Source organism: Agrobacterium sp. Azo12 (assembly GCF_029193765.2).
Taxonomy (GTDB): Bacteria; Pseudomonadota; Alphaproteobacteria; order Rhizobiales; family Rhizobiaceae; genus Agrobacterium.
This window is the reverse complement of sequence record NZ_JARFYO020000001.1, coordinates 1,938,547-1,996,217: the sequence shown is the minus strand read 5'-3', so window position 1 is coordinate 1,996,217 and position 57,671 is coordinate 1,938,547. Positions and strand designations below refer to the sequence as shown.

The window sequence follows — 57,671 nt, the reverse complement described above, 5'->3', positions numbered from 1 at the left end:
TGCCTCATCCCCGGCCATGGCCGTATCCACCCCGCCGGGCAGCAGCGCGTTCGCCCTGATGCCGTTCACCGCGTAGTCGGCTGTAATGCCCTTTACCAGTCCCATCAACCCGGCCTTGGCGGCGGCATAGACCGCCATGCCCGGTAGGCCAACGCTGCTTCCAACAAAGCTTGAGGTAAAGATGAGCGACCCGCCGCCCCGCGCCAGCATGGCCGGGATCTGCGCGCGGCTGGCGAGGAAAGCCGAGGTCAGTGTCGTGGTGATCGTGTCCTGCCATTCCGCGACATCAACCTCGGCCAGCGGTTTCAGAGGCCCAATGGTGGCGGCATTGTTAAAGGCGATATCGACGCCGCCGAAAGACGTGATGGCCTGCGCGACCAGCCTTTCTTGGGTTTGCTGTTGGCCAACATCCCCCGCCACAATGACCACCTGACCGCCATTGGCACGGATTTCATCCGCCACCGCCTCCAGCGCCGGTGCGTGCCTGGCATTCAGCACAACGGTGGCGCCTTGCGCGCTGAACAGCATGGCAGCGGCGCGGCCAATGCCTGACGATGCGCCGGTGATGATGGCGACCTTGTTTTCTAACATGCCCATGAGAGACCTCCTTGATTGGGAGGTTTGCTTATAGGAGCGGCCAAGTGGCCTCAGCCACCCGATCCTTGCGCGCGGTCAGAGTTTGGGTGTCACACGGTGTTCTTCAGCGCCTGCGTCACTTGCGCCATCAGTTCTGCGGTGGGCAAGGCGCTATCAAGGCGCAGAACCGGGGCGGATTGTTCTGCCAGCCAGTCCTCATGTTGAGCGATGTTGCGACCGGAAAAGGCCGGGTCATCGTAACGGGACGCCCAATCGCGAAATGCCATGTGTTGAACATGCATGTCGCCGTCCGGCAGAATACGTGCGCCATAACGGGCGGCCTCGCGTGCATCCAGCCTTTGCAGCCGGATGGCAGTTGGCGTATGCAGGAAAAGGATGAGATCGACATCGCCAAGCATGGCATTGCCCCAGCCCATGCAGGACCCGGTCAGCACCCAGCCATTGCTTTGACGCTGCTGCGCCTGAATGAGCTTTACCCGGTCTTGAGGTGGGCGTTTGGTGGTGAATGGCGGATCGGTTGGCATCCAGTAGAAATCATCGACATCAAATTGCGGCACGCCGTAATGCGCTGACAAAGCGGACCCCAATGTCGAAACGCCCGAGCAGGATGCGCCGGTCAGATGAATACGCGGGCGGGTATCGTGCGGGTTCATGGGCATCTCCTTCATCATTCGACAGCGGGATTTTTCAGGACGGTGCTGCATGTAGCGTATTGGGGCCGCGGGCTCAAGAAACCGGGCACAGGACACGCCACGCGGGGGTGACATGCACACCAAACAAAAGTCACCCTGCGTCTCCAAGGAGATGCAGGGTGAAAGTTGTGCTATGAACGACTGTAATGTACTGCCAGGAAAAAATGGGCGGCGAAGCGAATGCGCCGCATGTTCAGATGCGCGGTTACACAGACATTTAAACACCGGCCTCTTCATGGCGTTTGTCGCGCTTGGCCTGACTGTCGCGGACAAATTGCGATACACGCCCCAGCTCCATGCGGTTGACCAGATCTTCCGCCCGTTCATTGGGAATAGCGCGCATACCCTTGTCAGCGCGGCGCGAGGTTGGTCTGTTGATGGGGCTTGCGGCGGCGCGGCGCATTTCCAGTGCCTTTTCGGCGTTACGCTTCAACTCACCACGTCCTTCAAAACGCTGACGACGGGCATGTTCCTGATTGGTGCGCTGCACGGCATTGGCAAGAATAGACAGCCGCTCACGAATGCCGGTATCTGTTTTGGCCGCCTTGCCATCATCGCGCACCGACTTGCCACGCATTTCGCGGCGTGTGCGGTTGGCAATGTCGCGGGCACGATCACGGCGTTCCCGCAGGTTCTTGCGCAGCTGCTGCAGCTCGCTATCAGAAAGTTCGTTAATGGAGGGATGGCGGGAGGCCTCGACAAGCTCTACTTCAGCATTATCAAGCACGCGCAGAGTGGTTCGTCTTGAGTTTGGCATGGGGATCTCCTTTCATTCTATCCAAAAACCCAATGCGCTGTTGCCTTGTTCGTTCCTCAGACTGCGGTCACGTCGACCTGACATTTCTGTGAGGTCGGTGGGTGACGTCAACCGGGTAACGACCGCCGCATGCCGTAGACATGGGCGGTCGACCCATTCGGATTTCAGGCGGCCTTGGCGACGGAGACCTTCCGGCCAGATATGGCCAGCAGCGTGGCGCCCAACGTGCCTGATACCAGCGAGCCCAAGAGAATGCCGATTTTCACATGGTCCTGCAAAGCCGGATCATCAAAGGCCAGGAGGCCGATGAACAGTGACATGGTGAAGCCGATACCGCACAGGAAGGCCGTGCCAGTCATTTGCCCCCAGCTCGCATGCGCCGGAAGTTGTGCCCAACGCAGTTTGACCAGAAGTGCGACAACACCGAGAACACCAACCAGTTTGCCGAGAACAAGCCCCACAGCCACGCCCATGGTGACAGGTTCACTGAACACGCCGAGGCTGAGACCAGACAGCGACACACCGGCATTGGCAAAACCGAAGACCGGCACCACGAAAAATGCCACCGGCTTATGCAGCCCATGCTCAAGGCGATGGAGTGGTGATTCCTCCGGTGTTGCCTCTGGTGTACCGGGGGTCAGTTTCAGCGGAATGGTAAGCGCCAGCATGACACCGGCCAACGTCGCGTGAATGCCCGATATAAACATCAGCAACCACAGGACTGCACCCAAAGCCAGATAGGGCCAGAGTTGCCTGACCTTCATTCTGTTGAACAGGAAGAGATTGCCAAGGACAAGAAATGCACCGGCAAGGGCCAGCAGGTTGAGATTTTCAGTGTAAAACAGCGCAATGATGATGACTGCACCGAGGTCATCAATGATGGCCAAGGCTGCAAGAAATATCTTCAACGAAGCGGGCACGCGCGAACCCAACAGCGAGATAACGCCCAGGGCAAAGGCGATGTCGGTTGCGGCCGGAATGGCCCAACCCTGCAATGCAGCCGGATTGTCCTTATTGAACAGCACGTAAAACAATGCCGGAAATGCCATGCCGCCAGCGGCAGCAGCACCCGGCAGGACACGCCGGTGCCAGCTGTTTAGCTGGCCATCCATCATCTCACGTTTGATCTCCAGACCCACCATGAGGAAAAACACCGCCATCAGGGCATCGTTGATCCAGTGCTGGACACTGAGTGGCCCAAGATAGACATGCAGCAGACTGAAATAAGCCTCTGCCAGCGGCGAGTTGGCAATGATGATGGCCAATAAGGCGACCGCCATCAGCACGAGACCGCTGGAGGACCCGCTGTCGAGGAATTTACGAAGGGTAGAGTTGATGCGACCTTGCTTTAATGTCGAAGACACAGGTTCACGCTCCCTTGGTTGGAAGTTGATCTTAGTCTCCGTCGATTTCGGGGAATCCCGCAGCGCACGCAGCACGCACTGTTGGAAAATGTATAGCCAAGCACCTATCCGGTTTCCAGAAAAACCGGAGCAGCCGTGATCACGATCAAATAACAGTCTCGTGATCGACTGACTGTGCCTGGCGGCAAAGAAAAAGGCGCGCCGCATTCGGCGCGCCTGATCACTCACATGCGTTGGCGCGGATGCTTGTCACCCGCGTCGCAACGCTATTTGCTTTCGTTTTCCGTGCGGCCGGAGAACCAGTTCGCCAGAAGCGCGCCAGATATATTGTGCCAGACGCTGAAGATGGCGCTTGGAACGGCAGCAAGCGGCGAGAAATAGGCGGTTGCGAGAGCCGCGCCCAGTCCGGAATTTTGCATTCCAACCTCGATGGCAATGGCCTTGCGCTTTGCCAATGAGAGACCCGTTGCCTTAGCTGCGAAGAAGCCCAGCAAATAACCCAAGCCGTTATGGAGAATGACGACTACGAAGATCAGCAGACCGGACTGGACGATGGAAGCCTTGGATGCGCCGACCACGGCCGAGACAATGAGCACGATACCAATAACACTGACCAATGGCAGTGCCGGAACCGCCGCCTTCACCACGCCAGGCAGGATTTTTTGCAGGATTGCACCCAGAGCAAGCGGCACCATGACCACCTTGATGATGCTCATGAACATGGCCCAACCATCCACCGGCAGATACTGGCTGGCAAATAGCCAGACCAGGAACGGCGTGACGATGGGCGCGGCAAGCGTGGTGACGGAGGTGCAGGCAACCGACAGCGCCACATCGCCCTTGGACAGATAGGTCATGACGTTGGATGAAGTACCGCCCGGGCAGCAGCCAACCAGAATGACACCCGCGGCAACCTCAGGCGGCATTGGGATGATCATCGTCAACAGCACGGCAAGCAGCGGCATGATCAAAAACTGGCCGAGTACGCCGATTGTCACGTCGAATGGACGTTTGACTACTTCGCGGAAATCATCAATCGACAGTGTCAAACCCATGCCGAACATGATGATGGACAAAAGGGTGACAATCCATGGTCCAATCTGCTTGAAGGTGTCTGGAAAGAAAAATCCAAGAACCGCAAATAAAACCACCCATGCCGCGAATGTTTTTCCGACAAATGTCGATACCAACGCTAAAGTTTTCACGTTTCTACTCCCGTCATACAATTACCCGTCGTGTAGTCGTGAACCTTCTCCTGTCAAGGTCATATAACCCCGTACATGATCGCTTGCTCACATGATGGCGGCATTTTCCAGTAAGAATATAATCCAGTCAAAATGCTGCCCATCGTCACGACTGCCATTCAATGCTATGGGGCATTTCAAATCAGACTGGAGGCCACCCGATGAGCAAAAACTGGAACAAGAGCGTGACTTTGGCACTGGAAGAACCAGGCAAATTCACCACCATCAGCAACCTTCAGGAAGCATCCTGGGCGCTGATTGAAGACTGGCCGCTGGAGGAAGGCGAAGCGCTGGACAAGGCGCTGCTGGTTATTGAAGCAGCGCTGAAAGGCAAAAAGACGGTTGAAGAAGCAAGGCTTGCCTTTATTGCTGCGGCCATTGAAGCAGAGATTGAAATCAAGGAATAGGCTCCAGTTTTTGGTCGCCAAATCTGGCCAATGGCCCTGCCCCTACTTGCTGCGCAAACATTCAAGGTGATGCATGACTTTCGATCCCAAACTGAAACCGCTGTCGCTTGACGATGCCGACATGGAGGCATTGTTTGGCGATGCCCGGCTGGCCAAGCAGCTACGCTTCATTCTTGAAGTTGAAAAGCTGAAAACCGTGCTGCGCAGAACGCCGCTGCTGGATATTTCCCGGCGCGAAAACGACGCCGAGCATACCTGGCAGCTGGCGATGATGGCGGTCATTCTTGCCGAATATGCCGATGAGACAATCGACCTGACGCGCGTGTTGAAAATGATCCTGATCCACGACGTTGTCGAGATCGATGCCGGTGACACGTTCATTTATGACTCTGTGGCGATGCAGGATCAGGAAGAGCGCGAAAAGCTGGCGGCCGACCGGCTGTTTGGCCTGCTGCCGGACGACCAGTGCACCGAGTTTCGCGCCTATTGGGACGAGTTTGAAGCCCGCACAACGGCAGACGCCCGTTTTGCCCGCGCCATAGACCGGTTGCAGCCGCTGCTGCACAATTTCTTCACCAGCGGTGGCACATGGCATTCGCCCGGCGTACACCGGGATCTGGTGCTGGAGCGCAAGACGCCAATTGGCAAAGCCTCGAGCCGCCTTTGGGATGCGGCGCAGACGCTGATCCATGAGGGTGTCAAACGCGAGTTTCTGCCGGAAACGCTGGCGGACAACCCGCTTTTTCCGGCCGCAGAATAATACGGCGCTGACAGCCAAGAACAAGAAAAGCAGCCGAAGTGGCTGCTTTTTTTTGGCCTTACGCTGCGATCAACTGGGCCAGATGGCTGGGAAAATCGCCTTGCGCACTGCTGGCATTGATGGTGTCGAAATAGTCGTGCCAGCCTGAGGCGGCGATGCCCGAGATCAATGCCTCGATGGCCTGCGCATCAGGCGCGCGCCACAGCGCAAGGAACGTGTGCTGCGTGCCATGCAGCGTGGTGGCATCTGTCTGGCCAAGCGTGATGGCCTCAACGCCCAATTCCGACAGTGCCTGCAGACCGGCACCCACAGCTTCAAAGAACTGCAAGCGGGCTGCCTGATCCAGCGCCAGCCATTGCGGTTTTGGCGAATAAAGTTCGGCGAGATAGTGGGTCATGACCGATATCCTTTGTGTGTGGTCTTGATGTCGTGCCTTGCTGGTGATGGACCGCAGGGCACGTTTGCAGATCTTGATGGTAGCGGGTGACGGTCCCTCTGCCTGCCAGCGGGCGCAGAGTGCCTGCACCCATTCCGGCCGGTCTTTGCTGGCATCGTTCAGCCAGTTGCCGACGGAATCCTGCACGTATGGAGCGGGATCAGCGCGCAAGGGTTCGAGGATTGGCATTGCCAATTCCGGTGAGGCCCGCAGCGCGGCAATATGCGCGCACCAGACACCACGCGGCCGGGTCAATTCGCTGGCAAAACGCCGCAAACGATCCGACGGCTCGGCCGTCCAACCGGTCAGCAGCGTGATGGCGTTTTCGAGATCGGCCACGACATGCGGGCGAAGCGCCATCCATGCCCATTCACGGACACCGAAATGGGGGTCGTCTGCCAGGGGGCGGATCATGTCCAGCCGCTGTGGCAAGCCGTGGCCTTCAACCGCCCCGACCATAAAACAGGCCCAGCCACGCAGCGTATCGGATGGGTGATGGGAAAGCTCGTCGGCCTTTTGAGAGCCGTAACGAGCAAGGATCAGGCGCGCCGCGAGCGGCATACGTTTTGAAATGCCGTCTTTGGCGGCGTGTCGCATCTGGTCAAGCGCGCCCTGCCCCATGTCAGGCAAAGCAGCTTCAAGGAGTGCTGCAAAATCAACCGCCAGACATTCAGTCAGTGTTGTTGCTTCCGCCATGCCGGAATTCAGCGCAGCAAGCCGCGACGGGCCGATATCGGCGACCCGCTTTGCCGTTTTACCTGACGTCATGGCGTTATACCGGTTTCCTTGACGCCACTATCACCAGCCGGATTGTCCAGCGTGCGCCAGACCCGTTGCAGCAGACCGCCCAGCAGCGCCCGCTCCTGCGCGTCCAGCGCGGCGAACAGTGAGGCAATCCAGCGGCTGTGCTCATCAAACAGCTGATCGGCCAGTGTCTGGCCTTTGACGCTGAGCCGCACCGAGACCTTGCGGCGGTCCTTGGCATCGTGGTAGCGGGCGAGATATCCATCACGCTCCAGCCCGTCCAAGAGGCCGGTAATGGTGGCGCGGGTGACGCCAGCGCGCTCCGCCAGTTCATGTGGCGCCAACCCTTCTGGCAAATCCCGCAGCAGGAACAGCAAGACGAACTTGCCTTCCGACAGGTTGTGCTCGGCAAGACGAACTGCGCAGGAGCGGTCTATGGCCGAAGCCAGCGACAGCACCTCAAAACACAGTCGCATATTGCCAAGGCCTGGTTGGCCACGGCGTTCTGCCTCTTCCAGCAGACTTACGTGTTTTTGTTCAAGCATATCCATATGGCGGCATATAGTATGGCACCTAATCATGAGTCAACACTGGAAAAATATGTTGTTTGTCGAAGGGGTAAGTGTTGATTGCTGGAGGTGCTTATTCTGCCAACTGGGCGGCTGAGATCATCCAGTTTTTCACCGCATCCAGCGCGTCCGATTTGCGGTGTCTTGGCCAGACGAGATAGAAATCCGATGGGCCTTGCAGCACCCACTGGCCAATCTGCACCAGACGTTTTTCCACGAGATCGGTTGTGATGAAATTGCGCGTGGCAAGCACGATGCCCTGCCCGGCCACCGCCGCGTCAATGGCATGCGATGTCTGGTTGAAGCTGATGCGGCGGAAAGCCTGCATGTCATGCGGGGCGGCAGCGGCACCAAAATGCTGTTCGATAAATTCCGGCCAGAAATTATGGGCGTCCTGCAACAGCGCAAAAGCGGAGAGTTCAGCGATGGTGGCGGGTGCGCCGCGCTCCCGCAGGACCAGAGGGCTGCAGGCCGCAATGATTTCCTGGCGGAAGAGCAGTTGAGACGCCAGCCCCGGCCCGAAGGGCGGCACGCCGTGGCGGACGGCCAGATCAACTCCATCAATCTGGAAATTCGATATACGGTCCGTCGCGACGATGTGGATATCCAGTTCCGGATGGCGGGCTGTCAGTTCCGGCAGGCGCGGGATAAGCCATTTGGAAGCGAAGGTCGGCGTCGTGCTGATGGCCAGCCGCACCGGTTGCGGGCGCAGGTCCGCCGTTGCGCGGGTGATGATTTCAAAGGCCCGCCTGATATCGGCAATGTAGGCGCGCCCTTCCCCCGTCAGCGCTAGCGTGCGCGGCAGGCGCTCGAACAATTGTAGACCAAGCTCGGCCTCCAACCCGCGCACCTGCTGGGCAACCGCGCCCTGCGTCACGCCCAGTTCTTCCGCAGCCAGCCGGAAGTTCAAATGGCGTGCGGCGGCCTCAAAGGCTTTGAGGCCATTCAATGAAGGAAGTTTTCCGGATGGATTGTTCATACGATAGATTTTCTACAGTCAAAATTCAAAAGAACTGATTGGCTAGCCCAAGCTTTACAATGATAAAACTCATTTCAGCTGATATCAATGAACACGCATGTTCTGGAAGGAAAACGACCATGGCAGTAGAAAAAACAGCAATTATCACCGCTGGCGGCAGTGGCATGGGAGCAGAAGCGGCAAGACGGCTTGCTGCCGATGGCTACAAGGTTGCCATTCTTTCCTCCTCCGGCAAGGGCGAGGCACTGGCCGCTGAACTGGGCGGCATTGGCGTGACCGGTTCCAACCAGTCCAATGACGACCTGAAACGACTGGTTGATGCGACCATGGAAAAATGGGGCCGTATCGATGCGCTGGTCAACAGTGCCGGCCATGGCCCGCGTGCGGCAATCACCGAAATTACCGATGAACAATGGCACACCGGACTTGATGTGTACCTGATGAATGTGATCCGCCCGGTGCGGCTGGTCACCCCGATCATGCAGGCACAGAAGTCTGGCGCAATCGTCAATATTTCGACCGCATGGGCATTTGAACCGGCGGCGATGTTCCCGACTTCTGCGGTGTTCCGTGCCGGTCTTGCCTCCTACACCAAGATCTACGCAGACACTTACGCGGGTGACAACATCCGCATCAACAACGTGCTGCCGGGCTGGATCGACAGCCTGCCTGCCACAGAACAGCGCCGCGATGCGGTGCCTATGAAACGTTACGGCACAAGTGCGGAAATTGCCGCGACGATCTCCTTCCTCGTTTCCGAAGGCGCCGGTTACATTACCGGCCAGAACCTGAAGGTGGATGGCGGTTTGACGCGTTCGGTCTGACGAAATGATGAGGCGGTTGCATGCTCAACCGCCTATTTCGCCTTTCTGGTTCCTGCTTGAGTTGTGCTGACGGCGTGCCGCCAACAGAATTTATAGAAAAACCAAGCAACGCGGACTATAAAGTGGCCGGCGCCAAAGCAGACAGCGGCACAACGCAAATGCTGTAAGATAAACCGCCCACAAGCCTGAGTTAAGCTTCACAACCCAAAGAGTGAAAATTACAATTAAAACGCATGATTCGAGTATGTCCTGCGCGTTACGATTGTCGTTTATTTCGCAAAATAACTCCTAGGGACATTTCATGAGCCGCACCGCGCCTGCCGCCGCCCGCCGTACACGCCGCCACTTCTCAGCACAGCACAGATTTTTACTGACTTTGGCCGCCACCACGGCTCTGTCTCTTGGCGCGACCATGGCACCTGCGTGGGCTGAGCCCATAACACCGATCCCGGACGGTTATGACAAACTTGAGGGGCTTGGCGGTGGCCGAGGAGAAGCTTTAGCTGTCAGTGGCGATGGAAAGACTGTTGTTGGTCGCTCATATCTTGAAGCGTTTTACTGGACCGCGACGGATGGAACACAGCCTGTTGGCCTACTGCCAAGTACCAGCAACTCTACGGCCAGAGCAGTCAATGCGGATGGCTCGGTAATTGTCGGAGATTCTGGCAACATTGCCTTTCGCTGGACGGCAGATGGCGGCATTCAAACCTTGAGCGGCGTTAACGCACTAACGTCTTTTGCTTTCGGTGTCAGCGCCGATGGCTCGGCTGTTGTCGGCTACCAAGTCGTTGGCGGTTACGCCGGTGCATTTCTCTGGACCACCGACCATGGCGGGACGGTAACGGAGCTTGGCACGCTTAAAGCTGATAACTCGGGCAACTCTGCAGCCGTCGGCATCAGCAGCAACGGTCTTTTCGTCGTTGGCGACGCTGAAAACGATGATGATAATTTGAACCATGCCTTCCGATGGACGACGGAGGGTGGCATGCAGGATCTGGGCGTTCTTCAAACCGGTTATTCATCTGCCGCCAAGGCGGTCAATACAGACGGCTCCGTCGTCGTTGGTTTGGCAAATACCAGTGATGGTTACCGTGCTTTTCGCTGGACACAAGGCGGCACAATGGAGAGCCTCGACACGCTTGCGGGCGGAAGTTTCTCGAAAGCCAATGCGCTTAGCAAGGATGGCTCCATCATTGTCGGGGAATCCGCCACTGATGATCAGAACAGAGGTTTTGTCTGGACCGAACAAACCCAGATGATTACCGTTGAAGAGTGGTTGCGCAATAGCGGTGTCAGCGTATCCCACGACTTCACGCAGAATGCGACAGGCATCAGCGCCGATGGCACAGTGATTGTCGGCACGACAGAATATTCGTCGGCTTATATTGCCCGTTCCGGATCCGGCATCATCGATGTCGAGCAGTTTGCACGCAGCCTTTCTGGTTCCCCTTCTGCCCGCACCAGCCTTGACCAGGCGAGCACCGCGCTGAACGGCCTGCATGGTGACCCAATGCGCAACCGTCTGGACGCTGGCAGGCAGTATCTGCAGATCAGCACCGATGGCGGTTATGACAAGAGTGACGTATCCAATGGCGGCCTTGTGATTACCGACCTGACCTATGCCTATGGTTTTGAAGGTGGCATTACCGCGCGCATTGCGGCCGGTGGCCTTTACACCGACCAGAACCTTGAGGCCGGTGGCGACTTCAACCAGAAGGGTCTGTTCATTTCTCCTGAGGTGACATTGCCGGTTACTGGCGCGATTTATGCCACCGTCAGCGGTTACTACGGTTCTTCCAGCCTGCATATCGATCGCGGTTATCTCAATGGCGGCGCGCTGGATTATTCGCAAGGCAAGACCGATGTCGATAGCTGGGCGGCCCGTGTGCGGTTTGACTGGCTGGACGCTTTCAAGCTGCAAGACACCAGCATGACGCCCTATACCAGCCTGACCTATGCCCACAGCCGCATGGATGCCTACACCGAAACAGGTGGTGGCTTCCCTGCCCGTTTCGACGAAAGCACAGACCATGCGACTGTATGGCGTTTGGGTGTTGACGGTGTAACACCGTTGAATGACCAGTTCCGCGTGCTGACACGTGGTGAAGTGGCCTACCGTTTTGAAGACAAGACGGCAGGCACCACAGGCGAAATCATCGGCCTGTCCGGCTTCAGCTTTGATGGGCAGGATACTGACCGGGTGTGGCTACGCGGCGGTGTGGGTGCGGAATTTGACGTGGCAGGCGGCACAGCCACCTTCATGTTGAATGCATCAACACAGGGCAACGACCCAAGCCTTTGGGTGAAAACTGCCTGGAAAGTATCGTTCTGAGCCAAGGCCAGAACGACGGCGTGAACCAGACGATGAGGCTCGCAGCAATGCGGGCCTTTTATCATTCTGGCATGGGATTTTGCCAAAGGCATGTGCGAGCTGTGGTGCGTAAACCCTTGCAATGTTTCCGAATTTGTAAGGAGCAGCCTTCATATTGCCCGAGAGCAGCTTGGGGGCGGAATGTTTAAAGTCGGGAATGTGAGGGTTGGTTATCTCATGACGGCAGCATGGGCTGTCCTGAGTTCGCTTTTGGCTCACCTAATCGCCAGCGAAAACTGGGGTCCAGATAATTTTACTGCGAAGGTCTGGATATGGTTGGGGCTAATGTCCGGTCCTTTGATGCCGTTTCTCTGGGTAAGTACCGACCTGAAAACCCCTGCCGGTCGGCAGTTTGTAATGTGGATTGTCGGTTTGGGTGGGCTTGGAGCCATTGTCGCCCTGCGCTACGAATTTATCTATACGGCCATTGGCCTTTTCGGCTGGATGATGATGGCATTCATGTGCGCGCTGCAGTGGCCGAAAGGCGATGACTACATAGTCCAGTTGGAATTGGAGAAGCTCGTTAAAGCACTGGAAAATACAGAGCACCTCGAGAAAATCGTCATCGAGTACGAAAAATATCTGCATTTGCTCAGTGCTCAGGCAGCTGTCGGTTTCCCAAGTGTCATGCGTTTACGCGCGCATTTTCTGGAGGCATTGCCAGAGGTTATCCCCTCTCTCAAGGACGATGGTGGTCTCAACAGCCCACACCAGACGACGAGAGAGATGGCCCGTATGCGCCAATTCATGCTGGAAAAGCTGACGTACCAACTGGCCTATCTCTGCGCCATCTCGTTTTTTGACCGGGTATGTGGTCCTGACTTTCGCGGCAAGAAACAATATCAGGCGCTCGTCAAAATGTTGCTGCAGATCAAAAGCACCGAACAAGAGGTCAAAGGTGTCATCAAACGGCGTGGCCAGAAACTGACCGTGATGACGATTGATGATCTCAGGGAAGTGGAGCATGTGCTGGGACAAGTGCGCAACGACGACGCCAAGGAACATGGAAGACAGGTTCTTGATAGTGACCTGACCATTACATGGGCCGCACGCACAATACTCGTTCACAGACAATTCCTGCCGGAAAAACTCGACAGTGACACGCAGACCAAGATGTTCGAGATGATGCGGACCGGTATACGCGAGGTAGGTCAAACCTTCTTGCGCATGAGTTCGGAATATGCGGTGCGGCGATGAGAGACTTTGGGGGCGGAATGTTTAATGTCGGGAATGTAAACGTTAGTTATCTGATCATGGCAGCATGGGCTGTCCTGAGTTTGCAATTAGCTTACTTGATCGCTGGCGAAATCTGGGGACCAGAGAGCTATTCAGCGCTTCCGCTGGTGTGGCCGTTGTTGAATTCCGGCCCAATCCTGCCGATTTTGTGGGCCAGGAAAAACAAGACCTCTCCAGTCCACCGCAGGTTTGTACTATGGACTGTGGCTGCGGGAGGGCTTGGAGCCATTGTCGCCTTACGCTACGAATTCACATACACGTCGCTTGGCCTGTTTTGCTGGATGATGCTGGCATTGACGAACGCACTGCTGCTGCGGGATTCTTACCACAAATACCTTCCCGAACTTCCAAAGCTTAGTGCCTCGGATCAGGTCAAGCTTGCCGCGTTGGATCAGGTCGAGCCTGGCGCGTCGGATCAGATCGAGCCTGGCGAGACGATTTTCATCGCACACGAGACGTATTTGCATTTGCTGAATGCGCAGGCGGCAGTCGGTTTTCCAAGTGTCACGCGTTTACGCGCGCATTTTCTGGAGGCATTGCCTGAGGTTATCCCCTCCCTCAAAGACGATGGTGGTCTCGACAGCCAACACCAGACGACGAGAGAAATGGCGCGTATGCGACAGTTCATTCTGGAGAAGCTGACATGCCAACTGGCCTATCTCTGCGCTGTCTCATTTTTTGACCAGGCATGTGGTCCTGACTTTCGTTATACAAAACAATATCAGGCACTCGTCGACATGTTGCTGCAGGTCAAAAGCACCGAACAAAAGGTCAAGGGTTTCATCAAACGGCATGGCCAGAAACTGACCGTGATGACGATCGATGATCTCAGGCAAGTAGAGAATGTGCTGGGACAAGTGCGCAACTACGAAGCCAAGAAACATGGAAGACAGGTTCTTGATAGCGACGTGACCATTACATGGGCTGCACTCACAATACTCATTCACAAAAAATTCCTGCCGGAAAAATCCGACAGTGAAACACAAGTCAAATTTCTTGAGATGATGCACACCGGCGTGCGCGACGTGGCGCAAACTTTCGACCGCATGAGTTCGGAATATGCCACGCGGCGATGAGACACTTTGGCGCTTTTATGAATGAGCGTATGTTAGCGCGCCGACAGGCGATGCTTACAGGTGCGGTTTGAAGGTGGTGGGCAATGGACTATTTGTGGCTGCGGGTTCTGCATATCATTGCCGTCATTCTGTGGACGGGCGGCATGCTGGTTGTTGCGGTAACGCTGCGTTCCGCCGGCACTGACAGTGCGCAACGCAATCCGGCGTTTTTCGCCGCCATTCACCGTTGGGACCGGCGTGTGACCACACCGGCCATGTTTGCCGTTTGGGCACTGGGGCTGACACTGGCATTCATGGGTGGCTGGTATTCCAGCGGCTGGTTCATTACCAAATTTATCCTGGTGTTTGTCCTGTCAGGAATACACGGCACGCTGTCCGGCAATTTGCGTCGTCTTGTGGCCGACCCTGGGCGCACCCTGCCCGGCACTTTGCGACATGCGGCACCGGCCATAATCGTGCTTGAGGCCGTGATCGTGCTGCTGGTTGGCCTTAAGCCGTTTTAGGCAATCTGCCCCGGCAAAGGAGTTGTTTATTCGGGATATGTCCAGAGTTCATCATCGGCCTTGATGGCGACCACGGTTGCTTTTGCTCTGGCGAGACTATCTGGCTGTTCTGTCAGCGCCATATGATCGGTTTCGATCTGCAGCAGGAAGGCTACGACCTCCTGGTCTGGCGCGCCACGTCTAATCATTCCCGCAGCAGCAATCAGATAGCTGTCATATTCATCTGCAAACGGTTTTGCATCCTCGTCATCCCAGTGTTTTCCCTCGACCAGCAGGCCGATCGGATCCCAATGGGTCCAGCCGATGTCCCTTAGACGGGACAGTTTGATGCGGGGCTGGATCGAAAGTGGAGGCATTGCATTATCCTAATTGCAGCTGGACTTGTTATCCCGGCCAGAACATGCAAACAACCGGGCATGAGCGTTGGCGGTGTTGAAACCGCAGAGGTTGATCAATTCAAGCAACCATGCAACCCTATATAGCTGCACAGAAAACAGGAATCTGGAATGTCGCGCGAAGGCTGGGTTGATACCGACGATACGGAAGATACGGATGACGACTGGGATCAGGAGTTTGCCGACGAGCTGCTTGGGTCATTGGTTGTTATTGGCATTACCTACCGGGAACCGGACGGCAAAGTGACCAGAGAACAGCAAATTCACGGCTACATTAGAACCGTTGATCGCCACATGGGCATAACACTCAAGCCCGAAAGTGATGACGAAGAAGATGAATTCAACCTGCCGCCGTTGCTTGAAGTTTTTGAAAGAGCAGAACCGGGCATCTATACCGACGATGCCGGAAACAGGGTCAGCGACCCGGACTTTGTCGCCTATTTCAGCGTGACCTCACCCACCAGCTAATACCCAACCAACGCGATGTGTTACGCAAACCAGTGGTCATCCGCAAAAGGTTCGGCCACGATCTGGTGCCTGTCTTCAAACACCACATAACCCGGGCGGCGGGCCTTGAGGACCTCGATTGCGTGGCCGTGTTCATCCAGCAAGGCTTTCAGTTCAAATGCCTTTTTCACATGCAGCTGCGCGCTCGGCTTGAACCAGCTGAGGCCTGGTGTGTCCATGCGGCGGTAATGCCCTTTGGAGGTGGTGCGGCTGAACTTTTTGGGTGCCGCGAGATTTCCGCCAAACCACACGAGAAGTTCGGTGACGTGGTTATATGTGGTTTCATCCAGATTGGTGTTTCTGGACAATTCATAGGCGGCAACAAAAAAGCCTTCACGGCTTCTCGCTCCCGGCATTGATGTCTGGCGCACAAATCTCAAATACACGTAAACAACCTTTTTCGACAAAATTAAATCGCCCTTAAGTTGCATACATTAGCTTTTTATCGGGACCTGTAAAGGGGGAGATCACGCGGAATTTTCCTGCTCGGAAACGCGGTGTCGCAGGCATCAAGACTAACGAATATAGGGGAAACCAGCCTAACTGAATGAAACAGCCGGCGGTAAACGGGCATGAATTTGCGTTGCAATCCATCGCCCGTCATTGCCAATGGCAGACCTTAAGTCCTGTGCGTCGCAGGTCTTGTGCCTTTAGACTTCGGCGCAGCAGGTACGTTGCAGCCTTTAGCTTTCATGCTGGATTCAAGCGCATTAACCTTGCCCTTGGCGACAGCAACCTTGCCTTCCTTATCTCCACCGGCCACGCTGGACATTGGAACGCCAATAAGGAACACGCCAAACGCATCACCCGTGGCCGCGTCATTTTGCTGTTTTGATACAGTTGCCAGAACTTCAAGTTCTTGCAGGTATTCGCGCGAAAGTCCCTGACAATCCAGATTGCCATAAGCCGCCATTGGAATGTCCACCGGCACAATGGCATCAGGTCTTTTAGCGCAGGAAGAAACGGCCAGCCCGCAAGCCAGCACCATCACAAACTTTTTCATTTAGCCCCCAACTCTCTCAAAACGTGCTGCGTCTGATCATGTCTGCGCAACCCGCCATTTCTCTTTGTTCGCACACTGCCGTAGCCATAAGACCACTCAGCATTTTGCGCGACATGCTTGCCCTATTGCATGTCGTCACATGGCATAACGACCGATCTACACTACAGGATCGCGCGATAGTCAATCTGCATTGCAACCTGAAATATGGCTGACCACGTTGTTATTTCGGCTAACACGGTGCTGCCACACCATTCTGCATTTCCCTGACAAGGTCTGCATTGAAGCGGCCGGCACACAAGAGCTGTTTTTCCGCACATCATATGCGCATCACCAGACAACAGCCCATTGTTTTCAAGGCCTTGCACTTTTTTAGGCAAGGCATTACCACAACCTTGAATTGGGGGGCTGGCGGCATGGAAGAACTGGCATATCAAATAATGACGCTGGGAGAGACCGGCACCTATATGCTGGTCTGGGCAATATTCGCTGCCTCGGCTGGGCTTGCGGTCGCGGCGACCAAACTCGAATGGAAGCTGCACAGAGCCCCCTATTTTCTGTCGCTTGGTTTTACGTTTGTTTTGATGGCCGGCAGCGTTTCGATCCTGACTGATTTGCCGACTGCGATACGGGACGGCTATTCCGGGCAAATTGTTGGCAGCTATCTCGTGTGTACCGCGCTGGCTGGCGGGTTGCTTGGCATATTTTCAGCGGCACGCGCGAATGACGCCTATGACACGAGGGGTCTGTGGTTTCTTTCTATTATTCCTATTGCGAACCTCTTTCTTCTCTTCGCCAAATCCATGACCCCGAAAAAGACTGGCTCAGGCGGGTTTATTGCGAATGCAGCCATCGTTTTCATCGGGCTTATGTTATTTTCCACCGGCAGAACCATGGAAAAGCACTTCTCGGAGGTTGCTAGCCAGACCGCCGAGACTGCCACGACAGCCAATAATACTGGAATGACAGTCAAAAAGACTGCCCAGAAGCAACCCGCAGTCCAAAACATTGACACTACAAGCGAAACAATCAGCGACGCCGCCAAGGACGCAGCGAGCGACACGGTTGATAAGCCTGTCAACAACACTGTTAGCAACAGTGGCAGCAACGGGCAGGCAGGCAGATTCGACTTCGAACCGATGCTGAAACAGATTGTGCTGCAAACCCCAGTGCCACAGCAACTCAGTGATCTCATGACGTTAATACGCATGGAGGCCGAGGCCGATCGGCTGATTTCTGTTTATGAGATATCGAGCACCGACTTCACGCTGAGTGAAAGCGTCACGGATTTTCAGATGTTCAACACCTGTAGTCCGACAAGCCCAACATTGCTTTTTGAACTGGGCCTGACGAGGACGAACGTGTTTGTAGACACCGAGGGCAAGGCCCTGGGAGAGGTATCTGCCAATCCCGCATTGTGCGAGGAATGGAGCACATCCTTCGACAAGAGAATGGAGGAAAAAGCTGCGGACGAAACACGGCAACTGTCCGGGAACCAGCAAACGACGGGCGATGGCGTAACCTTAACCCACGCCACTTACCGCGATAAGACATATATCAAACATTTCACCGTGCCCGCCAATCTGTCTGAGAAAACGAGACGGGACATGGAGAAAAACTGGTGCCAGACACCTTACGTCAAGGCCATGCTGTCGATCGGCTTGACGTTGCGGCTGGTTTCAACGTTAGAAGACAGCAAGCCCGCTGGCGACGTGGTTATCAACAAGGCGATATGCGATCAAGTTTAGCGTATCAAACTGATGTTTTGCTGTATGCAACCCTGACATCACGAGGCACGCTTGGTTCGATTTATCAAGATAATGTTTCTACTGCTCTGTCTCGCGGTGTTTGCGGTCATTGCACTATTTGGCCCTAAATTTTGGCGTCTGAACGACCATATCACGCTGTGTTTCGACGACTATGATCCACGCTACACAGCGACCCTGTCGAACGCGAAAAGGTTTGCAAGGCGCTGGATGAAGATATCTAAGACCTGCACCTTTGAGGCGGTGTTCAGGCCAGCGTCGGCCGGTGCCAGCGTGGCTACGTTTGGAGGTGACCACCAACAATGCCATTTGCGCGGCAAAAAACCTTTAAGTGTAGCGACCAACACCATGCCCGCATGAAGTTTAGACGCTAACCCTATTCTTTAGTATGTGCCAATTTGGCACATATTATTCGTGCAATTTGGCCGATAAACCGCTATGAGTCTGGTTAATACTGGCGGGAGGAGGATTTCGCCAGATATTGACATTGGGGCGAGGAGAGATATTGACGGCACAGCATCACAATGCTGCCGGATATATCAGAAAAGATAAGCAAATGCGGTTACAGGTCTACATTATTGCAACCCTGTCCTGCCTCCTGTTCTGGGGCGGTGTTTATCACGTATCACGTGACGTCTACCGCGCAGCACATACGGCTGGCGTTATCCCCAACCTGCACATCAAGTACAAGATCGGGCAGATTGGCAATTACGTCTGACAGCAAGGCTTGCGGCTGTCCCCATCAGGCCCGTTTTCAGCGGGTCACGATTTCATTTGGCACGTTTGCGTTTTTGCCTGACTGGAGCCCTGCTCCGGTTTTGAACTGTCTATTTTCAACGATGTCAGCGTGACAACCATTGCGCTTGTAAGCATGGGCCAACAAAAGAGGTTGGTCCATGGCTTCAGTCGTTTCTATTTGCAATCTTGCCCTTTCCAATGTGGGCAAAGACAACATCAATGACTTAACGGAAAAGAGCGCGGAAGCCCGCGCCTGCAACCAGTTTTATACGCAGACACGCGATATGCTGTTGCAATCCTACCCCTGGAAGGCGGCACGAAAAACGCTTTCTTTGGGCGAGATAAGCAATGACAAGCCGGGCGTGTGGCAATACGCCTATATGCGGCCTTCCGACTGCCTGCAGGTGCGCTGGATAAGGCCGGTTTACGCGGCAGATGACGGTGCGCCGGATATGGCCTTTGCCGGTGCGCACCGTGAGCGCGAAGCGCAGTATCCTTACGAGATTGAGGGTGACACGCTGTATTGCAATTTGTCGCCCTGCCTTTTGCGCTACACCTCCCGGCTGACGGACCCGACACGGTTTTCGCCGCTGTTCATCGAGGCGCTTTCCTGGCACCTGGCGGTGCGACTGGCGATGCCATTGACGCGCGACCCCAAGATCCGCGCTGATGCGCTGACCATTGCCAGAACCATGCAGGCGGCGGCCGAACAGGCTGATGTCAACCAGGTGCGCCAGACATCCGACACGTCTACCGATTTCCTGACGGTACGCAGCCATGGCTGATTTACGCGCCTATCAACCCTCGTTCACCGGCGGTGAGCTTTCCCCTGCCCTTGGCGCCCGCAACGATCTGGCCAAATATACCAGCGGCCTTCGCACGGCACTGAATGTATTTGTGCACCCGCATGGCGGCGTATCCAACCGGGCCGGATTTGAGTTCGTGCACGAAATACGCGACAGCGCAAAATCGGCGCGGCTGATCAAATTCCAGTTCAATACCGAACAGACCTATGTCCTGGAATTTGGCCACACCTACATCCGGATTTTCCGCGACGGTGGCCTCATTCTCTCCGGTGCGATCCCTTATGAAGTGGCGACGACCTACACATCGGCTGAGGTGAAGGATCTGGTATTCGTTCAGGAAGCCGATGTTCTCTACCTGTGCCATGTCGACCACCCGGTGCGGAAACTGGGCCGCCTTGCGGACGATAACTGGACCCTGACACCGGTTGAGTTCAAGCCGCTGATCAATGCGCCAGCAGGTGCAATTACCGTGACGGCACCGGGCAATACGGCAGGCAAGACCGGCTATGTGGCGACCACCTATCGTTACGTAGTGTCCGCCGTGGCAGACAGCGGTGAGGAAAGCCTGCCTTCCGCCTCCGGTTCTGTTGTCAACGACCTGTCACTGCAAGGTGGCATAAACCGCGTGGCCTGGACCGCTGGACCCAAAGCAGTGCGTTACATCGTGTACCGCAATGACAATGGTGTGTATGGCTATATTGGTGGCACGACCGGTGTTTCCTTTGATGATGAAAACATCACGCCCGACCTTTCCGACACGCCCCAGTCCGGTCGAAACCCGTTTAACGAGGCTGGCAGCTATCCACGTTGTGTGACCTTTATCGAACAGCGGCTGGCCTTTGCCTCCACCAAAAATGATCCGCAGGCGGTGTGGCTCAGCCAATCGGCCAATTATGAGAATTTCGGCGTGTCGTCTCCGGCCAAGGCCAGCGATGCAGTGACCTTCCGTATTCGTGCACGGCAGGTCAACGAAATACGCTCGATGATTTCAGTGCGCGGTCTGCTGCTTTTGACCTCCGGTTCCGAATGGATCGTGACGGGCGGTTCTGCAGCCGATGCGATTTCGCCCTCCGCCCTGAAGCTCGATAACCAGGGGTACCGTGGTGCGGCCCGTGTGCAGCCAATCGTCGTGGGCAACACAGTGTTGTTTGCGCAGCGGCTGGGTAGCGTCATCAGAGATTTTTCCTACGACTATACGCAGGACAGCTATGTGGGCAAGGATTTGACCATTCTGGCCCGCCACCTGTTCAAGGACCGGGAAATTGCCGCATGGGATTATGCCCAGGCACCGGATTCCATTGTGTGGGTGGTGCTGGATGACGGTGCGCTGGTTTCCCTGACCTATATGAAGGAACAGGACGTTTGGGCCTGGACACGGCATGAAAGCGGCGCTCACGGCGACGCCCATTTTGAAGATGTGACTGTGATTGAGGAAAACGGCGAAGACGTTCCCTATTTCATTGTACGCCGGACCATCAATGGCCAGACAAAACGTTACATAGAACGACTGCATTCCCGCTCATTCAGCGGTGTGGAAGATGCGTTTTTCGTCGATTGCGGCCTGACCTACAGCGGCGCGCCAACGCAGACGATAAGCGGACTTTCCCATCTGGAAGGACAGCAGGTGGTGGCGCTTGCCGACGGCAATGTGGTGCGCAATCTGACCGTGACAGGTGGAACGGTGAGATTGCAGAACGCCGCCGCCAAGGTGCATATTGGCCTGCCGATGACGGCAGCGATTGAAACGCTGGATCTGGACCTTGGCCAGGTACAGGGCCTTGGCACCGTGCAGGGCCGCGCCAAGACGGTGAGTGAAGTGACAATGCGTGTGGAAAATACACGCGGCATTTTCACCGGGCCGGAAGATGGTGACCGCAACAGCGACAAGCTGGTGGAATACAAACAACGCCGTGACGAGGCCTGGAACGAGGCCATTCAGCTTTATACCGGCGATGTGCGCATTACCCCCTATTGGGACTGGAATAACAGCGGCAGCCTGTGGGTGAAGCAGTTTGACCCGTTGCCCATGACCATTCTTGCCTTGATGCCGGACGTGACCCTTGGCCGCTAATGTCGAGATAGTCCAGGCTGCACCCTGCCATGTCGCCAGCATTGCCGCACGTATGCGACAGGCAGACCGTGATGAGGTTTTTGCCGCATCCGGCCACACACCGCTTGCCGCCCTTTCCTTTTCCTACCGCAAATCCTCCTGCTGCTGGACAGCACTGTTTGACGGCAAACCGGAGGTGATGGGCGGCGTGGGCGACATCAATATTCTGGCCGGCGTCGGCGCACCCTGGCTGCTGGGCACCGACGCGGTGGAGCAAAACTTCCGCGCCTTTCTGCGCATTTCCAGCGGTTGGCCAAACCAACTGTTGCAGCGTTATTCCGTGCTGAGAAACTTTGTGGATGCCCGCAACACGGTTTCCATTCGCTGGCTGGAATGGCTGGGTTTCCGGCTGCTCGAGCCGGTCGACATTGGCGGGCATCAATTCCGGCTTTTCGAAATGGAGGCAGCCGATGTGTGATCTTGGACTGACGTTGATGATCGGGTCCACCCTGATGGGTGCCGCCGGACAAATTCAGCAATCAAAGGCAACTGCGGCGGCGAGTAATTACAACGCCCAGATTGCGGAAATGAATGCGAAAATTTCCGACAAACAGGCAAAGGACGCGCTGGAGCGCGGCAAGCAGGAAGAGCAGCAGAAACGCATGCAGACTGCGCAGCTTGCGGGCCGCCAGCGTGCCGCAATGGCCGCCAATGGCGTTGACCTGACCTTCGGCTCTCCGCTCGACACGATTATCGACACCGCAAAAATGGGCGAGATCGACGCGCTGAACATTCGCACCAATGCCCACCGCGAGGCCTATGCCTACAACATGCAGGCAACCAACCAGCGCGGTGGCGCAACACTGGACCGCATGCGCGCCAGCGCCGCCAAGAAGGAAGGCTTCCTGTCTGCCGGCGGCACCATTCTGGGCGGTAGCAGTGATGCCTACAAACAAGCCGTAAAAATGGGCTATATCTAATGAGGTTTTAAATGCCGACCGTTCCTCTCTACCAGGACACACAACAGCGCGTTGCGCTTCGCGCCGAATATTCCGAAAACTTCACCACCCGCGCCGATGCCGATGCATTTGGCGCGGGCATTGGCCGTGGCATGCAGGCGCTTGGCAAGGGCATGGGAACCGCAGCCACTAACCTCAATGAAGCAGCCGCCCTTCGCCTGAAAAAGCTTGATGACGAGACCAGGGCAAAAGAGGCAATGACCGAATTTTCGAACTGGAACCGGAATGCCCTGCACGGCCCAGGCGGTTTTCTGTCGCTCACCGGCAAAGCGGCTGTCGAAGCACGGCCAGCTTTTGAAAAGGAAGCCGAGAAGAAACATGGCGACATCAGCAAAGGGTTGCCGCCGGGCGCACGCGCCATTTACCAGCAGGCTTCACGGGAGACACGGCGGGACACCGGAGGAAGGGTAATCAACCATGCCCTTAACCAGCAGAAAACCGCCGTCATCGACGCGTTCGACGGCAGTATCGAAAGTCACATCAATGATGCGGTTGAAGACAGGCTGCTGCCCGACAAACTCGAAATGAGACTGGGAAAGGTTGCGGATACAGTCGATACAGCTGGCGCGTTGCTGAACTGGGACAAGGAAACCATTGAGCGGAAAAAAGCGGAGTATCAGTCCGACGCGTTCACGAGGATCGTCACACGTATTGCTGAGACAGATCCGATCGCGGCGGAAAAATACATGCAGGACCACTCAGAACGCATTTTGGAAAAAGACAAAACTGCCCTGCAGGAGCGGATGAAACCGGCTGTGCTGAATGCAAAAGCAACACGCAACTCCGTCGACATTGCCACCGGCGCACCGTTGCCGCCAGACAGCCCTGCACTGCTTCGACCAACCACGGCAGTGGATTATTTGCGCTACACATCTGGCCGCCATCTTGCACTCGAAGCGCTTGCCAACTTCAGCAAAAATGCAACGGGCAACGCGGTGCCAACCCCGTGGTCTGTCGATATCGTCAAGAATGTTCTTGGTTCGCCCCTGACAGATGGCGCGGAGGCCACTTCAGCCAAAACATTTCAGAATTTTGGCGTGGCGACCAACAGTCCGCGAGCAGGCGATATCGTTGTCGTATCTGGCGAGAGTGGCTCGCCGGAGGTCGGTTTTTTTCAAGGTCATGATGCGAATGGCAATATTCTGATGATTGCTGGACGACAGGACCAACCTGGCCAAGTGTCGACAAAGGTGAAGGAAGCCCAGAAGCTGCTGAGTTTTAGGTCTGCCCGCAATGTCGACGCCCGGCGGGTGGAGCTGCCAAATTACAACATGCCGGGGATTACATATCTCGCCCAAAGCCTTGACGCGATTGGGGATGCCGAAGAGCGGGCCGCCACCGGCAAAACAATTGATACAAACTACACCACTGGGCAGAAAAACATTGATGATCGACGGGAAGACCTCATGCAATCTGCCATGGCACAGATTTCCGCAAACGACGGATTTGACCCTTTGAAAATGTCGCCGGAAGATCAATCTGTCATCGGTCCTCTCGGCATAAAATTGCTTCAGGAACATAGCGACACGGTACAAAAAAACGGGCAACCACGAACAGCCAGTCGCAGATTTTACGAATTGCAGCGTCAATTTGCGAATGACCCGTTGGAATTTGCACAGTCTGATCTGTTCAATGATCGTCGAAATCTCTCCAACGAAGACTGGGCAATTGTCACAAGCTGGAAAGAACTGGCACGCACCGACCCGCAGAAAGCACGCGAGCATGGCCGCATTCTGGCGATTACATTCAAGAGGCTTGAAGATGGGCGTTTTGTCAAAGCTCCGGCGCAGATGACGGAGCAAGACTACAAGGGCGTCACCGACTTTCAGCGGGAGCTTTATGGCTACGTTGCAGAGCTGGGAGCAGTAAACAAGGACAACATCAGCAAAAACAAAGACATCAAGGCGTTTATGGATGACCTGTTGCGGCGAATGTATTTGGATAACAGCAGGACGTAGCGCGCCTATTGGCTACAAATACCCGCAAATCCCCTACCCGGACGACACAACACGTCCCAACATTCAACGGCCTTGGACACCACTGTCCGAGGCCATTTAAAATGAGCGCTAATCATTCAGCATGCCCTGCATTGCCGCATAGGCACTGACGACAGTAAATATTGCGCCGGTAATTAGGCCAGCATCTGCCACGCCGCTCCGGTAGCGAATACACCGCGTGATAAGGAAGCCAACAAAACCGAAGAGAAAGAAAGCAATCGCCGAGCCTACCTGACTTCCCAGATACCTGCCCATGTTGGGATAATTGGCCGGGACATGTCCTACGACAACCATGACAACAAGTTGTGAGACAGCCGCCAACACAGCGAGTTTCAACAACACTCCGCGTCGTGCCGCTCTCCAATTTCTTTTTGCTGTGATGTCTTCAGCCATATCACTCATCGATGCTTCCCCCATTTTTGGCATTATTAAACAACGTACCTGTCGTTTCAGCGCAATTTCCATGATTTGCAATTGTCTATGCAATATTCAGGGAACAGTATTTTCCTATCCGCAGGACTTAACGTCACGCGAAGACGAGTAGCTGGCTGCGATTTCCAGAGAAACTTCTCCACTCTCATCACGAACGTTTCAGCAGGAAGTATTTCCCGGTAAGCAATTTGATCGCGGTAATCTCCAGTTACAAAAGGTAGATTGACATAAGTAATGCTGTAAATTTTGTCGTCATTTTCTGGTGCCAGAAGTCTGGCCGCTTTGGAGACAATACCGGATGCCCTGCCGTGGTAATTCTCGCTGATAAAATCGATGAAATCTGGATTCGAACCTATTTCCAACAGGGTGGTGTTGGCGTCCTGCACGGGATTAAACCGCTTGTACGTGGACCATACCGGCGGCGCACTGAGAATATAATAAGCACCCACGAATGCCTTGTTATTCTGAAACTCCAGTTCGTACACTTCAGGCTTGCTGTCCGGCCCCTTGATGTCAGTGCACAATTTCGGTCGCGGCATCTCACCACACTGATACCAGCCGGCCAAAGACTTGACCTTGTCGTAACTGTCACCCGCACGCACGCCGTTCCAGAATTCTGGAGGTTTGTACCCTTCTGGCGGCACACCCGGGGCCGACTGCGCAGATGCCGGTGTCGCCAGCGCATAAATCAATAACGCAAACCAGCCCATAAAACTGCGCGCGACTGCGATACCCATCCCCTTCGTCCCCACAACCATCACACCGGTAATCATGCCTCATTTAAACAGGAGAGGCATGTTTTGGAAAATAAGCCAGACACGGAAACGCAAGAGCAAAACACGCAAACCAGCACTGGTCCAGTTACAGCTACGCAACCAGTGGGCGAAAGTCCAGATGTCGTAGCAAGGCAACGCCCGGAGCCACTAGAATATATCCGGGTAGAAGACATCCACGGACGGCCGGTCTACTTCCAAAACGGACATGAGGACGAAAGTCCAGATGTCATAATGAGACAGCACAAGCTCGCACAAGACTATGCGCAAGTGACCGGAAAACAGCAACCGCCGCTCTACCTCCTGATTGGACATGAGGATGAATTTCAGTCCGAGCTAGACGAAGCGAGACGAGCCGCTATTCTAGCGGATGCGCCGGAGCTCGATAATTGGCGCAATGGAAATCTCGAGAAAGCAGTATTGATAGACGACGATCTTCCAAACTATGCGGGTTGGGAGAAAGCTGTAGTTGACCTTTCCGCAATTGAAGACTCCGGATCTCGCGAGCCGACGGTATCTCCTCCCGCCACTTTTGGGCAGCACACTGGAGAGTTTTTTAAAGCATTGCCAGGCAGCGCAACCTCTTCGACGGGAACGGTAGTTGAGTTGGCCGGGCAGGTATTAACTCCTGTTGACGACACTCAACGTATAGCTCTGGCAATAAGAATTGCCTTTGGTGCGTATCTTTCTGATGCAGAATACCAACGGCTGAGGGAAGACATTAAGCATCAAAGTGTTATTAACAAAGACTTTGCCCAGAACATGCTTTCTGAAGTCATTAGCGGCGGTGCCTCTCCAGAAGAAGTTCTTGAGTTATTTGGACCAAATTACAATTCCGGATTGAAGAAAGTATCGCAGTGGCTGCAGAGCACAGGCGCCTCGGTCCAAGATTACGGAGACAAACTTTTTCCAGCCGCTCCCGGCATGGAAGACAGTTTGGGACGAACACTCGGCGCAGCAGCCGGATCAATGCTGCCAGCCTTTATACTCACTGCCGTCAATCCCGTTGCTGGCGGCACATATGTTATCGCTGAATCAGGAGGTAAGAGGGTAAGCGCTGCCCGAAAAGCTGGACAAAGCGAGGAGATTCAATCTCAGGCTGCAGCGCTAGGCTTGGCAGTTGGTCCACTAAATCTCCTGTCCTTTGGGAAGTTCGCTGAGCCTTTCAAATCGAGATTTCCTTTTTTGGACAATGCATTCTTATCCCTTTTAGGAAAATCCACAGAGGAAGGCGCGAAAGAAGCTCTTTCGCAATTTTCACATAACGCCATTGAACATTTTCTCTACAATCCTGAGAAGGATCTTTCCGACGGCGTCGTGAAAAGTTTTATAACCAGCTTCGCACTTGCACCGCTGTTTAATTTAGCAAAGGCTGGTTCAAAGCGAGCAATGCCTGTGTCGAAGAGTGCTTTGAACCACCTGACACGCAGCATAGGGAAAGCACTTAAGGCGAAAAAAACAAGTTCAGTAATCGACGATATATCCACACTGGCATCGACTAATAAGCTGCGAGATAGCTCGCCCAGAGAGTTTGAAACCATTCTAGGACAGCATCTCAAAGGCAAGCCGCTTGAGACCATATATTTCAACGTAGAGAATATTTTTGACGCGCTCCAAACGAAGGATATTGATCCTTATTACTTCGTAGCGACATTGGGCATAAGCAGACAGCAACTGGACGCAGCTCGCAACAGCGGTGGCGACATAAAAGTTTTGACTGCCGTTTATGCGAGTAGAGTCGTATCTACACCAGAAGAAATATTGTTGAAGAGCCATATACGTTTTGCACCGGACGCATTTTCCACCGCGCAGGCGAAAGATTATCTAAAATATTTTGATCAGACACTAAATGATGGCCGGATAGACGTTAAAACAACAGACGCCGCCGCTAAATTCAATACAGAACGAAATTACCGTAGAACCCAAACCCTACTGCGCCGCAGCGAGCAATTTCCACCTGGCAAAAACTCAAAGGAAAATGTCGGTCGTGCTGGTGACAGCGTGGTGCAGGCGGTACAGGATGCGACGGGGTTTGACATTTCCAAAGCCAAACATTCTCTCAGCACCAAAACTATTCGTGACAGTCTCAACAACACAACACTTTCAGACACACAATTACCTGTCATGAAGGCAGATATTCAGGTAATCCCTGACATCATATCATCAGCCGACCGAATAGTTTCCGGTGCAGAGAATGCACTCGGTCAGCCAATTATTGGCTACATCAAACACATGTCCAATGGCGAGACGCTTTATCTGCAGCAGACGAAGACTGGCCCCAAGACATTTACCGTTGACGCACTGACTAGATATCCAGTTGGCGAGGATCTCGACGCTGTTTCACAAACGGTGCTGTCCGATGTGCGCGCCAAGAACGGTGACAACGTTAAATTGACGCCGGTCAAAAAAGGCGATGCACAACCACTGCCCAGTGAAGACGGCAAAGCCCATGCCCTGCCCCAGGAAAATGGTGATGTGCAACCCTTGCCGCAGAATAAAGCCGGAGGCAAACGCGCATCCGCATCGGAAAGCCGATCTTTAGGGGGGATGGGAGCCGGTGGTATTACGGCCTTCTCCAGCGCTGGTCTTGCAGGCGTAGTTGGCCAGTTCACCAATCATATCCGGGACACGGCCGACGAGGGTGAGCCGACGGCGGTGGCAGCCATGTCTCAGATGAATGACTGGTGGGGTCAAAGCGCAAAGAACGTTGCAGAGGCTGATGCACAAGCAGTTGATAACAACGACATTGCCGCGACCGATGGCGCGACCATTCTTGGTACGGCTTCGACCGACAATACGGCAAAAACGGCGGTAGTCGACAGCGGCCTACAAACACAGTTCAGCCGTGACTTTCAGACATACATGCTGGAAGGCAAAGTGCCCTCGCCCGAACTTGCTGGCACATTTGAAACCGCTCGAAAATGGTTGACGACGGCCTACGTGAACAGCGCAGCTGTTAACGGGAAAACCAGCCCTGAGGTTGCGGAAGTATTTAACCGCATGCTGGTCAGTGACGGCCAGCTGGAAATGGCACGTCTGGACGCTGGCGAAAGCGGCCCTGTGTTTTCCTCCGCAGAAGCCATGGGGCTTTCCGAGGCGGCATATGCCGACTTTACGGCCGCACGCCGACAAAGCGAGGACGAAGCAAGTGCGGAAATGCTGCAAAGCGTGATGCAGCCTGTGCGACGTGAACAGGACAAAGCCTACGCACAAGAAAAGGCAACGGTGCGCGCCCAAGTGGAACAGCAGGTTAACACGGAAGGACACTACCGGGCGACCGAACTGATGAGCAACCGCCGCTGGCTTGGCGACGGCGAGATGCCTGATCATCTGGCCGATATTCGTTTTGACGAGGCAATGCTGGTTGCGCACTATGGCGATGGTATTCTGGGCCTGCTGCCGCGCGGTAGCCAGACCGTTTATACGGACAAAGGTGGTCTTGACCCCGATGATGTCGCCAGCATTTTCGGTTACAGTTCCGGTGACGAATTACTGCGTTTCATGGTGATGGCGCCGAGCCGCAAAGACCGGATTGACAGCGAGACAGCGCGTATCATGCGCGAGCGCCATGGCGATCCGCTTTATGACGGCACCGCCGACCTGAAAGCCATGGACGCCATTCACAACGACCGCCGCGGGCAATGGCTTGAAATAGAGCTGAAAGCGGTTGGCCGTTTGTCCAACACGACACAAAACACGACCCTTAAAGAGGCACATGCATCTGCTGTATCCATGATGTCGACCATGTCCGTGGCAGACGCAATGGAGAGCAGACGTTTTCTGGCTGCCGAGCGACGTGCGGCAGAGGAAGCGGAGCGTCTTGGTGTGCAGCTTTCCACGGGATCAATAGTCGACCCAGCGACATCAGTGACGATGCAAAATGGCGATGCCGCCGTTGACGCAGATATCTCCACCGGCACATCCGCTGATAACAACGAGACTGCGAAAAAGCTCTACACCGCCAAAAAGCGACAGCTGCTCAACCATGCGCTTTATGTCGAGAGCCGGAAGATCGCCCACGAAGTGGAGGAGATGGAACGCTATGTTCAAAGCGTTGACACCCCGGCAAGGCGCGAACAGTTTGCTCTCGCATCATTCCACGATAATGGCCGGACAGACTACAACAGTGCCATGGACGACCTGCTGGGTCGTTACGACCTGAACGCCTCACAAGCCATACAGGCCAGTGACCAGTTCGGGACATGGGCAGGCACTCAGGCAGGTGCAACGGGTGGCCTGGACGTATTTATTGAACAGATGAAGGCGGCAGGTCGTGAAAACGAGTTGGCAATAAGCGATGAGGTTATATCCTCCACCACGCGCACACCGTACCAAAAACTGCCACTGCAATCGCTTCGTGGCGTGGTCAACAGCATCCGTAACCTGCAACACATAGCAATGCGGGCCGGAAAGTTGGTGGATGCCGAGCAGACACGGGACTTTGAACAGACCGTTTCGGGCGTGCTGGGCGCCTTTACCCACACACCAACGGGCGCTCAGCAATCTATCGCAAATGACATGGTTCCGGCCGTTGCAGATACTGGGGGCACCGCCGGCACTAAGGGTTATGAGCGCCCTCGCCCTTATCTTGACCCGGCCATGAATGCCAGCCTTGTGCTATGCGATCTCGATGGATCCAAAAAAACGGGCACCGTGCAAGCTGCCATCAAGGCACCTGTCGATGCCGCCGCTGGGCGATTGCTGGCACGCAAACAAAAGGCCGCGAGCGATCTGGCCGCACTTTATGACGTCTATTCCCCCGCAGAGCGTCAGGACATGGGTAGACGCCTGCATGTGCCAGCGCTTGGAACGTCAATTTCGAAATGGGACATGATTGCCATTGCGCTGAACACCGGCACTGCGGAAAACCGCAGACAGCTGACAGACGAAACCATTGCCGGGGCGTTCAGCGAGCAACAGGTTGTTTCCGTGTTGAAATACCTGGACGCACGTGACGCGGATTTTGTTCAATCCGTCTGGGATTATACCGCTTCGTTCAAGCCGGACATTGCTGCCCGCGAAAAACGGGTAACCGGTGTTACACCACAATGGGTGGACGCAACGCCGGTTATGATTGGTGGCAAAAAACTGGCAGGCGGTTATTACCCGCTGCGCGACAACACAGATGATGTGTCACAGGCGCTTGTTGCCGGCAAGTTTGCCAAGGCGCATACCAGCGGCCTTCATGGCCGGCAGCAGCAAGGCCAGACGGCCACGCCGCTCGAGCTTGATATGTCCGTGCTGCACAGCCATGTCAACGAATTGGTGCATGATCTGGAACTCAGTGAAGTCGTGGCAAACACTGGCCGCCTGTTACGGGACGAGCGTATTCAGGCCGCCTTTATCCAGACCGGTCAAGGTGCAGACCATGTGATGTTGCAGGGTTGGCTGCGCGATGCCGCGACCGGCGACACATCCGGCACCGCGTTGCTGAGTGGTACGGCGCGTTTCGCAAAGAACAATGTTACCGCCGCTCGCCTTGCCACGGAACTGGGGTCATTAATGACACAGATGTCCGGTTTGTCCGAGGCCATGACCAGCATCGGTCAGCAGCAGTTTGCCGTTAACCTGCAAACTGCCCTGCGGCCGGGCGTGATGCGCCGTGTGGCGGCGCTGTCACCCTATATGTCCAGCAGGCAAGGCACGTTCGAAAACTCCAGCGGTGGCAGCAACACGCCGCTTGGCGGGCTTTCCAGCTGGATGATGCAACGACTGAACTATCAGATGGTGGAGGTGCCGGTATGGCTGGCGGGATATCATCAAGGACTGGACACATATCGCCGCAACGAGGCCAAGGCCATAAGCCATGCCGACACGCTGGTAAAACAGCTGCAGTCATCGCACGATGGAAAACCCTCTGACAATGCGATGACCAGCGTCCAAGAACGAGAGGTTGAAACCCTGCTGACAGCGCTTGGCTCGTTGATGACAGCCAAATACGGCACGGGCGAAAACAGTGTCATGCAAGGTGGAATGCCGGTCAGTAACGATGCTGCCGAGGGTATCGCTCTGGCGATTGATATTGCCGCATTGTTTCACACCGATGCAGTGTTGAAGGCTATTGCGCACGGCAAGTCTCCAGTCGGTGATGTAGTATCAGCTCTCTCTATTGCCGAGACCATGCCGTTTTTCCGCGATGCTGAAAGCCCCAAAACTGGAGCGCCACGCCGTGGCAAAGGACAGCGCTCCAAGGACGACAATGGCACCAAAAGACTGGCAGGCATGATCAGTGCGTCTGGATCCCTCAATGACATTGATGCAGCCAGTTTGATGGCAACTCTCAACACGACTGGCCTGTCTTTTGGCTTGCCGGCCACACAGATCAGCCAGGTGGTTGAGGCACGCATGCCGCAGACAAAGCGCGGGGAAACCTCACTCATGCAGCTTCTGACAACCAGATCAGCCTGACAACCATCTTGCGCCTATGGTTCGCCAAATCCCATAGGCGCGAGAAACAATGACGATACCCAGCGAAGTGAACCGCTCTGGCCCTTACAATGGTAACGGCGTCACAACGGCATTTGAATATCAGTTCAAGATTTATGAACCCGAACATTTGCGGGTTATTCTAATCGATACCGATGGTGGCGAGACTGTTCTCAACCATCAGCACGATTTTACCGTCACCGGTGTCGCGGACGATTCCGGCGGCAATGCCTTGTTGAATGTCGCACCAGTTAGTGGCCAGAAAATCGTGCTGCTGCGCGGTGTGCCGTTTACTCAGGATACCGATCTCGAAAACCAGGGCGCTTATTACGCCGAGACGGTCGAGGTGCGTATGGATCTGCTGACAATGCAAATCCAGCAACTCAAGGAGCAGACTGACCGCTCCATTCTGGCCGATTATGGTCAGTCCGGCTTAAAAATTGCCAATAATCTCGATGAAGGCGACACGCTGATGATGGTCGGCGGTCTGCTGGGTAAAGGGCCAAACTCCGGCATGATCGTCAATGCCGCTGGTTATGCGACGCAAGCCTATGAGGCCCGCGATGCAGCGCAAGGCCATGCGCAGAATGCCGAAACATCAGCCGTTGAGACGGCAAGCTCCGCAGCAACGGCAGCGCAATGGTCGGCACGCGCACAGGATTGGGCTGTCAAATTAGATGGGGTTGTGGATGGCACGGACCATTCCGCGAAATATTGGGCAACTCAAGCCTACCTGAATGGCGGCGTGCCCATTGGCACGATCATCGACGTCTATGGCAACGGCGCCACGACACCACCGGGCTATCTCAAAATTATTCCGGGCCTTGAAATTACCACGGCCTATCCGGAATTGCGGACATGGGCATTGGCGAACGGCTGGTCCGTCAATGGTGCCGGCAACCCGGTATTTCCTGCCACTGATGACGCACTGTTCAAACGCCAGTGGCGAGCTTCGCAGACACTTCGCGATGCAGGCCGTGCCTTTGGCTCCGTGCAAGCGGATGCGTTTCAGGGGCATTGGCATATCCTGGAGAATTTCAATAATGGAAGTGCAGGCGGCACAGCAGCAAACCCCGGGGGAAGTAGTACTCCGATTAATAACAAGGTCCAGAATCCCATATCGGATGGCATCAATGGAACTCCTAGGACCGCCGCTGAAACCAGACCAGCCAACATCACTGTGACTTGGTTTATCAAGGCCTACAGCGCGCCTCTCGATACGGCCACCGTTAGCACTGCCCAACTGGTCAATGACGTTTCTGACGTGCGGGCCCGCGTTTCAACACTTGAGACCACGAGGGCGTGGGAAATCGTCGATGACAGCGGAGATCTATCGAACGCCGCTGTTTACACTAGGACAGGCCTTGGCGCATTTCGTCAGATCAGGATTAGCGGCACAATTCGCCCAATCATAAACAACGCTGTTCCCTGTCTGATAGTTAGTCCGGATAACGGCCTGACATGGATCAACTCAAATTATTATATCTCGGCCAGCGGCATGATTGGCGTAAGCAGCGGATACGATGCAGGCACGTCGAGCGTTGGAGCAATGACGCCAAGCTATAGAAGCCTCTCCAATACCTATGATCTCAACTTCGAAGGCATGATTTTCGAGTTCAACAAGGCCAGGGCTCAATCAAAATATTACACGGGACAGGCCGTGGGGGTTGATAGCGGAAATGCGTATTTCAGCCTTCTGGTCGGCGGTGCTCATTCCACATCGGTGGCACTCAATGGGCTGCGCATTTACATGAGTTCCGGCAATTTTAGTGGACGTCTTATCGTCGAAGGCAGGAAGGGTTGATATGGAAAAGACATTTAGTGACGGTGTTTTTCGTGAAATGACGTCCGCTGAATATGCGGAATTTAGCGCACTTCAGGAACGAGCGTTAAAAGCCCAAAAGCAATTCCTGCCGATTGAGCCTTCGCCGTTTTGGAGGGCTGCCTGGGATCTGTTGTCTCTGAAAAAGTCAGATATTTACGCAGCCATTGAAAACGCGGACGAACGTTACCTCGCGGAACTCGATATCGAAGGAAGAAAGTCTTACCGGCGGGATGATCCCATGGTTGTGTGGCTGTCACAGTTGTTAGAGTTCCCCCCTGAGCAAATGGATACGCTCTGGGTCTATGTCCAGGATCATTACGAATAATAGGCGCGGCCAGCTACACAACGGTAGTATCACATATAATATCGCTTCGTGCTTGGAGGCTTTGCAAACGGAAACAGGCCAGTTCCAATGGGAAGACGCCGGCATTTCCAGCTGCAGATATTCAACACTGCGCCAGATAGCAGCGTCGCTCGGCCGGAAAATGAAAACACACCTGGACGCCGTGTTGGAGAATTCAGTACGAATCAGGTGTATCCCTAACAAAAAATTGAGCAAGGCATCAAGTTGTGCCATGCGGTCGTCATGTCTCGCTTAATTTGCTAGCTGTACTGTCAGGAGATACCTTCTTCAGCAAGAATATTTCGCGCGCACTTTTCATTGGGAACTCTATGAACCTGTAGCTGAAGCAGGATATCACGACCAGCGCAGACCAAAACGACACAATCGATTGGAATTTCAGCGGATTAGCCTGCATTGTCGGACCTATCAAGAGGCCATGCCAGCAATACAAAGAGAAACACATAGCTCCGGCTAACCTGAGAAACCACATTGATAAAACGGCTTGTGTGAATCGCGCGCTACCGAGCGCTGCTACTATGATCAAAACAACTCCAGCCTGAAGGCCTAAGTTGAAAAATGCGGCAGCGAACTTTGGCATCTGGAGCTGAAAATCCCACAGAACAGCGGTTCCTAAGATTAGGCAGATTCCAGCAAAAGTATGCATGTCACCCCATTTGGGCAGTTTTCCTTTGACGAAAGCAATTGCGACTGCGATCCCAATCGCGAAATCATCCAGTCGTCCAAAAACAGAATCCTTAACAGGATTTACCTGCAAATTAGAGAAAGGAAAATAGGTTCCTGCGATACGTACCACGAGAGAAAAAAGGCAGATAGCCAACAGCGCACGTACAACGTTGTGCCGGAACATGTAGGCTAGGATGAAGGGGCAAAGTATACTGAACCATATTTCCACAGCGAGTGACCAGAACGGGCCGTTTATGAGTGGAAAGAAGTTGGTCTTCGAAAACATAGTCAGCGTGGTCAGCGTTAGTAAGATGGACCTTGTTTGTGGCGCTCCAGCGTGCATCGAAAAGCCGTAACTGACGAACGCTGCGAAGATGAAGAGTGGCAAAAGACGTTTTGCTCTTCGTCTGAGGAAGTTTCTAATATCCTCGCTGCTGGCCAATTTCGACCTACCTGAGGCAAAAGGTATAGCGAGAACAAACCCACTTAAAATGAAGAATATACCGACACCCATCCAAGCCTGGCCCAAAATCCATGGGTATCCTCCGGTGAAGAATGTATACACTTCGCGTGCTTTAATTGAGTAACCATGCTGATAGATCACCATCAGAATAGCGAGGCCTCTCAAGCCATCAATCACATCAATTCTTTGCGTCGGCATATGATCCCCCAGATCTATCCGGCGCGTATATCAATATTATCTTCGAACATCATCTGAAAATAGAGCCTTAAGCACAGATTCTCGCCGTTCGGATCGACTCCATTTTGGACTTAGCCAAATCGGGACATCGGTATTACAATCTGATGAGACGGCCCATCGAGCGACTTCCCTTTGCGCGCAACTGCCGACACTTCACCACACCTTAACAAATGATAATTTTTTTACGAACGGTCGTTTTTCTATTGCTTTTAAATACGATCGTTCGTAAATCAAAACCCACAACAATCCGGAGAGCGCTGTGGGTCGCACCAGAAAAATCATGAAGGACGATATTCTCGATGCCGCTGAGCGTGTCGTCGTGAGGCTTGGCGCAGCCGGCCTGTCCATTGATGCGGTTGCGCAGGAAGCTGGCGTCAGCAAATCGACCGTCGTATATGACCACAAGTCGAAAAGCGCATTGCTGGAAGCACTGATCGATCGCCGGATGAACATGGAGCTGGAACGGCAATCTGCGGCAGTTGAGGCGGCGGCGGACACCCCTCACCCGGAACTGTATGGGCGCATCAACGCTGCATCCCGGGTGGTCGATGACACGGAGCGTGCGGTTGCCCTTGCAGTTTGCGCGTCTGTCTCCTCGGAAGAAAAACTGCAGCAGCAGATGCGCGACTGGACGCTGACCGACATCAAGGCGATGGCTGACGGACCAAAACCGCATGCCGCGCTGATGTCATACCTCGCTTTGTGCGGCTTTTTTGTCACCGAGCTGTTTGGCTTTTACCAATGGAGCCCGGAAGACCAGATCAAGATCCTTGAAGGTGTGCGAACGATTTACACATCCTATCCCGATCAGACGTAATTTTGGGCCTTAAGGCCTGATCCCGATATTAAAGGAACCACTATGTACCGCAGCATATATTTGCCGCGCCTGAAGGCGTGCCTTATTGCCACTTCTCTTTTGGCCCTGACAGCAACCAGCACACTGGCACAGGAAGGCATGCCGCCGCCGGCCGTTAGTGTGCTTGAGCTGCAGGCGCACCCCATTCCCGTCATCAACGAGTTGCCCGGCCGTGTGGCTGCAACCCGCGTTTCGGAGGTGCGGGCGCGTGTTTCCGGCATTTTGCAGGAACGCGTTTTTGAACAGGGAACCTTCGTCAAACAGGACGATGTTCTTTACCGTATCGACCCGAAACTGTTCCGCGTACGGGTCGCCAGTGCTGAAGCCTCGTTGCGCCGCGCCGAGGCAACCCGTGACAATGCCAAGGTTCAGTTGGCCCGCCAGACGACACTGCGTGAACGCAATGTCGCCAGCGGCATTGATTATGACACCGCATCCGTCAATCTGGCGCAGGCAGAAGCAGACGTCGCGCTGCAGCAGGCCGCACTGGAAGAAGCCAAGATCAATCTTGAATACACCGAGGTGCGCGCGCCAATCAGCGGTATCATCGGCGGTGCACTTGTCACCGAAGGTGCGTTGGTGACGGCGGATGGCACATCCAGCCTCGCCCTTATCCAGCAGATCGACCCAGTTTACGCCGACTTTACCCAGTCGGCACAGGACCTGCTGGCGCTGCGCCGTGCCGTCAATGACGGCCGCCTTGAAAGCCCGGCACCGGGACAGGCCAGCGTCGAGCTGGTTTTTGATGGCGGCGATGTCTATGGCGAAAAGGGCAAGCTGCTGTTTTCCAGTGCCAATGTCGATTCCACGACGGGACAGGTCACGCTGCGCGCTGAATTCCCCAATCCGAATGGTGACCTTCTGCCGGGCATGTATGTGCGGGTGAAGGTTGAACAGGCCGTCAGACAGGACGCCATCACCGTGCCGCAGCGTGCGGTGGTGCGCAGCCAGGATGGCAAGGCGCAGGTCTATGTCATCGAAGGTGATGATACCGCCAAGGTGCGCGTTGTCGAACTCGGTCAGGCAACCGGTCAGGAATGGGTGGTCGAGAGTGGCCTGAAGGCCGGTGAAAAGATCGTGGTTGATGGCGTGCAGAAGGTGCAGCCGGACAGCAAGGTGGTGCCTGAACCATGGGTCGCCAGCGAAAACCAAGCCGAGCAGCCGCAGGACGCGGCAACTTCAACACCAGCAACGCCGGCCCCGGCAACCTCTGGCCAGTAAGGTAACAAGATGGCACAGTTTTTTATCAGCAGGCCGATCCTTGCCTGGGTCTTTGCCCTGTTTATCTCGATTGCAGGCATCATTGCCCTGCCCTTTCTTCCCATTGCGCAGTACCCCAAGGTCGCGCCGCCACAGCTTACCATCTCCACTTCCTATCCCGGCGCATCTCCGCAGGAGATCTATCAGGGTGTGACGCGTCAGATCGAAGAGGAACTGAACGGCGTTTCCGGCATGATGTATTTCGAGTCCACCTCGGATACGTCTGGTGCCGTCAGCATCACCGCAACCTTTGAGGCTGGTACTGACATCAACCAGGCCTCGGTGGATGTGCAGAACGCCATCCGTCGTGTGGAATCGCGCCTGCCTTCCGCCGTGACATCACAGGGTATCAACGTTGAAGAAGCCGCCTCCGGCTTCCTGATGATGGTTACCCTCACCTCCACCGATGGCAGCATGGACGAGGTGGCACTTGGTGACTACCTGAACCGCAACGTTCTGGGCGAACTGCGTCGTCTCGATGGCGTGGGCCGTGCCCAGCTGTTTGCCGCCCAGCGCGCCATGCGCGTGTGGATCGATCCGGACAAGATGGTTGGCCTTAATCTGACGGCGTCAGATATCAATGCCGCCATTTCGGCGCAGAATGCGCAGGTTGCTGCCGGCCAGATTGGTGCCGCCCCCAACCCGATTTCGCAGGATCTGACCGCAACCGTGCTGGTTCAGGGCCAGCTGTCCGATCCAAAGGCATTTGGCGAGATCATTCTGCGTGCCAATCCGGATGGCAGCACCGTGCTGTTGAAGGATGTGGCGCGTGTCGAACTCGGCGCGGAAAGCTATAACTTTACAAGCCGCCTGAACGGTCAGCCAACCGCTGCTGTCGGTGTCCAGCTGTCTTCAACTGGCAATGCCGTGTCAACCTCTGCTGCGGTTCAGGCCAAGATGGATGAGCTGTCGCAGTTTTTCCCCGCTGGCGTGGAATACGCGACGCCTTACGACACCAGCCCGTTCGTTTCCGCGTCGATCAACAAGGTGGTATCGACGCTGATCGAGGCGGTTGTTCTCGTCTTCGTCGTGATGTTCGTGTTCCTGCAGAACTTCCGCTACACGATCATCCCGACACTGGTGGTGCCGGTTGCCCTTTTGGGTACGGTCGCGGTCATGTATGCGACAGGCTTTTCCATCAACGTGCTGACGATGTTTGCCATGGTTCTGGCCATCGGTATTCTGGTTGATGACGCCATCGTGGTTGTTGAAAACGTTGAACGTATCATGGCGGAAGAAGGGCTTTCGCCCAAGGCCGCCACGCGCAAGGCCATGAAGCAGATTACCGGGGCGATCCTCGGCATTACGCTGGTGCTGTCCTGCGTGTTCATTCCCATGGCGTTTTTCCCGGGCTCCACGGGTATCATCTATCGTCAGTTCTCGCTGACCATGGTCGTGTCGATTGCCTTTTCGGCCTTCCTGGCGCTGTCGCTTACGCCTGCGCTCTGCGCTACCTTCCTCAAGCCCATCAAAAAGGGCCATCATGAAAAGAAGGGTCTGGCCGGCTGGTTCAACCGTAACTTCAACGGCCTGACCAACCGCTATGTCAACGTCACCAGTGGCATGGCAAAACGTGCCGGCCGGATGATGGTGATCTACCTCGCACTGGTTGCCGGTCTCGGTTACCTGTTCATCAGCCTGCCATCGTCCTTCGTTCCGGCGGAAGACCAGGGCAACCTGATTGTCGATATTCAGGGCCCACCGGAAGCCAGTGCCAACCGCACAACCGCATCCATTGAGCAGATCGAAAAGATCTTCCGCGCGGAACCTGCGGTCAAAGACATTGTTGCCATTCAGGGCTTCAGCTTCTCCGGCAGTGGTGCCAATGCGGCCCTGATGTTCGTGACGCTGAAAGACTGGAGTGAACGTGGTGACGGCAATTCCGCACAGGAGATTGCCGACCGTGTGAACATGCAGTTGTTTGGCCTGAAGGATGCTACCAGCTTTGCACTGTCGCCTCCGGCCATTGACGGTTTTGGCGCCACCGGCGGCTTCTCCTTCCGCCTTCAGGACCGTAACGGCGTTGGCCAGACTGCACTTGCCGCCGCCGCTGGCGACCTGATGAGCAAGGCCAGCCAGAGCCCGGTTCTCTCGGGCATGCGTGTGGAAGGTCTGCCAGATGCCGCACAGGTTCTGCTGGTCATCGACCGTGAAAAGGCCAACACCTTCGGTGTAACCTTCTCTGACATCAACAACACCATCACCGCCAATCTCGGCTCGTCCTATATCAACGACTTCCCGAATGCGGGCCGCATGCAGCGCGTTATCGTGCAGGCACAGGATCGTAACCGCCTTCAGGTCGAGGATCTGCTGAAGCTGAACGTACGCAATGCCAGCGGCGGCATGGTTCCCCTCTCCTCCTTCGCCATTGCACAGTGGCAAAAGGGTTCGCCGCAGATCGTCGGTTACAACGGTTATCCGACCGTGCGTATTGCCGGCGAACCGGCACCGGGCAATTCCTCTGGTGTTGCGATGGCGGAAATGGAACGTCTTGCCAGCGAAATGCCAGATGGTATCGGCTTTGAATGGACAGGCCAGTCGCTTGAAGAAATCAAGTCCGGCTCGCAGGCACCGTTCCTGTTCGGCATCAGCCTGCTGTTCGTGTTCCTGCTTCTGGCAGGTCTCTATGAAAGCTGGTCGATCCCGCTATCGGTGATGCTGGTGGTACCACTCGGGGTGATTGGTTCCGTGCTGGCGGTGATGGCGGCAGGCATGCCGAACGACATCTACTTCAAGGTCGGCCTTATCGCCATCATCGGTCTGTCAGCCAAGAACGCCATCCTGATCATCGAGTTTGCCAAGGATAACTACGCCGAAGGCAAACCATTGCTGGAATCGGCAATCGAGGCTGCCCGCCTCAGATTCCGCCCGATCATCATGACCTCGATGGCCTTCACACTCGGCGTTGTGCCGCTGGCCATCGCATCCGGTGCCAGTGCTGCAAGCCAGAACGCCATCGGTACCGCGGTTCTTGGTGGCATGATTTCGGCGACGATCCTGGCGGTGTTCTTTGTACCGGCATTCTTCGTCTTCGTGCTGAAACTGCTGCGGACCAAGCGTCCGGAAGCGGATGAGACGGAAACGGAAATGGCCGAACCGCAAGTCAAACAGCTGCAGTCGCACTAAACGCAAACTGCCCGCCCTGTCCCCGAAACGGGCAGCTACGCCCAACCCCGATACCTCCTCGGGGTTGGGCACTTTTTTTGGTGCAATCGTCACAATGCCATCGCGCCATCAGTCGGACCCGCCCTTTCAAGGGACACGTTTTTCCTGACGATAATTCAGGTGCAGCGGCAATTAATCACTTCAACTCATACGCGAAAAACGCTAGCGTCCGATTCTGTTGATCGACCCACTTCATTCGGATGTGCTCCCCATGCCCACCTTGCCGTTTTTCCCCGTCACCTCTACGCACGGGTTTGGCTTTCCTGCGCGCCACGGGCATCCCGTCACACCGTAAACATCCCGCAAATGCCCTCGCCCCGTCAGGCGTCTGCCGCTTTCATTTAAGCGCGCCGTCGCCATCAGGTCTTTCCCGGTTTTTCTGCACAAAGGTTATTTTAGATGTCTGCATATCTGGCAGGCCTTCCGGCTTTCCTCACCTATTTCGTTACCGGTCTTGCCTGCTACGGGCTGTTTATCGTCATCTACACGCTGCTGACACCGCACAAGGAATCCCGACTGATCCGCGAAGGCAATCTCGCGGCCATCGTGGCATTTCTGGGTGCGCTTCTCGGTTTCAGCCTACCGCTTGCCTCGGCCGCTGCACATTCCGTCAGCCTGATCGATTACGCGCTCTGGGCATTGATCGGCATCATCGTTCAGGTCATTGCCTTTTACATCGCCAATTTCACCATGAAGGACCTGCACGGCAAGATCACCAATGGTGACATTGCCGCCGGTATCTGGGGCGGTGGCATTGCAGTTGTGATCGGCATTTTGAATGCCGCCTGCATGACCTATTGAGGTGCGATCATGGTCAGACGCCTGATGGGAGAACATCCCTTTCTTACCCTTGGTACGCTTGCCACCGGTGCGATTATGATGACGAGTTGCAGCAAAGATCAGACCATCATCGACTCTCTTGATCGCTGCCTGTCACAAACCCACAGTGAGGATGTGTGCAAGGTTGCAATAGAAGATGCGAAAAAGGACCATGTTGCGACTGCGCCGCGGTTCATCAATATGCCCGCATGTGAAATGGAATATGGTGCTCGAGCATGTGAAATGCTGCCGACAAACCCTGCCAACAATCCGTCCGGAAGCGATGTTTTCAGCCCCAAACTGGTAGGCTTTTATTTGCCTTCGGGCATATATTCGCTGGCCACTTATCACGCATACCGCAAGCGTATGGAAGAAGAGCAACAAACGCCACCCGGCACCAGCACAAGTGGTGGTGGATATAGCAGTTTCGGCAGAACGATCTATCGCAACAAAAATGGTGAGAATGTTGTTCCGGACCTTGAAGCGCGCGCCAAGGCCAAGCAGAGCGGGCTGCGAGATGTGATCAGCATGGCGCCCTATGACTCCCGCGCCTTTAACCCTCGCACTGAAACCTCCAGCCGCAGCGGCTTTGGCAGCGGACACAGTGCCGGTAGCGGAAGCCATTTCAGGTTGGGAGGCTGAGCTATGCGCCGCATCTCTCTAGCACCCCGCCCGGACTGGCGTGAAAAAGCCGAAGCCGTTGGTTTCAGGTTTCACGAAATGTATGGCGAAGCCTATTGGGTGGATGATGCGGCCTATTGTTTTGAGCTGGAAGAGATAGAAGACGAGATCGAAGCCCCCAGCCAGGAACTGCACGACATGTGCATGGATCTGGTCGGCGATATCGTCAAAAACGAACAGGCGCTTCACCGGCTGGCCATTCCCCGTGAGTATCATGATGTGGTGCGAAATTCCTGGGAACGGCGCGACCGCCATCTCTATGGCCGTTTTGATCTGGCCTATGATGGAAACGGCCCGGCCAAGCTGCTGGAATACAATGCCGATACACCGACCTCGCTGTTTGAAACGGCCTATTTCCAGTACAACTGGCTGATCGACCAGATTGCGCTTGGCGCCGTCTCACCCGATACGGACCAGTTCAACTCCGTGCAGGAAAAGCTGGTCGATGCCTTTGGTCAGTTCTCAAAGGACCGGATTTTCCATTTCGCCGCCATCTCCGACAGCACCGAAGATTACGGCACCACGGCCTATCTGATGGACTGCGCCATCCAGGCCGGTCACAGGGCGCAGTTCCTTGATGTCAGGGAAATCGGCATTGACGCCGAGGGCCGTTATTCCGACCTGCAGAACCGCATCATCGAGCGCTGTTTCAAACTGTACCCGTGGGAGTTTATGCTGCGCGAGACCTTTGCCGAGCAGCTTATCGACAACGGCCAGGTGTTCGTTGAACCGGCCTGGAAGTCCGTATTGTCCAACAAGGGGTTATTGCCACTGCTGTGGCAGCATTATCCCGGCCATCCCAATCTTCTGCCCAGCTTTTTTGCCGATGATGCGGATGCCGCCGGACTGTCCGACTATGTGGTGAAACCGCTTTTGTCGCGTGAAGGCGAAAATGTCAGCCTGTTTCGTGACGGGCATGAGGTGCTGGCAGCCCCTGGCGATTACGGTGATGAGGGTTACATTGTGCAGGCGTATGCACCGCTGTTTGAAAGTGAGGCCGGACACGCCGTGCTGGGCAGCTGGATTGTCGGAGATCAGGCCTGTGGAATTGGCATTCGTGAAGACAAATCGCTGATAACAGCCAATCTTTCGCGGTTCGTACCGCACATCATAAGCGGATAACGCCACTGATTAAACCGCTCTTGTCTTGCCTATGGTGCGACACGACTTGGATTTTCGCGGGCAACCATCACGGCCGTACCCTGTCGCCAAACGATCAACATGGCAGCGGTACAATGGATGAAGTCACCAGAGGCGAACTTGAAAAGCTTCATGGGCGGATCAACGACATGAGGGAGCGGATTGTGACGCTGGAGGCGCAGCAGCCACACATCAATGCCGCGCTTCTGCGCATTGAAGGCAGTGTCGGCAAACTGGCAGATCGCATTCGCAACGCATTGTGGGCCTTGCTGTTACTCGTTCTCTCGCCGCTTGCGGTGCTGCTGATAAAAGCCTTTGCCTCCGGCGCGCTGTCTGCTCATCTCTAATTCCAATGAAAGTGGTCACCGGTTTGCGTTACGTGTGATCGCTCCGGGTTCGCCACCACAACCATCCCTGCCCGATGCTGCCGCCATCTTCAATCGAGGTGGCAAACATGACATTCGTCTTCACCCGCATCTTCCTGCGCTATGTCGCGGCAATCCTTGTTACCAAGGGGCTGATTGCGCCTGACATGGGGCACATCCTGTCCAATGACCCGGACCTTGCGACCGGTTTGCACTTGGCTTTCGGCATGGTGGCCGCCCTTGTCGCGGAAGGCTGGTATTATCTGGCGCACAGGTTTGGCTGGGCAAAATGAAATGGCTGCGCAATCTTCTGCTGGGCGGTGTGGTGGAAAAGTTCACCGGCCCCCTTCTTGCCGCCTATCAGGCCAAACTGGCAGCGCAAACCGACAAGGACCGACTGGCGGCCGAACAGACAATCAAAAGCATTGAGGCGGCGCGTGATATTGCCGTTGCAGAAGCGGCAGATCGCTGGAGCGCAACCCGCCTTGGTCGGTTGCTGATCGTGGTGCCGTTTGGCCTGTGGTGGGCGGCGATCTATTGTGTGCAGATCATCAATCCGTGGTTTGGGCTGTCACTTGTGGTGGTCGATGTGCCCAAACACATCAATGATATGGCGCTGGTACTAATCCCGGCAATTGTCATTGGCGATGCCGGTGCGCTGCTGGCGCGCCAACTGAAACGATAAAAGATCGGCAAATAGCCTGATGCGAATGTTGACATTATCACAACACGATGTTATTATATCAACATCAGGAAAACGATGGGATGGGGGCTGAATACTCCGGACTTTGCGAAACTCCTTCAGCCGGTGCCAGTCGTTTTCCTGACATTTCACATCCGCCCGGTCTACACGACCAACGATGCCTTCGCTGACGTTTCAGCAGCGAAAGCGGCGCTAAGCCCATCCCAGACATGACAGACGAAGCCGATCTGCCACCTCCCCTTGGGTTATGTTCCCTCAGGGGATGAGCGCAATGACAGGTGTGGCGGTGGTCAAAATGGCGTCTTCGATCTTGCCGGCTGGTGAAACAAGGTCTGCTTCCCCTGTCTTTCGCGCACGCTCCACCCTGGCCAAAATCTGCTTGCCATCACGCAGCCCGCAGATGGACAGCGCGCCAATCGCAGCAGGATCAACCAGTTCCGACTGGCCAAACAGCACGACGGCATCATCCCAAATTGCCAGAGTGCCCGAGGATACGCGGATCTGCGCAGCAATGATCTGCCGTGTGTAATGGCCACTGGCGGCCAGTTGCGCCTTTTCGATAACCGCCTGCGGCAGCGGCCGGGGTTCCGGCAGCATATGCAGCGTGCCATCCTCATCAATGGTCGCTGCCAGCAGAATTCTTGCTTGCAGGGCATCAGCCTCTGATGTGATGCCCGCGTGTTTGATCACCTCTGACACCGGCACGGAAAGAAAGATGGCAATCTGGACCGCCTCTTCCATCTTCATCTTGCGGCTGCCAGAGAAGGTGCGCGACACGGCAGACGGGTCAGAGTTCAGGTGCCGGGCAAGCGCACGCAGCGATTTACCGGTATCCTTCAACCTGTTGTGAAACCATTCGCCATCAATCTCGGCCATAAAATTCTCTCTTGGATGCGCAGCGTTGTGCATTTGTTGCAAAATTCACAACATTTTGCAAGAGCGCATGAAAAAGACGATCACTATTGCGGCGGCCGGCCAGTCTTCATCGCATAGGGGACCAGGCATATTTTCCCGCTCAAAGCACCGTAATATATCGATAATTCCAGTGATGCGGCCTGCAGATAATCACACGCTTCCAGCCGCTTCATTTTTTCCGCCTATCAGTGTTGTTATCTGTTGACGTTGCTATTATCACAACATATTGTTGATTGCGACAACATAAGCAATTAACCGGGATGAACACCATGCGCGCCAACCCTCAGCAAGACACGGACAGGATGGCGAAATGCCAGTCGCCGCTGTCTATGCTGGAACAGGCAGAGATGATTGATCGTCTTGTCGGTCGTTGCGTGATGCGCGGTGGCGTGGTAGCTGACGAAACACTTCTCGTCATCACCGGCCAGACTGCAGAGAACCTGATCTCACTGGCCAATCATCTCAGGCGCCTGTCGCATGTTCAGGGCCGTCCCGACGGGATGGTGAAATCGCGATGAGCAACACATCTTTCCCCTCGCCGCTTCGGCCAAAACGCCTTGAAGCAGATAACCGCGAGCGCCGCCATGGGCAGGTTCGCACCGGTTATCGCAGGCGTGGCAACACACTTCGCAAAGTCCCCAAACGGCAATTTGCCAGAAAACCGGCGGTGCCTGCCTGCTCAGCCAAATGCAGACTGGAAAACACCGTCAGTCAGGGTGCTTTATCATGAACATTTTCGTCAAAAAACCACGCCTCAGCAGCTACAGGAAAATTGAAAACCCGCTGGACCGTTTTCCAAGCTGGCAAACCTTCAACCAGATCGACAAGGAGCGCGCCCGCGCGCTGTTTGATTACCGCGATGGCAAGCTGTACTGGCGCAACATGGTCGGTCGCCGGCGCCCGGAAGCCGGTTCCGAGCTGATGCGCAAGACCACCGGCGGCGATCCCGTCTGGGTGATTTCTCTGGGCAGCCGTCAGGAAGTGCGCCGTTACATGCGCTGCTATCTGGTGTGGAACTGGCATTACGGCAAGACAGAGCGCATCTTGCGGCCACTGGATGGCGACCATCTGAATGACCGCATTGGCAATATCGGTTTTGCCGGGCCTTTGCCGCAGGAGGACATGCCGGAGCCTGCCCCGGCACCGCAACCGCTTGAAAGCAAATATGGCGTGAACTGCCCGTGCTGCGGCGCAGGTGTGCAGGTGATGACCGCAGATCTCGCGACACAGGTTTATGGCATTACCGAACAGCAGGCCCGTATCTTGCGTGCCATCTGGAGCGGCAAGGGAAAACCGGTGCATATGGAACGGGTGTTTTCCGAAATGTATGCCGACGATCCTGACGGTGGACCGACGCAGGAAAAAATGTACCTGGCTTTCAAGGTGGCCATGTCCCATCTGCGCACCAAGCTGGAGGGCTCCGGCATTTCGGTTGAAACGGTGGGTTACCGACAGGGGTACCGGCTTATTCTGGGTGACAGGGCCACATCGCCGGACAGTCCGGCCTGAGTGGGATGAATGGCTACATGTAGTAAGTACAGGTGTTGGAAGTATGCACGCCCGACCATGACCGGCTATTTGTGCTGAACGGCGCAACATCCTCCCTCATCTCTGTCCTCGGGCTTGACCCGAGGGATGACACAGAGATCCAGTCATCCCCAGTCTTGGGGATGAATAGACTCTTTTCGCCGCGCCGACGCGCGTCGGCTGGATGCCTGTGACAAGCACTAGGCATGAGGAGCGTTTGTTGGACCCTCAGCGCCAAACAACGCCCCAACCACTCACTCCACGTCATCCTCGCCCCTGAGGCGAGGATCTAATCATGTTGACCAGATATGTCGCGGTTGCGGTACGTGGTTAGATCCCAGGGACAAGCCCTGGGATGACGTAAGAGAGGAAGCCAGCGGCGCGAGTCTGCGCAGTGGAAGAAGTCTCCAATCGCTCAGGCCAAAGGCACTCCCTTTTCCCAGAAGTCACGCACCTTATGCCACCATGTCACTGTTTCAGGGTGCATCCATGGCAGAAAGTCATCCGGTTTGGTCGTGTTGTGCAGATTTTCGTTCTGCAAATCTTCCAGCAAACCGACGATTGCTGCGTCCTTCACGTACTGGACGCCATGGGTATGCCAGTCTTTTACAACCTGAAAAACAGCGGTAAAACGCGATGTATCACCCGCTTCCAGACATCGGATCAAATGGCAGGCGAATTCCCCAGCAATCAAATAGCCACTCACCTCTTCGTCAGATTCCTGCTCGCGCCGGAGCCTTTCCCAAGTCTCCCGAAAGGTGGGATCAGCGAGTAACAGCGGCTCGAACATGTTTGAGCGGTGAATTATCCTGGAGTCCTCGTGATCGCTTTGAGACATAACTCTTTTTGTCAAAGCCTAAACCCTGCCGCAAGTCCCTATCCCCAAAACCCGCAAACCACTTTGACCGCAAATATTTCGCGGTCGGTGGCTTGCGTTACGTCGAATGCGTTGCGATAATCGCAACATAATTCAACACGAGTCACAACAACATGTCATCTGATGTCGAACGGCTGCGCCGCGACGTGTCGCTGTCTTCTACCGTGGCGAGCTACGGTTACCGGCTGCAGCGCAACGGTCGCGAATACCAAACCTGCTGCCCGTTCCACGCAGAGAACACGGCATCATTTACAATTTATGCCGGACAGGACGGCATTGAGCGGTTTCACTGCTTTGGTTGTGGTGAACATGGTGACGTGCTGGATTTTGTGCGCAAACTGAAAGGCGTCAGCCTGCCTGAGGCGATGCGCCTGCTGGGCAGCGGTGACTGCAGCCATCATCACATCCCGCGCGCTGAGACCCCCGCCACGGATGCCTATGACGGCATTGTGCCGGTAACGCCCCCTGTTGAACTCTTGCTGCCCGGCCGCCGCGTGCGGCTCTACAATCCCAAACGCCGCGGCAAACGGGCGGAATGGGGCGCATTTGCCCCCTCGATGGTGTTTCCCTATCACCGCCGCGATGGTTCGCTGATGGGCTATGTGCTGCGGCACGACCTGCCCGGTGGCACCAAGGAAACGCCGATGGTGATGTTTGTGCGTTTGGAAGACGGCACACAGACATGGTGCCGTTTTCCCTTCCCCAAACCACGACCTCTCTATGGCCTGCATGAATTGCCTGACAGCGGCAGGGTGATTGTCGTGGAGGGTGAAAAATGCCGCGACAGCCTGCGCAAGGCAACCGGACACAGCGTTGTGTCATGGGTGGGCGGCACGCAAGGTGCCAAACACACCGACTGGTCACCACTGGCCGGTCGCGACATTATCATCTGGCCGGATTTCGATGAACCGGGCCTGTCGACATCAGGCGATATTGCGCATCGCCTGACGGCACTCGCCGCCAGGGTCCAGCTGGTCGGGTTTACCGAGACAGACAAGGCCTCACAGGCAGAGGTTTTCTCCTATGCGGACTGGCAGGCCGGAAACCTGCCCAGTCGTGGCTGGGACTGTGCCGATGCGGTGGATGCCGGCTGGACAAAGGCCAGGCTGCAAACATTCATGCGCCAGACCATACGTCCCTATCTGCCACCTGCCCCGCCAGACAGCAAACCGGCCGTGACAGCAGTCGTACCATCGGCCCACGGTAAATCATCAATCGGCAAATCGGCAATCACAACACAGGGCAAACCGCGTGGCGTTGACGGTATTGAGGACATGCCAGAGCATTTTCCGCCGCAAAGCTACGGGTCCGAGGTCTGGCTGGCGCGTGAGTTTCAACAGGCGTTGAAACAGGCCTGTGGCGGCGACATCGTGCGGGCGGAGGGGAAATTCTGGGCCTTTGGTCCGTCGGCATGGCGACCGATACCGGACCAGAAAATTCGCCTTGCGGTGCATGCGCTTGACGCGGTTGCCATTGGTGCCAAGGCAACACCGCTGAAGCTTGGCAAACGGATGATTGACGGCATTCTCAACGAGCTTGGCACCCGGGTTGGCGACGATGATTTTTTCAAGAACCCCGTGGTCGGCATGAATGCCAAAAACTGCACGATTACCATCGATGACAGCGGCAAGGGGACCTGCCGCGACCATGATCCGCAGGACCGGTTTCGGTTCACCATCGATGCCGAATATCATCTGCACACCGACAGCAAACCGCCTGAAGGTTCGTTGCTGCACCGGCTGCTGAGCGGTGCCTTCAAGGGTGATGTCGATGCCGACAGCAAAATCCATCTGATTTCCGAAATGCTGGGGGCTGCTGCCTTCGGACTTGCGACGCGGGTCAAACAGCCGAAGGCCTTCATTCTGCTGGGCGAAACCGCCAGCAACGGCAAATCCACCATTGCCGCGCTGTTTCGCGCGCTTCTGCCAGACGGTGCGGTTTCGTCGATCTCACCGGCGTTTTTCAACGATGAAAAACGCATCATCAACCTGGCAGGCAAGGCTGCCAATGTCGCTGACGAACTGAGTGCTGCGGCCATTGCCGGTGAGGAATTCAAGGCGGCGGTCACCGGCAACCCGATTGAAGGCCGCAGCCTTTATAAAAACGTCGTCAGCTTTTCGCCGCGCGCCCTGCATTGTTTTACCACCAACACCCTGCCCCGTTTTAATGGCGGCATTGATCGCGGCCTGCGCCGCCGTCTGGTGGTCATGCAATTTAACCGCACCATACCCGAGAGCGAGGTCATTACCGATATTGCCGAGCGCATTCAGGCGGAAGAGCTGGATCTGCTGTTGGGTTTTGCTGTGGCTGGTGCCATCCGGCTGAAAAAGAATGGCGGTTATTCCATTCCCGAAAGCTCAAAAGACGCGCTGAATTCCTGGCTGCTGCTAGATCCGCTCAATGAATGGTTCGATATCCGCGTTGTTCCAGCACCGTTTGAGCCGCAAGGCGGTTGGCTGCGCACCAGCCGGCTGTTTGAGGACTTCAAGACCTGGGCGGTCGATCAGGGTTACAAGGAAAGTTTCCTGCCACCGGTCAACACCTTCTCGCAACGGCTGAAATCCATGCCCAATATCCAGCTGAAACGCCTGAGCACCGGCATGGTCGCACAGGGCGTGACCATTCAGGGCGGCACGCAATATGGACAGGTTTTTTGAACAGCCGCGTCACCACGACCATGCCACAGGCACAACCGTTATCTGGAAAAATGTCGCGTTTTCATCAACAAGGGAAATCGCGATATGGCAAAAGACAATTATAGCGCATGCCTTGATTTTACGTTGCAGGCTGAAGGCGGTCTGTCGAAGGACCGTAAAGATCCCGGCAACTGGACGGGCGGCAAAGTGGGCGTTGGCACCTTCAAGGGCACCAAATATGGCATTTCTGCCGCGTCGTTTCCCCATCTCGATATTGCCAACCTTACCCTTTCCGATGTGAAGCCACTCTACAAGACACGCTACTGGGATGCGGTGGGCGGTGACAGTCTGCCGGCTGGTTTTGATCTGGCGGTCTGGGATTACGGCGTCAATTCCGGCCCCGCGCGGGCACTGCGTGAAGCGCAGGCGATTATCGGCGCCAAGGTGGATGGCAATATTGGCCCGGAAACCATAACCAAGTCCGCAACCGCCGGCGTCAAACACATCCAGTCGCTGTGCGCGCGACGTCTCAGCTTCATGCGTTCCTTAAAAATCTGGAGCATCAATAAAAACGGCTGGTCGGCCCGTGTTGCCAAGGTTGAGGCAAAAGGCGTTGCCATGTATCTGGCGGCGACTGGCACAAGCGCTGCGGCACGCAAGACATTGGCCGCCGAAGGCCAAAAGGCCAGCGACAAGGCCGCAACACAGGCCAACCAGGGCGCGCTGTTCGGCACCGGTGGCACGGTTGGCGTTTCGGCCGGTGTGCCATCCTGGACCGGCTTCAGCCTGGCCATGGTTGGCGTTCTCCTCGCGACCCTGCTCATCTTTGCCATTTACCGCAAAAACCGCCAGCGGGCAGAAGCCTACCGGGCAGAGGCTGCCGCCTTGAAGGACCGTCCGCTTGAGACTGTTTCGCTGTAATGGAGCCGCCAAACCTGGTGCTTGCTTAGATATTGTGCGGCTTTTCAGCCCGTTATGCGGAAACCACACGGGTTGCAGAAGGTCGAAATGTCCGTGCGCGCGATGATGTTGGAAGTGCAAAAACGAATAAAGCCGCTTCGGTTTCCCAAAGCGGCCCTGTTCGTGATCAAAAATATATTCAGTGTAAACGAGTCAGTGCTTAATATAAATGGACACTTCCCGTGGCCACTGTGGCCAATTTCAGTCGTCCCCTGAAACAAGGCCATTGAAGCGAACTATTGGCCAATCGTCAAGTTATTTCCCTTCGCATCTGCGGAATTTTTTAGAGAAATTTCATTTTTGCAGCAAAAATGGGGAATAAAATTCTTTAAATTCAGCACCTTATAGAACAGCAAAAAAGTTATGCAGCGAAAATCGCTGCACACATAATGATCACACAATGTTCACATTGACGCCGCAAATCATTGGGAACCGAGGTAATTACGGTTAAAATACAGTAGAGGATCACCCTTTGTGCCGAAGTGAATTGTCTCAACCTGTCCCAAAAGAATCAGGTGCGTCGACATGGGTTTTACATCGACAAGATTACAATCAAACGACACCAGCGCGTCCTCCAGCACCGGCGCGCCGGTGGCCAGCGTCATCCATTTCGCCTTTGCGAAACGCTCATCATTTTGCAACCCTCCGAAACCGGCAAAGGCATCGGACAATGCGCGGTGACGCAGTCCCAGACTGTTGAGCACAAACTTGCCGCTTTGCGCAAAAATCGCATTTTTTTCATTGCCGGAATTCAGGCAGGCCAGCACGGTGGGCGGATTGTCGGATACGGAACACGCCGCCGTAATCGTCACGCCACGCCGCACGCCGCCGTGCTCGGTGGTGATCAACTGGACGTGCCCGGCATATTGCGCCATGGCATCGCGGTAAATATGCGCATCAACGGCATTATATACAGTCAAAAGAAACTCCGTGCGTTAAATACGTCCCACCCGCCCGATAGGCACACGGACAGCGACGATTATGTAGCCGAACAGTTACATTTTTGAAAATCCCGAACAATTTCCGCCTAAACATTGTTCGCAGCAATATTTTTCCCTTTTTCCGTGCGTCTGACATGTTAAACAACAGCCAATTAATATGGATAAACCGCTTTCAATGCTGACAAGCCGCATTTTATTTCTGGTCGCATCTGTTGCGTTTGCGCATGGCGCAAGTGCCGCGACACTTGGCGTTGTCGCACCGCAGGACGGTCCTTATAAAATTCTCGGCGACCAGATCCGCCAGGGTGCCAAGGCCGCAGCTGCGCAGGCTGGGCTCGATGTGGTTGAGATCAATGAGGATTGCACCGACAGTGGCGGCGGTGCGATTGCCGACGGGCTTGTTGCCGCCAAGGTCAGCATTGCCATCGGCTTTCTGTGTTCGGAAACTCTTGCCAGCAGCCTGCCGGCGCTGAAAGAAACCGGCACGCCGGTGATTACCCTTTCCAGCCGCTCGACCATTTTGCTTGAAGATGCCGCCAAAAACAGTTGGCCGGTGTTCCGTCTTGCGCCATCAGACACTGCCGAATCCGATCGGCTGGCCGAGGTTATCCTGCGTGATTGGCAGGGGTCACTGTTTGCTCTGGTCGATGACGGTACCATTCATGGCCGCGAGCTGGTGGACCGTATTCGTGCCAAGCTGGAAGAAGCAGGCCTGCAGCCAACCCGCATGGAAACCCTGCGCCCGGCGCAGGAACAGCAGGTGGCGCTGGTACGGCGTCTGTCGCGTGCTGGCATCGGCAATGTGTTTATGGCAACCGACCGCAATGATGTCTCGACGGTTGCGCGCGATGCCGCCTCTGAAAACATTGCCCTGACCGTTTTGGGTGGCGATACGCTCAATGCCGCCAATGCGCCGCTTGCGCTCACCGCTGGCACCTTTGCCGTAACGCTGCCTGATTATGCGTCATTACCTGCAGCCGCAGCCGCGCTTGACATATTGACGGCAGCGGGCGTGACAATTCCTGAAGGTTATACCCTGCCCGCCTTTGCCGCAGTGCAGATTGCCGCCAACGGCATTGGACTGGCCGACCAGCAGAAAAAGCCGGTTCTCGACATATTAAAAGACTCAACCTTCACCACCGCCATTGGTGACGTTGCCTTTAACGAGGCACATGAGTTGAAGAGCAATCCGTACAGCCTGCAACAGTGGAATGGTCAGGCCTTTGTGCCGGCCGCACGCGCAGTGCGCTGAGCCTCCACCGCATCGGCGGTCATCCTCCGCATCAGACGTTGATCTCGGTTGTTCCGCAGCTATGACAATGATATGGCAGCGCATGTGCTCAAATCTCTGAGTGCAAGCCCTTTGCCATCGCGTTCATGCACTCTGTACGGAGCTTTCCATGTCCCTTCCCGTCCGCCTTGCCCCTTCCATTCTTGCAGCCAATTTCGCCAAGCTGGGACAGGAGGTCAGTGATGTCGTTGAAGCTGGTGCGGACTGGATCCATCTGGATGTGATGGACGGCCATTTTGTGCCGAATATTTCCTTTGGTCCCGATGTCATCAAGGCGCTTCGCCCACATACCAATGCGTTTTTTGATTGCCACCTGATGATTGCCCCTGCCGATCCCTATCTGGAAGCCTTTGCCAAGGCCGGTTGTGACGGCATTACCGTGCATGCGGAAGCTGGCGCACATTTGCACCGTTCGCTGCAGACCATCCGTTCGCTCGGCAAAAAAGTCGGTGTTACGCTGAACCCGGCAACCCCTCTTTCCGTGCTGGAAAACGTCATTGATGATGTCGACCTGATCCTGATCATGAGCGTCAACCCCGGTTTTGGTGGCCAGAAATTCATTCCCGCCATGCTGGACAAGATCAAGGCTGCCAAGGCGATGATCGGCGCACGTCCGATCGAGCTGGAAGTGGATGGTGGCATTACCCTGGAAACTGCACCGGCCGCCATTGCCGCAGGCGCCAATGTGCTGGTGGCCGGTTCTGCCATTTACAAGGGCGACGGCGTTGAAGATTACCGCAAGACTGTCACCGCCATTCGCCAGGCCGCAGAAAGCGGTCGTGCGTGAAGAAGGCCGGCTTCTTTCTCTCCCTGATGACATCAGGTGCCGCATTTTTTGCGGCCCCGGCCCATGCCGGTGACATCGCCGCCTTCCAGACCATCGGCTTTTCCAAAGACGGCGGCATCTACGCCTTTGAGGAATATGGCGTGCAGGACGGGTCCGGTTTTGCCTATTCCAATATCTATGTCATCGATACCGTCAAAGACACCTATCTCGAGGGCACGCCGATACGGGTGCTGGTGAAGGATGAGGCGGTTGGTGTGGGTGCAGCACGCGCACAAGCGCTGGAAAAAGCAGCCCCACTGATTGAACAGCACAGACTGGCTAACAATCCCGGTCTGCTGGCCTCCTTTAACCCGGTCAGCGATGCCAGCGGCAACCCGTACCAGATCAGCTATTACGCTTATGCCGCAGCACCACCCTTTGGTTCACCCTACAGGCTGGGGCTGGAAGAGGTTATACAGCCAGCTGGTGAAAAATGCAGTTCCTGGACCGAACGCAGTTCCACCTTCAAGCTGAAAATGCTTCTGCAGGACGGCAAGAACAGTGATAGAATTGTCTATGATGAGCAGCGCGCGCCGGAAAGCCGCGGCTGCGTGACCGGCTACCGGCTGGGCGGCGTGGTCACGCATCAGGGTTTTGGCTCCAACCTGCACATGGCACTGGTAACGGTGCTGCAACATGGCTTTGAAGGGCAGAATGGACGCTGGATCGCCGTACCCGTCAGACCATGAGCGGTGCCTTGAAAGGGCAGTCCATTGAAACAGCGGCTTGAACACGCCCTGCCCTCAAAAACCGCAGCACTTGCCGGACCATTCGTCTGGGGTGCAGCGATGGCGCTTTCCTGCGTGATTGGTCTTTATATGCGCCACCGGGGCGAGACCGATCATTTCTGGCAGATCGTGGCGTATTATTTCGCCGGTGCTTTTATTGCCTTTACGCCAGCCTTGGTGCTGGCGCGGTATCTGGCATTTGCAAAACCGGCCACCGCCCGCTTCTGCGCCTTTGCGCTGTGTCTCTGTCTTGTCACCTATGGCGTGACGGCGCTGCTGTTTGCCCTGCAGTACCGCATTTTTTATGCGCAGTGGCATGAGCCATTCCTGACACGGATCTGGTTTTTCCAGCAGTTGTTCACCACGCTTGGCGCAACCTACCAGTTCACCATCATCGGCCTTTGGCTGTATTTTCCCGTGGGCATCGTGTGTCTGTTCGTAACCAGTTTCATCCTTTCCCTTCGAATGCGTTGAGATTGGCGTCACACTTTGCTAAACGGGCTGCAAATTCTCACCATATAGAAAGCGGTAGCAATGATCCCTCGCTATTCCCGGCCGGAAATGGTCGCAATCTGGTCGCCGGAAACGAAGTTCCGTATCTGGTTTGAAATCGAAGCCTATGCCTGTGATGCACTGGCCGAGATTGGCGTCATTCCAAAGTCGGCAGCTGAAACAATCTGGGAAAAAGGCGGCAGCGCCACTTTCAATGTTGAGCGCATCGATGAAATCGAAGCCGTTACCAAACATGACGTCATCGCCTTCCTGACGCATCTGGCCGAATTTGTCGGTCCTGACAGCCGCTTCGTGCACCAGGGCATGACCTCTTCCGACGTGCTGGACACCACGCTGAACATTCAGCTGGTTCGCGCAGCAGACATTCTGCTTGCCGGCATGGACCGCGTACTGGCTGCGCTGAAGACCCGCGCCTTCGAACACAAGGACACGATCCGTATTGGCCGCAGCCACGGCATTCACGCCGAGCCGACCACAATGGGTCTGACCTTTGCCCGCTTCTACGCGGAAATGGACCGTAACCGCACCCGTCTGGTCAATGCCCGTGCAGAAATTGCCACCGGTGCCGTTTCCGGTGCCGTTGGTACCTTTGCCAATATCGATCCGCGCGTTGAAGAACATGTCTGCGAAAAGCTGGGCCTGATCCCTGAGCCGGTTTCCACACAGGTTATTCCGCGTGACCGCCACGCCATGTTCTTTGCAACGCTTGGCGTCATCGCCTCGTCGATTGAAAATGTGGCGATTGAAATTCGCCACATGCAGCGCACCGAAGTTCTGGAAGCGGAAGAGTTCTTCTCGCCGGGCCAGAAGGGTTCGTCGGCCATGCCACACAAGCGCAACCCGGTTTTGACTGAAAACCTGACCGGTCTTGCCCGTCTGGTGCGTATGTCGGTTGTGCCAGCGCTGGAAAACGTTGCCCTGTGGCACGAGCGTGACATCAGCCACTCCAGCGTTGAGCGCGCCATTGGCCCTGATACCACCATCACCCTCGACTTTGCGCTGCACCGTCTGGCCGGCGTTGTCGAAAAGCTGGTGATCTACCCGGAAAACATGCTGAAGAACCTCAACAAGTTCCGTGGCCTCGTGCATTCGCAGCGCGTTCTGCTTGCACTGACACAGGCTGGCGTTTCCCGCGAGGATTCCTACCGCCTCGTGCAGCGCAACGCCATGAAGGTTTGGGAACAGGGCGCAGACTTCCTTGAGGAACTGCTGGGCGATGAGGAAGTGCGCGCAGCCCTTTCCGAAGACGCCATCCGCGAAAAGTTCGACCTCGGCTACCACACCAAACATGTTGATACGATCTTCAATCGTGTGTTCGGCAAGGCCTGATTGAACCGTTAACGCCCGTGTCAGATGCCCGGACCTTGTCCGGGCATTTTCATAATGACGACAGGTTTGCGGCCCATCGTCAAAACCACGTCGGGCAGCCCCGACAATGTCGACAATCC

At 55.4% G+C, this 57,671-nt stretch carries 55 protein-coding genes (1 of these 55 running past the window's edge); 38 read left to right on the top strand and 17 right to left on the bottom strand.

The annotated features are described in order from the left end of the window. The 5 genes from PYL13_RS09320 to PYL13_RS09300 form a co-directional block, all read right to left on the bottom strand. On the bottom strand, positions 1-597 hold the 5' portion of the coding sequence (locus tag PYL13_RS09320) for an SDR family oxidoreductase (RefSeq protein ID WP_275641093.1). Its footprint begins 153 nt before the window's first position; 597 of the gene's 750 nt are visible here — the first part of the coding sequence; its start codon is at positions 595-597; its stop codon lies beyond the left edge, outside the window. 89 nt (positions 598-686) lie between these two features. Further along, a complete protein-coding gene (locus PYL13_RS09315) occupies positions 687-1,250 on the bottom strand; it encodes an ATP-binding protein (protein WP_275641092.1) in 564 nt (187 codons plus the stop codon). Between the two features lie 256 nt (positions 1,251-1,506). Beyond that, positions 1,507-2,046 carry a hypothetical protein gene (locus PYL13_RS09310; protein ID WP_275641091.1) on the bottom strand — a complete coding sequence of 180 codons (540 nt, stop codon included), beginning with the start codon at positions 2,044-2,046 and terminating at the stop codon, positions 1,507-1,509. A 164-nt stretch (positions 2,047-2,210) separates the two neighbouring features. Continuing rightward, entirely contained in the window at positions 2,211-3,410 is a 1,200-nt protein-coding gene (gene nhaA / locus PYL13_RS09305) for a Na+/H+ antiporter NhaA (protein WP_250982545.1), read from the bottom strand. A gap of 266 nt (positions 3,411-3,676) precedes the next feature. Continuing rightward, on the bottom strand, positions 3,677-4,615 hold the full coding sequence (locus PYL13_RS09300; protein ID WP_250982546.1) for a bile acid:sodium symporter family protein: 939 nt from the start codon (positions 4,613-4,615) through the stop codon (positions 3,677-3,679). 200 nt (positions 4,616-4,815) lie between these two features. Here PYL13_RS09300 and PYL13_RS09295 point away from each other — a divergent pair, with 200 nt between their 5' ends. Further along, on the top strand, positions 4,816-5,061 hold the full coding sequence (locus PYL13_RS09295) for a DUF982 domain-containing protein (RefSeq protein WP_192491301.1): 246 nt from the start codon (positions 4,816-4,818) through the stop codon (positions 5,059-5,061). 73 nt (positions 5,062-5,134) lie between these two features. Continuing rightward, positions 5,135-5,821 (top strand): HD domain-containing protein, encoded by a 687-nt coding sequence (locus tag PYL13_RS09290; RefSeq protein WP_250982547.1) that lies wholly within the window; start codon positions 5,135-5,137, stop codon positions 5,819-5,821. Between the two features lie 58 nt (positions 5,822-5,879). Here the strand turns inward: PYL13_RS09290 and PYL13_RS09280 are convergent, their stop codons facing one another. The 3 genes from PYL13_RS09280 to PYL13_RS09270 form a co-directional block, all read right to left on the bottom strand. Beyond that, positions 5,880-7,025: a DUF6616 family protein gene (locus PYL13_RS09280; RefSeq protein ID WP_352230551.1), complete on the bottom strand. Its 1,146-nt coding sequence runs from the start codon at positions 7,023-7,025 to the stop codon at positions 5,880-5,882. Next, positions 7,022-7,552, bottom strand: coding sequence for a MarR family winged helix-turn-helix transcriptional regulator (locus PYL13_RS09275; protein ID WP_275641090.1), 531 nt, complete (start codon positions 7,550-7,552; stop codon positions 7,022-7,024). The genes PYL13_RS09280 and PYL13_RS09275 overlap by 4 nt, the downstream gene beginning before the upstream one ends. Positions 7,553-7,643: 91 nt before the next feature. Further along, complete coding sequence (locus PYL13_RS09270; RefSeq protein ID WP_259146483.1) at positions 7,644-8,549, bottom strand: LysR substrate-binding domain-containing protein; 906 nt, start codon at positions 8,547-8,549, stop codon at positions 7,644-7,646. Between the two features lie 119 nt (positions 8,550-8,668). On the opposite strand from PYL13_RS09270, the gene PYL13_RS09265 reads away from it, so the two are divergent. The 5 genes from PYL13_RS09265 (at position 8,669) to PYL13_RS09245 (ending at position 14,559) form a co-directional block, all read left to right on the top strand. Beyond that, on the top strand, positions 8,669-9,373 hold the full coding sequence (locus PYL13_RS09265; protein WP_275641089.1) for an SDR family oxidoreductase: 705 nt from the start codon (positions 8,669-8,671) through the stop codon (positions 9,371-9,373). Positions 9,374-9,674: 301 nt separating this feature from the next. After that, entirely contained in the window at positions 9,675-11,705 is a 2,031-nt protein-coding gene (locus PYL13_RS09260) for an autotransporter domain-containing protein (RefSeq protein ID WP_275641088.1), read from the top strand. Between the two features lie 180 nt (positions 11,706-11,885). Continuing rightward, positions 11,886-12,941 (top strand): hypothetical protein, encoded by a 1,056-nt coding sequence (locus tag PYL13_RS09255; RefSeq protein WP_275641087.1) that lies wholly within the window; start codon positions 11,886-11,888, stop codon positions 12,939-12,941. 17 nt (positions 12,942-12,958) lie between these two features. Continuing rightward, on the top strand, positions 12,959-14,056 hold the full coding sequence (locus PYL13_RS09250; RefSeq protein ID WP_275641086.1) for a hypothetical protein: 1,098 nt from the start codon (positions 12,959-12,961) through the stop codon (positions 14,054-14,056). Positions 14,057-14,139: 83 nt separating this feature from the next. Next, positions 14,140-14,559, top strand: coding sequence for a CopD family protein (locus tag PYL13_RS09245; protein WP_250982554.1), 420 nt, complete (start codon positions 14,140-14,142; stop codon positions 14,557-14,559). Positions 14,560-14,585: 26 nt separating this feature from the next. On the opposite strand, the gene PYL13_RS09240 is transcribed toward PYL13_RS09245, so the two are convergent. Beyond that, positions 14,586-14,915 (bottom strand): hypothetical protein, encoded by a 330-nt coding sequence (locus PYL13_RS09240; RefSeq protein ID WP_250982555.1) that lies wholly within the window; start codon positions 14,913-14,915, stop codon positions 14,586-14,588. 150 nt (positions 14,916-15,065) lie between these two features. On the opposite strand from PYL13_RS09240, the gene PYL13_RS09235 reads away from it, so the two are divergent. Beyond that, positions 15,066-15,422, top strand: a complete 357-nt coding sequence (locus tag PYL13_RS09235) for a hypothetical protein (protein WP_250982556.1) — start codon at positions 15,066-15,068, stop codon at positions 15,420-15,422. A 20-nt stretch (positions 15,423-15,442) separates the two neighbouring features. On the opposite strand, the gene PYL13_RS09230 is transcribed toward PYL13_RS09235, so the two are convergent. Continuing rightward, positions 15,443-15,847: a hypothetical protein gene (locus tag PYL13_RS09230; RefSeq protein ID WP_192491289.1), complete on the bottom strand. Its 405-nt coding sequence runs from the start codon at positions 15,845-15,847 to the stop codon at positions 15,443-15,445. A gap of 233 nt (positions 15,848-16,080) precedes the next feature. Beyond that, positions 16,081-16,464, bottom strand: coding sequence for a hypothetical protein (locus PYL13_RS09225; RefSeq protein WP_250982557.1), 384 nt, complete (start codon positions 16,462-16,464; stop codon positions 16,081-16,083). A 320-nt stretch (positions 16,465-16,784) separates the two neighbouring features. Here PYL13_RS09225 and PYL13_RS09220 point away from each other — a divergent pair, with 320 nt between their 5' ends. The 8 genes from PYL13_RS09220 (at position 16,785) to PYL13_RS09185 (ending at position 24,798) form a co-directional block, all read left to right on the top strand. Continuing rightward, a complete protein-coding gene (locus tag PYL13_RS09220) occupies positions 16,785-18,209 on the top strand; it encodes a hypothetical protein (RefSeq protein WP_275641085.1) in 1,425 nt (474 codons plus the stop codon). 51 nt (positions 18,210-18,260) lie between these two features. After that, positions 18,261-18,587 carry a hypothetical protein gene (locus tag PYL13_RS09215; protein WP_275641084.1) on the top strand — a complete coding sequence of 109 codons (327 nt, stop codon included), beginning with the start codon at positions 18,261-18,263 and terminating at the stop codon, positions 18,585-18,587. Positions 18,588-18,783: 196 nt separating this feature from the next. Next, positions 18,784-18,945 (top strand): hypothetical protein, encoded by a 162-nt coding sequence (locus tag PYL13_RS09210; protein ID WP_259146492.1) that lies wholly within the window; start codon positions 18,784-18,786, stop codon positions 18,943-18,945. A gap of 178 nt (positions 18,946-19,123) precedes the next feature. Next, entirely contained in the window at positions 19,124-19,750 is a 627-nt protein-coding gene (locus tag PYL13_RS09205; RefSeq protein WP_275641083.1) for a hypothetical protein, read from the top strand. Next, positions 19,743-21,842: a hypothetical protein gene (locus PYL13_RS09200; protein ID WP_275641082.1), complete on the top strand. Its 2,100-nt coding sequence runs from the start codon at positions 19,743-19,745 to the stop codon at positions 21,840-21,842. Before PYL13_RS09205 ends, PYL13_RS09200 begins: the two co-directional genes overlap by 8 nt. Beyond that, a complete protein-coding gene (locus tag PYL13_RS09195) occupies positions 21,832-22,299 on the top strand; it encodes a hypothetical protein (protein WP_192491283.1) in 468 nt (155 codons plus the stop codon). The genes PYL13_RS09200 and PYL13_RS09195 overlap by 11 nt, the downstream gene beginning before the upstream one ends. Then, positions 22,292-22,801 (top strand): virion core protein, T7 gp14 family, encoded by a 510-nt coding sequence (locus PYL13_RS09190; protein WP_275641081.1) that lies wholly within the window; start codon positions 22,292-22,294, stop codon positions 22,799-22,801. Before PYL13_RS09195 ends, PYL13_RS09190 begins: the two co-directional genes overlap by 8 nt. An 11-nt stretch (positions 22,802-22,812) precedes the next feature. Then, a complete protein-coding gene (locus PYL13_RS09185; protein ID WP_275641080.1) occupies positions 22,813-24,798 on the top strand; it encodes a hypothetical protein in 1,986 nt (661 codons plus the stop codon). Between the two features lie 108 nt (positions 24,799-24,906). Here the strand turns inward: PYL13_RS09185 and PYL13_RS09180 are convergent, their stop codons facing one another. After that, positions 24,907-25,239 (bottom strand): hypothetical protein, encoded by a 333-nt coding sequence (locus PYL13_RS09180; protein WP_250982564.1) that lies wholly within the window; start codon positions 25,237-25,239, stop codon positions 24,907-24,909. Between the two features lie 47 nt (positions 25,240-25,286). Further along, the gene (locus PYL13_RS09175) at positions 25,287-26,042 is read right to left on the bottom strand and encodes a hypothetical protein (RefSeq protein WP_275641079.1); all 756 of its coding nucleotides are present in this window, start codon (positions 26,040-26,042) and stop codon (positions 25,287-25,289) included. 1,764 nt (positions 26,043-27,806) lie between these two features. Between PYL13_RS09175 and PYL13_RS09170 the strand changes: the two genes are divergently transcribed. The 3 genes from PYL13_RS09170 to PYL13_RS09160 are packed head-to-tail and all read left to right on the top strand — an operon-like array spanning position 27,807 to position 34,618. After that, positions 27,807-32,450 (top strand): hypothetical protein, encoded by a 4,644-nt coding sequence (locus PYL13_RS09170; protein ID WP_275641078.1) that lies wholly within the window; start codon positions 27,807-27,809, stop codon positions 32,448-32,450. Between the two features lie 49 nt (positions 32,451-32,499). Beyond that, positions 32,500-34,272 carry a hypothetical protein gene (locus PYL13_RS09165; RefSeq protein WP_275641077.1) on the top strand — a complete coding sequence of 591 codons (1,773 nt, stop codon included), beginning with the start codon at positions 32,500-32,502 and terminating at the stop codon, positions 34,270-34,272. A 1-nt stretch (position 34,273) separates the two neighbouring features. Continuing rightward, a complete protein-coding gene (locus PYL13_RS09160) occupies positions 34,274-34,618 on the top strand; it encodes a hypothetical protein (protein ID WP_275641076.1) in 345 nt (114 codons plus the stop codon). Between the two features lie 259 nt (positions 34,619-34,877). Here PYL13_RS09160 and PYL13_RS09155 read toward each other — a convergent pair whose 3' ends face one another. Next, the gene (locus PYL13_RS09155; protein WP_275641075.1) at positions 34,878-35,981 is read right to left on the bottom strand and encodes an acyltransferase family protein; all 1,104 of its coding nucleotides are present in this window, start codon (positions 35,979-35,981) and stop codon (positions 34,878-34,880) included. A gap of 298 nt (positions 35,982-36,279) precedes the next feature. On the opposite strand from PYL13_RS09155, the gene PYL13_RS09150 reads away from it, so the two are divergent. From PYL13_RS09150 to PYL13_RS09110, 9 genes are all read left to right on the top strand, one after another. Beyond that, positions 36,280-36,837 (top strand): TetR/AcrR family transcriptional regulator, encoded by a 558-nt coding sequence (locus PYL13_RS09150; protein ID WP_275641074.1) that lies wholly within the window; start codon positions 36,280-36,282, stop codon positions 36,835-36,837. Positions 36,838-36,879: 42 nt separating this feature from the next. Further along, entirely contained in the window at positions 36,880-38,097 is a 1,218-nt protein-coding gene (locus PYL13_RS09145) for an efflux RND transporter periplasmic adaptor subunit (RefSeq protein WP_275641073.1), read from the top strand. Positions 38,098-38,106: 9 nt separating this feature from the next. Beyond that, complete coding sequence (locus tag PYL13_RS09140; protein WP_259146506.1) at positions 38,107-41,262, top strand: efflux RND transporter permease subunit; 3,156 nt, start codon at positions 38,107-38,109, stop codon at positions 41,260-41,262. A gap of 438 nt (positions 41,263-41,700) precedes the next feature. After that, positions 41,701-42,102: a DUF350 domain-containing protein gene (locus PYL13_RS09135; protein WP_275641072.1), complete on the top strand. Its 402-nt coding sequence runs from the start codon at positions 41,701-41,703 to the stop codon at positions 42,100-42,102. 9 nt (positions 42,103-42,111) lie between these two features. Then, positions 42,112-42,762, top strand: a complete 651-nt coding sequence (locus tag PYL13_RS09130; RefSeq protein ID WP_275641071.1) for a DUF1190 domain-containing protein — start codon at positions 42,112-42,114, stop codon at positions 42,760-42,762. A gap of 3 nt (positions 42,763-42,765) precedes the next feature. Continuing rightward, complete coding sequence (locus PYL13_RS09125) at positions 42,766-43,923, top strand: glutathionylspermidine synthase family protein (protein ID WP_275641070.1); 1,158 nt, start codon at positions 42,766-42,768, stop codon at positions 43,921-43,923. Between the two features lie 113 nt (positions 43,924-44,036). Next, the gene (locus PYL13_RS09120) at positions 44,037-44,288 is read left to right on the top strand and encodes a hypothetical protein (RefSeq protein ID WP_192491266.1); all 252 of its coding nucleotides are present in this window, start codon (positions 44,037-44,039) and stop codon (positions 44,286-44,288) included. 107 nt (positions 44,289-44,395) lie between these two features. Next, a complete protein-coding gene (locus tag PYL13_RS09115) occupies positions 44,396-44,599 on the top strand; it encodes a hypothetical protein (RefSeq protein ID WP_250982578.1) in 204 nt (67 codons plus the stop codon). Continuing rightward, positions 44,596-44,991, top strand: coding sequence for a hypothetical protein (locus tag PYL13_RS09110; RefSeq protein ID WP_275641069.1), 396 nt, complete (start codon positions 44,596-44,598; stop codon positions 44,989-44,991). The genes PYL13_RS09115 and PYL13_RS09110 overlap by 4 nt, the downstream gene beginning before the upstream one ends. A gap of 273 nt (positions 44,992-45,264) precedes the next feature. Here the strand turns inward: PYL13_RS09110 and PYL13_RS09105 are convergent, their stop codons facing one another. After that, entirely contained in the window at positions 45,265-45,885 is a 621-nt protein-coding gene (locus PYL13_RS09105; protein ID WP_275641068.1) for a helix-turn-helix domain-containing protein, read from the bottom strand. Between the two features lie 308 nt (positions 45,886-46,193). Here PYL13_RS09105 and PYL13_RS09100 point away from each other — a divergent pair, with 308 nt between their 5' ends. Genes PYL13_RS09100 through PYL13_RS09090 form a run of 3 tightly spaced genes read left to right on the top strand, consistent with a single transcriptional unit; the run spans position 46,194 to position 47,433 of the window. Next, entirely contained in the window at positions 46,194-46,442 is a 249-nt protein-coding gene (locus tag PYL13_RS09100; protein WP_275641067.1) for a hypothetical protein, read from the top strand. Continuing rightward, positions 46,439-46,654, top strand: a complete 216-nt coding sequence (locus PYL13_RS09095; protein ID WP_275641066.1) for a hypothetical protein — start codon at positions 46,439-46,441, stop codon at positions 46,652-46,654. Before PYL13_RS09100 ends, PYL13_RS09095 begins: the two co-directional genes overlap by 4 nt. Next, on the top strand, positions 46,651-47,433 hold the full coding sequence (locus PYL13_RS09090) for a helix-turn-helix domain-containing protein (RefSeq protein WP_275641065.1): 783 nt from the start codon (positions 46,651-46,653) through the stop codon (positions 47,431-47,433). Before PYL13_RS09095 ends, PYL13_RS09090 begins: the two co-directional genes overlap by 4 nt. Positions 47,434-47,866: 433 nt before the next feature. Here the strand turns inward: PYL13_RS09090 and PYL13_RS09085 are convergent, their stop codons facing one another. Continuing rightward, positions 47,867-48,289 (bottom strand): DUF7674 family protein, encoded by a 423-nt coding sequence (locus tag PYL13_RS09085; protein ID WP_275641064.1) that lies wholly within the window; start codon positions 48,287-48,289, stop codon positions 47,867-47,869. 152 nt (positions 48,290-48,441) lie between these two features. On the opposite strand from PYL13_RS09085, the gene PYL13_RS09080 reads away from it, so the two are divergent. Both PYL13_RS09080 and PYL13_RS09075 read left to right on the top strand, forming a co-directional pair. Beyond that, positions 48,442-50,985: a CHC2 zinc finger domain-containing protein gene (locus PYL13_RS09080; RefSeq protein ID WP_275641063.1), complete on the top strand. Its 2,544-nt coding sequence runs from the start codon at positions 48,442-48,444 to the stop codon at positions 50,983-50,985. A gap of 84 nt (positions 50,986-51,069) precedes the next feature. Next, on the top strand, positions 51,070-51,885 hold the full coding sequence (locus PYL13_RS09075; RefSeq protein WP_275641062.1) for a glycosyl hydrolase 108 family protein: 816 nt from the start codon (positions 51,070-51,072) through the stop codon (positions 51,883-51,885). A gap of 461 nt (positions 51,886-52,346) precedes the next feature. Here the strand turns inward: PYL13_RS09075 and PYL13_RS09070 are convergent, their stop codons facing one another. Then, the gene (locus PYL13_RS09070; protein WP_275641398.1) at positions 52,347-52,799 is read right to left on the bottom strand and encodes a flavin reductase family protein; all 453 of its coding nucleotides are present in this window, start codon (positions 52,797-52,799) and stop codon (positions 52,347-52,349) included. A 241-nt stretch (positions 52,800-53,040) separates the two neighbouring features. Here PYL13_RS09070 and PYL13_RS09065 point away from each other — a divergent pair, with 241 nt between their 5' ends. From PYL13_RS09065 to purB, 5 genes are all read left to right on the top strand, one after another. Further along, a complete protein-coding gene (locus tag PYL13_RS09065; protein WP_303298995.1) occupies positions 53,041-54,117 on the top strand; it encodes an ABC transporter substrate-binding protein in 1,077 nt (358 codons plus the stop codon). A gap of 148 nt (positions 54,118-54,265) precedes the next feature. Then, positions 54,266-54,943, top strand: coding sequence for a ribulose-phosphate 3-epimerase (gene rpe, locus PYL13_RS09060; RefSeq protein ID WP_275641060.1), 678 nt, complete (start codon positions 54,266-54,268; stop codon positions 54,941-54,943). Then, the gene (locus PYL13_RS09055) at positions 54,940-55,671 is read left to right on the top strand and encodes a DUF2259 domain-containing protein (protein ID WP_275641059.1); all 732 of its coding nucleotides are present in this window, start codon (positions 54,940-54,942) and stop codon (positions 55,669-55,671) included. Before rpe ends, PYL13_RS09055 begins: the two co-directional genes overlap by 4 nt. 24 nt (positions 55,672-55,695) lie before the next feature. Beyond that, the gene (locus tag PYL13_RS09050) at positions 55,696-56,184 is read left to right on the top strand and encodes a hypothetical protein (RefSeq protein ID WP_275641058.1); all 489 of its coding nucleotides are present in this window, start codon (positions 55,696-55,698) and stop codon (positions 56,182-56,184) included. A 60-nt stretch (positions 56,185-56,244) separates the two neighbouring features. Next, complete coding sequence (gene purB, locus PYL13_RS09045; protein WP_192491254.1) at positions 56,245-57,552, top strand: adenylosuccinate lyase; 1,308 nt, start codon at positions 56,245-56,247, stop codon at positions 57,550-57,552. The last annotated feature ends 119 nt before the right edge of the window (positions 57,553-57,671 follow it).

Bases quoted from the DNA above. Each gene is read 5' to 3' on its own strand.
- PYL13_RS09315 (WP_275641092.1), bottom strand. From the start codon at position 1,250: ATGAACCCGCACGATACCCGCCCGCGTATTCATCTGACCGGCGCATCC.
- PYL13_RS09310 (WP_275641091.1), bottom strand. From the start codon at position 2,046: ATGCCAAACTCAAGACGAACCACTCTGCGCGTGCTTGATAATGCTGAA.
- PYL13_RS09295 (WP_192491301.1), top strand. From the start codon at position 4,816: ATGAGCAAAAACTGGAACAAGAGCGTGACTTTGGCACTGGAAGAACCA.
- PYL13_RS09290 (WP_250982547.1), top strand. From the start codon at position 5,135: ATGACTTTCGATCCCAAACTGAAACCGCTGTCGCTTGACGATGCCGAC.
- PYL13_RS09280 (WP_352230551.1), bottom strand. From the start codon at position 7,025: ATGACGTCAGGTAAAACGGCAAAGCGGGTCGCCGATATCGGCCCGTCG.
- PYL13_RS09275 (WP_275641090.1), bottom strand. From the start codon at position 7,552: ATGGATATGCTTGAACAAAAACACGTAAGTCTGCTGGAAGAGGCAGAA.
- PYL13_RS09270 (WP_259146483.1), bottom strand. From the start codon at position 8,549: ATGAACAATCCATCCGGAAAACTTCCTTCATTGAATGGCCTCAAAGCC.
- PYL13_RS09265 (WP_275641089.1), top strand. From the start codon at position 8,669: ATGGCAGTAGAAAAAACAGCAATTATCACCGCTGGCGGCAGTGGCATG.
- PYL13_RS09260 (WP_275641088.1), top strand. From the start codon at position 9,675: ATGAGCCGCACCGCGCCTGCCGCCGCCCGCCGTACACGCCGCCACTTC.
- PYL13_RS09255 (WP_275641087.1), top strand. From the start codon at position 11,886: ATGTTTAAAGTCGGGAATGTGAGGGTTGGTTATCTCATGACGGCAGCA.
- PYL13_RS09250 (WP_275641086.1), top strand. From the start codon at position 12,959: ATGTTTAATGTCGGGAATGTAAACGTTAGTTATCTGATCATGGCAGCA.
- PYL13_RS09245 (WP_250982554.1), top strand. From the start codon at position 14,140: ATGGACTATTTGTGGCTGCGGGTTCTGCATATCATTGCCGTCATTCTG.
- PYL13_RS09240 (WP_250982555.1), bottom strand. From the start codon at position 14,915: ATGCCTCCACTTTCGATCCAGCCCCGCATCAAACTGTCCCGTCTAAGG.
- PYL13_RS09235 (WP_250982556.1), top strand. From the start codon at position 15,066: ATGTCGCGCGAAGGCTGGGTTGATACCGACGATACGGAAGATACGGAT.
- PYL13_RS09225 (WP_250982557.1), bottom strand. From the start codon at position 16,464: ATGAAAAAGTTTGTGATGGTGCTGGCTTGCGGGCTGGCCGTTTCTTCC.
- PYL13_RS09220 (WP_275641085.1), top strand. From the start codon at position 16,785: ATGCGCATCACCAGACAACAGCCCATTGTTTTCAAGGCCTTGCACTTT.
- PYL13_RS09210 (WP_259146492.1), top strand. From the start codon at position 18,784: ATGCGGTTACAGGTCTACATTATTGCAACCCTGTCCTGCCTCCTGTTC.
- PYL13_RS09205 (WP_275641083.1), top strand. From the start codon at position 19,124: ATGGCTTCAGTCGTTTCTATTTGCAATCTTGCCCTTTCCAATGTGGGC.
- PYL13_RS09200 (WP_275641082.1), top strand. From the start codon at position 19,743: ATGGCTGATTTACGCGCCTATCAACCCTCGTTCACCGGCGGTGAGCTT.
- PYL13_RS09190 (WP_275641081.1), top strand. From the start codon at position 22,292: ATGTGTGATCTTGGACTGACGTTGATGATCGGGTCCACCCTGATGGGT.
- PYL13_RS09185 (WP_275641080.1), top strand. From the start codon at position 22,813: ATGCCGACCGTTCCTCTCTACCAGGACACACAACAGCGCGTTGCGCTT.
- PYL13_RS09180 (WP_250982564.1), bottom strand. From the start codon at position 25,239: ATGAGTGATATGGCTGAAGACATCACAGCAAAAAGAAATTGGAGAGCG.
- PYL13_RS09175 (WP_275641079.1), bottom strand. From the start codon at position 26,042: ATGATTACCGGTGTGATGGTTGTGGGGACGAAGGGGATGGGTATCGCA.
- PYL13_RS09165 (WP_275641077.1), top strand. From the start codon at position 32,500: ATGACGATACCCAGCGAAGTGAACCGCTCTGGCCCTTACAATGGTAAC.
- PYL13_RS09160 (WP_275641076.1), top strand. From the start codon at position 34,274: ATGGAAAAGACATTTAGTGACGGTGTTTTTCGTGAAATGACGTCCGCT.
- PYL13_RS09155 (WP_275641075.1), bottom strand. From the start codon at position 35,981: ATGCCGACGCAAAGAATTGATGTGATTGATGGCTTGAGAGGCCTCGCT.
- PYL13_RS09145 (WP_275641073.1), top strand. From the start codon at position 36,880: ATGTACCGCAGCATATATTTGCCGCGCCTGAAGGCGTGCCTTATTGCC.
- PYL13_RS09140 (WP_259146506.1), top strand. From the start codon at position 38,107: ATGGCACAGTTTTTTATCAGCAGGCCGATCCTTGCCTGGGTCTTTGCC.
- PYL13_RS09135 (WP_275641072.1), top strand. From the start codon at position 41,701: ATGTCTGCATATCTGGCAGGCCTTCCGGCTTTCCTCACCTATTTCGTT.
- PYL13_RS09130 (WP_275641071.1), top strand. From the start codon at position 42,112: ATGGTCAGACGCCTGATGGGAGAACATCCCTTTCTTACCCTTGGTACG.
- PYL13_RS09125 (WP_275641070.1), top strand. From the start codon at position 42,766: ATGCGCCGCATCTCTCTAGCACCCCGCCCGGACTGGCGTGAAAAAGCC.
- PYL13_RS09120 (WP_192491266.1), top strand. From the start codon at position 44,037: ATGGATGAAGTCACCAGAGGCGAACTTGAAAAGCTTCATGGGCGGATC.
- PYL13_RS09115 (WP_250982578.1), top strand. From the start codon at position 44,396: ATGACATTCGTCTTCACCCGCATCTTCCTGCGCTATGTCGCGGCAATC.
- PYL13_RS09110 (WP_275641069.1), top strand. From the start codon at position 44,596: ATGAAATGGCTGCGCAATCTTCTGCTGGGCGGTGTGGTGGAAAAGTTC.
- PYL13_RS09105 (WP_275641068.1), bottom strand. From the start codon at position 45,885: ATGGCCGAGATTGATGGCGAATGGTTTCACAACAGGTTGAAGGATACC.
- PYL13_RS09100 (WP_275641067.1), top strand. From the start codon at position 46,194: ATGCGCGCCAACCCTCAGCAAGACACGGACAGGATGGCGAAATGCCAG.
- PYL13_RS09095 (WP_275641066.1), top strand. From the start codon at position 46,439: ATGAGCAACACATCTTTCCCCTCGCCGCTTCGGCCAAAACGCCTTGAA.
- PYL13_RS09090 (WP_275641065.1), top strand. From the start codon at position 46,651: ATGAACATTTTCGTCAAAAAACCACGCCTCAGCAGCTACAGGAAAATT.
- PYL13_RS09085 (WP_275641064.1), bottom strand. From the start codon at position 48,289: ATGTCTCAAAGCGATCACGAGGACTCCAGGATAATTCACCGCTCAAAC.
- PYL13_RS09080 (WP_275641063.1), top strand. From the start codon at position 48,442: ATGTCATCTGATGTCGAACGGCTGCGCCGCGACGTGTCGCTGTCTTCT.
- PYL13_RS09075 (WP_275641062.1), top strand. From the start codon at position 51,070: ATGGCAAAAGACAATTATAGCGCATGCCTTGATTTTACGTTGCAGGCT.
- PYL13_RS09070 (WP_275641398.1), bottom strand. From the start codon at position 52,799: ATGGCGCAATATGCCGGGCACGTCCAGTTGATCACCACCGAGCACGGC.
- PYL13_RS09065 (WP_303298995.1), top strand. From the start codon at position 53,041: ATGCTGACAAGCCGCATTTTATTTCTGGTCGCATCTGTTGCGTTTGCG.
- rpe (WP_275641060.1), top strand. From the start codon at position 54,266: ATGTCCCTTCCCGTCCGCCTTGCCCCTTCCATTCTTGCAGCCAATTTC.
- purB (WP_192491254.1), top strand. From the start codon at position 56,245: ATGATCCCTCGCTATTCCCGGCCGGAAATGGTCGCAATCTGGTCGCCG.